At 73.3% G+C, this 54,796-nt stretch carries 59 protein-coding genes, 1 other RNA gene and 2 riboswitches (2 of these 62 cut by a window edge); of the genes, 30 read left to right on the forward strand and 30 right to left on the reverse strand.

Going from position 1 to position 54,796, the window contains the following annotated elements:
* The 6 genes in view from KU893_RS10430 to KU893_RS10455 are tightly spaced (each overlapping or abutting the next) and all read right to left on the reverse strand, a layout consistent with a single transcriptional unit that may run on beyond the window.
* A protein-coding gene (locus KU893_RS10430) for a VWA domain-containing protein (protein ID WP_246592402.1) crosses the window boundary here: on the reverse strand, positions 1-1,371 show its 5' portion. 603 nt of this gene lie to the left of the window's left edge; the window shows 1,371 of its 1,974 coding nt (coding positions 1-1,371); its start codon is at positions 1,369-1,371; its stop codon lies off the left edge, out of view.
* Positions 1,368-2,135, reverse strand: coding sequence for a cobalt-precorrin-4/precorrin-4 C(11)-methyltransferase (locus KU893_RS10435; protein ID WP_218234277.1), 768 nt, complete (start codon positions 2,133-2,135; stop codon positions 1,368-1,370). The genes KU893_RS10430 and KU893_RS10435 overlap by 4 nt, the downstream gene beginning before the upstream one ends.
* Positions 2,132-3,334: a precorrin-6y C5,15-methyltransferase (decarboxylating) subunit CbiE gene (gene cbiE, locus KU893_RS10440; RefSeq protein ID WP_218234278.1), complete on the reverse strand. Its 1,203-nt coding sequence runs from the start codon at positions 3,332-3,334 to the stop codon at positions 2,132-2,134. The genes KU893_RS10435 and cbiE overlap by 4 nt, the downstream gene beginning before the upstream one ends.
* Positions 3,334-4,899, reverse strand: coding sequence for a precorrin-3B C(17)-methyltransferase (cobJ, locus tag KU893_RS10445; RefSeq protein WP_218234279.1), 1,566 nt, complete (start codon positions 4,897-4,899; stop codon positions 3,334-3,336). The genes cbiE and cobJ overlap by 1 nt, the downstream gene beginning before the upstream one ends.
* A complete protein-coding gene (locus KU893_RS10450; RefSeq protein ID WP_218234280.1) occupies positions 4,896-5,561 on the reverse strand; it encodes a precorrin-8X methylmutase in 666 nt (221 codons plus the stop codon). Before KU893_RS10450 ends, cobJ begins: the two co-directional genes overlap by 4 nt.
* On the reverse strand, positions 5,558-6,406 hold the full coding sequence (locus KU893_RS10455) for a ferredoxin-like domain-containing protein (RefSeq protein WP_246592403.1): 849 nt from the start codon (positions 6,404-6,406) through the stop codon (positions 5,558-5,560). The genes KU893_RS10450 and KU893_RS10455 overlap by 4 nt, the downstream gene beginning before the upstream one ends.
* 64 nt (positions 6,407-6,470) lie before the next feature.
* Positions 6,471-6,652: riboswitch (cobalamin riboswitch) on the reverse strand.
* Positions 6,653-6,695: 43 nt separating this feature from the next.
* On the opposite strand from KU893_RS10455, the gene KU893_RS10460 reads away from it, so the two are divergent.
* From KU893_RS10460 to KU893_RS10470, 3 genes are read left to right on the forward strand one after another with little or no spacing between them, the layout of a single operon-like run.
* Positions 6,696-7,817 (forward strand): Nif3-like dinuclear metal center hexameric protein, encoded by a 1,122-nt coding sequence (locus KU893_RS10460; protein WP_218234282.1) that lies wholly within the window; start codon positions 6,696-6,698, stop codon positions 7,815-7,817.
* Positions 7,814-8,557 (forward strand): zinc ribbon domain-containing protein, encoded by a 744-nt coding sequence (locus KU893_RS10465; RefSeq protein ID WP_257441330.1) that lies wholly within the window; start codon positions 7,814-7,816, stop codon positions 8,555-8,557. The genes KU893_RS10460 and KU893_RS10465 overlap by 4 nt, the downstream gene beginning before the upstream one ends.
* Positions 8,554-9,729, forward strand: a complete 1,176-nt coding sequence (locus tag KU893_RS10470) for a bifunctional RNase H/acid phosphatase (RefSeq protein ID WP_218234283.1) — start codon at positions 8,554-8,556, stop codon at positions 9,727-9,729. The genes KU893_RS10465 and KU893_RS10470 overlap by 4 nt, the downstream gene beginning before the upstream one ends.
* Before the next feature lie 9 nt (positions 9,730-9,738).
* Here KU893_RS10470 and yaaA read toward each other — a convergent pair whose 3' ends face one another.
* The gene (gene yaaA, locus KU893_RS10475; protein WP_218234284.1) at positions 9,739-10,518 is read right to left on the reverse strand and encodes a peroxide stress protein YaaA; all 780 of its coding nucleotides are present in this window, start codon (positions 10,516-10,518) and stop codon (positions 9,739-9,741) included.
* Between the two features lie 24 nt (positions 10,519-10,542).
* Here yaaA and KU893_RS10480 point away from each other — a divergent pair, with 24 nt between their 5' ends.
* Together KU893_RS10480 and cobU are read left to right on the forward strand one after the other, a co-directional pair.
* On the forward strand, positions 10,543-11,976 hold the full coding sequence (locus KU893_RS10480) for an RNB domain-containing ribonuclease (protein ID WP_218234285.1): 1,434 nt from the start codon (positions 10,543-10,545) through the stop codon (positions 11,974-11,976).
* Entirely contained in the window at positions 11,973-12,506 is a 534-nt protein-coding gene (gene cobU / locus KU893_RS10485; protein WP_257441328.1) for a bifunctional adenosylcobinamide kinase/adenosylcobinamide-phosphate guanylyltransferase, read from the forward strand. Before KU893_RS10480 ends, cobU begins: the two co-directional genes overlap by 4 nt.
* A 140-nt stretch (positions 12,507-12,646) precedes the next feature.
* On the opposite strand, the gene KU893_RS10490 is transcribed toward cobU, so the two are convergent.
* Positions 12,647-13,414 carry an adenosylcobinamide-GDP ribazoletransferase gene (locus KU893_RS10490; RefSeq protein ID WP_257441327.1) on the reverse strand — a complete coding sequence of 256 codons (768 nt, stop codon included), beginning with the start codon at positions 13,412-13,414 and terminating at the stop codon, positions 12,647-12,649.
* Complete coding sequence (gene cobT / locus KU893_RS10495; RefSeq protein WP_218234286.1) at positions 13,411-14,451, reverse strand: nicotinate-nucleotide--dimethylbenzimidazole phosphoribosyltransferase; 1,041 nt, start codon at positions 14,449-14,451, stop codon at positions 13,411-13,413. The genes KU893_RS10490 and cobT overlap by 4 nt, the downstream gene beginning before the upstream one ends.
* A gap of 249 nt (positions 14,452-14,700) precedes the next feature.
* On the opposite strand from cobT, the gene KU893_RS10500 reads away from it, so the two are divergent.
* A complete protein-coding gene (locus KU893_RS10500) occupies positions 14,701-15,246 on the forward strand; it encodes a 2'-5' RNA ligase family protein (RefSeq protein WP_218234287.1) in 546 nt (181 codons plus the stop codon).
* On the opposite strand, the gene KU893_RS10505 is transcribed toward KU893_RS10500, so the two are convergent.
* Complete coding sequence (locus tag KU893_RS10505; RefSeq protein WP_218234376.1) at positions 15,230-15,544, reverse strand: DMT family transporter; 315 nt, start codon at positions 15,542-15,544, stop codon at positions 15,230-15,232. The genes KU893_RS10500 and KU893_RS10505 overlap by 17 nt on opposite strands.
* A gap of 13 nt (positions 15,545-15,557) precedes the next feature.
* A riboswitch (guanidine-III (ykkC-III) riboswitch) is annotated at positions 15,558-15,622 on the reverse strand.
* Positions 15,623-15,843: 221 nt separating this feature from the next.
* Between KU893_RS10505 and cspE the strand changes: the two genes are divergently transcribed.
* Positions 15,844-16,047, forward strand: coding sequence for a transcription antiterminator/RNA stability regulator CspE (cspE, locus tag KU893_RS10510; protein ID WP_218234288.1), 204 nt, complete (start codon positions 15,844-15,846; stop codon positions 16,045-16,047).
* A gap of 72 nt (positions 16,048-16,119) precedes the next feature.
* Here cspE and KU893_RS10515 read toward each other — a convergent pair whose 3' ends face one another.
* Positions 16,120-16,359, reverse strand: a complete 240-nt coding sequence (locus tag KU893_RS10515; RefSeq protein WP_218234289.1) for a hypothetical protein — start codon at positions 16,357-16,359, stop codon at positions 16,120-16,122.
* Positions 16,360-16,398: 39 nt separating this feature from the next.
* Between KU893_RS10515 and KU893_RS23215 the strand changes: the two genes are divergently transcribed.
* Positions 16,399-16,521, forward strand: coding sequence for a hypothetical protein (locus KU893_RS23215; protein WP_257441326.1), 123 nt, complete (start codon positions 16,399-16,401; stop codon positions 16,519-16,521).
* Positions 16,522-16,551: 30 nt separating this feature from the next.
* Here the strand turns inward: KU893_RS23215 and KU893_RS10520 are convergent, their stop codons facing one another.
* Entirely contained in the window at positions 16,552-17,349 is a 798-nt protein-coding gene (locus KU893_RS10520; protein ID WP_218234290.1) for an AAA family ATPase, read from the reverse strand.
* Positions 17,350-17,454: 105 nt separating this feature from the next.
* On the opposite strand from KU893_RS10520, the gene KU893_RS10525 reads away from it, so the two are divergent.
* Positions 17,455-18,003 carry a glycine cleavage system transcriptional repressor gene (locus KU893_RS10525; RefSeq protein ID WP_218234291.1) on the forward strand — a complete coding sequence of 183 codons (549 nt, stop codon included), beginning with the start codon at positions 17,455-17,457 and terminating at the stop codon, positions 18,001-18,003.
* A 4-nt stretch (positions 18,004-18,007) separates the two neighbouring features.
* Complete coding sequence (locus KU893_RS10530; protein ID WP_218234292.1) at positions 18,008-18,277, forward strand: hypothetical protein; 270 nt, start codon at positions 18,008-18,010, stop codon at positions 18,275-18,277.
* 76 nt (positions 18,278-18,353) lie between these two features.
* Here the strand turns inward: KU893_RS10530 and KU893_RS10535 are convergent, their stop codons facing one another.
* Genes KU893_RS10535 through KU893_RS10560 form a run of 6 tightly spaced genes read right to left on the reverse strand, consistent with a single transcriptional unit; the run spans position 18,354 to position 27,262 of the window.
* The gene (locus tag KU893_RS10535; RefSeq protein WP_218234293.1) at positions 18,354-20,006 is read right to left on the reverse strand and encodes an ABC-F family ATP-binding cassette domain-containing protein; all 1,653 of its coding nucleotides are present in this window, start codon (positions 20,004-20,006) and stop codon (positions 18,354-18,356) included.
* A gap of 28 nt (positions 20,007-20,034) precedes the next feature.
* Positions 20,035-21,828 carry a dipeptide ABC transporter ATP-binding protein gene (locus KU893_RS10540; RefSeq protein ID WP_218234294.1) on the reverse strand — a complete coding sequence of 598 codons (1,794 nt, stop codon included), beginning with the start codon at positions 21,826-21,828 and terminating at the stop codon, positions 20,035-20,037.
* Entirely contained in the window at positions 21,825-22,706 is an 882-nt protein-coding gene (locus KU893_RS10545; protein ID WP_218234295.1) for an ABC transporter permease, read from the reverse strand. Before KU893_RS10545 ends, KU893_RS10540 begins: the two co-directional genes overlap by 4 nt.
* On the reverse strand, positions 22,703-23,662 hold the full coding sequence (locus tag KU893_RS10550) for an ABC transporter permease (RefSeq protein ID WP_218234296.1): 960 nt from the start codon (positions 23,660-23,662) through the stop codon (positions 22,703-22,705). Before KU893_RS10550 ends, KU893_RS10545 begins: the two co-directional genes overlap by 4 nt.
* A gap of 1 nt (position 23,663) precedes the next feature.
* The gene (locus KU893_RS10555) at positions 23,664-25,604 is read right to left on the reverse strand and encodes an alpha/beta hydrolase family protein (RefSeq protein WP_218234297.1); all 1,941 of its coding nucleotides are present in this window, start codon (positions 25,602-25,604) and stop codon (positions 23,664-23,666) included.
* Entirely contained in the window at positions 25,601-27,262 is a 1,662-nt protein-coding gene (locus tag KU893_RS10560) for an ABC transporter substrate-binding protein (RefSeq protein WP_218234298.1), read from the reverse strand. The genes KU893_RS10555 and KU893_RS10560 overlap by 4 nt, the downstream gene beginning before the upstream one ends.
* Positions 27,263-27,362: 100 nt before the next feature.
* Here KU893_RS10560 and KU893_RS23220 point away from each other — a divergent pair, with 100 nt between their 5' ends.
* The 3 genes from KU893_RS23220 to KU893_RS10575 are packed head-to-tail and all read left to right on the forward strand — an operon-like array spanning position 27,363 to position 29,343.
* Entirely contained in the window at positions 27,363-27,611 is a 249-nt protein-coding gene (locus tag KU893_RS23220) for a glutaredoxin family protein (RefSeq protein ID WP_257441325.1), read from the forward strand.
* Positions 27,608-28,744, forward strand: coding sequence for a PLP-dependent cysteine synthase family protein (locus KU893_RS10570; protein WP_218234299.1), 1,137 nt, complete (start codon positions 27,608-27,610; stop codon positions 28,742-28,744). The genes KU893_RS23220 and KU893_RS10570 overlap by 4 nt, the downstream gene beginning before the upstream one ends.
* Complete coding sequence (locus KU893_RS10575) at positions 28,744-29,343, forward strand: XRE family transcriptional regulator (RefSeq protein WP_218234300.1); 600 nt, start codon at positions 28,744-28,746, stop codon at positions 29,341-29,343. Before KU893_RS10570 ends, KU893_RS10575 begins: the two co-directional genes overlap by 1 nt.
* A gap of 14 nt (positions 29,344-29,357) precedes the next feature.
* Here KU893_RS10575 and KU893_RS10580 read toward each other — a convergent pair whose 3' ends face one another.
* Positions 29,358-29,591, reverse strand: a complete 234-nt coding sequence (locus KU893_RS10580) for a DUF3099 domain-containing protein (RefSeq protein ID WP_218234301.1) — start codon at positions 29,589-29,591, stop codon at positions 29,358-29,360.
* Positions 29,592-29,614: 23 nt separating this feature from the next.
* Entirely contained in the window at positions 29,615-31,342 is a 1,728-nt protein-coding gene (locus KU893_RS10585; protein WP_257441324.1) for a DEAD/DEAH box helicase, read from the reverse strand.
* Positions 31,343-31,444: 102 nt separating this feature from the next.
* On the opposite strand from KU893_RS10585, the gene KU893_RS23570 reads away from it, so the two are divergent.
* Positions 31,445-32,368, forward strand: a complete 924-nt coding sequence (locus KU893_RS23570; protein WP_218234302.1) for a methylenetetrahydrofolate reductase — start codon at positions 31,445-31,447, stop codon at positions 32,366-32,368.
* 21 nt (positions 32,369-32,389) lie between these two features.
* Here the strand turns inward: KU893_RS23570 and KU893_RS10595 are convergent, their stop codons facing one another.
* On the reverse strand, positions 32,390-33,598 hold the full coding sequence (locus KU893_RS10595; RefSeq protein ID WP_218234303.1) for an acyl-CoA dehydrogenase family protein: 1,209 nt from the start codon (positions 33,596-33,598) through the stop codon (positions 32,390-32,392).
* A 75-nt stretch (positions 33,599-33,673) separates the two neighbouring features.
* On the opposite strand from KU893_RS10595, the gene KU893_RS23575 reads away from it, so the two are divergent.
* Complete coding sequence (locus KU893_RS23575; RefSeq protein WP_218234304.1) at positions 33,674-34,264, forward strand: TetR/AcrR family transcriptional regulator; 591 nt, start codon at positions 33,674-33,676, stop codon at positions 34,262-34,264.
* 48 nt (positions 34,265-34,312) lie between these two features.
* On the opposite strand, the gene rnpB is transcribed toward KU893_RS23575, so the two are convergent.
* An RNA gene (gene rnpB / locus KU893_RS10605) (RNase P RNA component class A) lies at positions 34,313-34,676 on the reverse strand.
* A 52-nt stretch (positions 34,677-34,728) separates the two neighbouring features.
* On the opposite strand from rnpB, the gene KU893_RS10610 reads away from it, so the two are divergent.
* Genes KU893_RS10610 through KU893_RS10625 form a run of 4 tightly spaced genes read left to right on the forward strand, consistent with a single transcriptional unit; the run spans position 34,729 to position 36,284 of the window.
* Positions 34,729-35,151: a tetratricopeptide repeat protein gene (locus KU893_RS10610; RefSeq protein ID WP_218234305.1), complete on the forward strand. Its 423-nt coding sequence runs from the start codon at positions 34,729-34,731 to the stop codon at positions 35,149-35,151.
* A 9-nt stretch (positions 35,152-35,160) separates the two neighbouring features.
* Positions 35,161-35,355, forward strand: coding sequence for a hypothetical protein (locus KU893_RS10615; protein ID WP_218234306.1), 195 nt, complete (start codon positions 35,161-35,163; stop codon positions 35,353-35,355).
* A gap of 37 nt (positions 35,356-35,392) precedes the next feature.
* The gene (locus KU893_RS10620) at positions 35,393-35,671 is read left to right on the forward strand and encodes a hypothetical protein (protein ID WP_218234307.1); all 279 of its coding nucleotides are present in this window, start codon (positions 35,393-35,395) and stop codon (positions 35,669-35,671) included.
* Positions 35,672-35,681: 10 nt separating this feature from the next.
* Complete coding sequence (locus tag KU893_RS10625; RefSeq protein ID WP_218234308.1) at positions 35,682-36,284, forward strand: TetR/AcrR family transcriptional regulator; 603 nt, start codon at positions 35,682-35,684, stop codon at positions 36,282-36,284.
* A gap of 3 nt (positions 36,285-36,287) precedes the next feature.
* Here KU893_RS10625 and KU893_RS10630 read toward each other — a convergent pair whose 3' ends face one another.
* Entirely contained in the window at positions 36,288-37,532 is a 1,245-nt protein-coding gene (locus KU893_RS10630; protein ID WP_218234309.1) for an NADH:flavin oxidoreductase/NADH oxidase family protein, read from the reverse strand.
* A complete protein-coding gene (locus KU893_RS10635; protein WP_218234310.1) occupies positions 37,529-38,389 on the reverse strand; it encodes an SDR family NAD(P)-dependent oxidoreductase in 861 nt (286 codons plus the stop codon). Before KU893_RS10635 ends, KU893_RS10630 begins: the two co-directional genes overlap by 4 nt.
* 83 nt (positions 38,390-38,472) lie before the next feature.
* Here KU893_RS10635 and KU893_RS10640 point away from each other — a divergent pair, with 83 nt between their 5' ends.
* From KU893_RS10640 to KU893_RS10650, 3 genes are all read left to right on the forward strand, one after another.
* Positions 38,473-39,102: a TetR/AcrR family transcriptional regulator gene (locus KU893_RS10640; RefSeq protein WP_218234311.1), complete on the forward strand. Its 630-nt coding sequence runs from the start codon at positions 38,473-38,475 to the stop codon at positions 39,100-39,102.
* A 52-nt stretch (positions 39,103-39,154) separates the two neighbouring features.
* Positions 39,155-39,721, forward strand: a complete 567-nt coding sequence (locus KU893_RS10645) for an HhH-GPD-type base excision DNA repair protein (protein ID WP_218234312.1) — start codon at positions 39,155-39,157, stop codon at positions 39,719-39,721.
* Positions 39,722-39,866: 145 nt separating this feature from the next.
* Positions 39,867-41,381: an RNA polymerase sigma factor gene (locus KU893_RS10650; RefSeq protein ID WP_257441323.1), complete on the forward strand. Its 1,515-nt coding sequence runs from the start codon at positions 39,867-39,869 to the stop codon at positions 41,379-41,381.
* A gap of 151 nt (positions 41,382-41,532) precedes the next feature.
* Here the strand turns inward: KU893_RS10650 and KU893_RS10655 are convergent, their stop codons facing one another.
* On the reverse strand, positions 41,533-41,754 hold the full coding sequence (locus KU893_RS10655) for a DUF7455 domain-containing protein (RefSeq protein ID WP_218234313.1): 222 nt from the start codon (positions 41,752-41,754) through the stop codon (positions 41,533-41,535).
* A gap of 299 nt (positions 41,755-42,053) precedes the next feature.
* On the opposite strand from KU893_RS10655, the gene KU893_RS10660 reads away from it, so the two are divergent.
* Positions 42,054-44,150, forward strand: coding sequence for a DNA gyrase/topoisomerase IV subunit B (locus KU893_RS10660; RefSeq protein WP_257441322.1), 2,097 nt, complete (start codon positions 42,054-42,056; stop codon positions 44,148-44,150).
* A complete protein-coding gene (locus KU893_RS10665; protein ID WP_218234314.1) occupies positions 44,147-44,824 on the forward strand; it encodes a GNAT family N-acetyltransferase in 678 nt (225 codons plus the stop codon). Before KU893_RS10660 ends, KU893_RS10665 begins: the two co-directional genes overlap by 4 nt.
* Here KU893_RS10665 and KU893_RS10670 read toward each other — a convergent pair.
* The gene (locus KU893_RS10670) at positions 44,793-45,743 is read right to left on the reverse strand and encodes a LysR family transcriptional regulator (protein ID WP_218234315.1); all 951 of its coding nucleotides are present in this window, start codon (positions 45,741-45,743) and stop codon (positions 44,793-44,795) included. The genes KU893_RS10665 and KU893_RS10670 overlap by 32 nt on opposite strands.
* 200 nt (positions 45,744-45,943) lie before the next feature.
* On the opposite strand from KU893_RS10670, the gene sfnG reads away from it, so the two are divergent.
* The 6 genes from sfnG to KU893_RS10700 are packed head-to-tail and all read left to right on the forward strand — an operon-like array spanning position 45,944 to position 50,851.
* A complete protein-coding gene (sfnG, locus tag KU893_RS10675; protein WP_218234316.1) occupies positions 45,944-47,062 on the forward strand; it encodes a dimethylsulfone monooxygenase SfnG in 1,119 nt (372 codons plus the stop codon).
* Complete coding sequence (locus KU893_RS10680; RefSeq protein WP_218234317.1) at positions 47,062-48,258, forward strand: SfnB family sulfur acquisition oxidoreductase; 1,197 nt, start codon at positions 47,062-47,064, stop codon at positions 48,256-48,258. The genes sfnG and KU893_RS10680 overlap by 1 nt, the downstream gene beginning before the upstream one ends.
* A gap of 44 nt (positions 48,259-48,302) precedes the next feature.
* Positions 48,303-49,460 carry an LLM class flavin-dependent oxidoreductase gene (locus KU893_RS10685; RefSeq protein WP_218234318.1) on the forward strand — a complete coding sequence of 386 codons (1,158 nt, stop codon included), beginning with the start codon at positions 48,303-48,305 and terminating at the stop codon, positions 49,458-49,460.
* Positions 49,457-49,954, forward strand: a complete 498-nt coding sequence (locus KU893_RS10690) for an NAD(P)H-dependent oxidoreductase (RefSeq protein WP_218234319.1) — start codon at positions 49,457-49,459, stop codon at positions 49,952-49,954. Before KU893_RS10685 ends, KU893_RS10690 begins: the two co-directional genes overlap by 4 nt.
* The gene (locus KU893_RS10695; RefSeq protein ID WP_218234320.1) at positions 49,951-50,460 is read left to right on the forward strand and encodes a flavin reductase family protein; all 510 of its coding nucleotides are present in this window, start codon (positions 49,951-49,953) and stop codon (positions 50,458-50,460) included. The genes KU893_RS10690 and KU893_RS10695 overlap by 4 nt, the downstream gene beginning before the upstream one ends.
* 19 nt (positions 50,461-50,479) lie before the next feature.
* Positions 50,480-50,851 (forward strand): hypothetical protein, encoded by a 372-nt coding sequence (locus tag KU893_RS10700; protein ID WP_218234321.1) that lies wholly within the window; start codon positions 50,480-50,482, stop codon positions 50,849-50,851.
* Positions 50,852-50,913: 62 nt separating this feature from the next.
* On the opposite strand, the gene KU893_RS10705 is transcribed toward KU893_RS10700, so the two are convergent.
* The 4 genes in view from KU893_RS10705 to KU893_RS10720 are tightly spaced (at most 10 nt apart) and all read right to left on the reverse strand, a layout consistent with a single transcriptional unit that may run on beyond the window.
* The gene (locus KU893_RS10705; protein ID WP_218234322.1) at positions 50,914-51,408 is read right to left on the reverse strand and encodes a beta-class carbonic anhydrase; all 495 of its coding nucleotides are present in this window, start codon (positions 51,406-51,408) and stop codon (positions 50,914-50,916) included.
* Between the two features lie 10 nt (positions 51,409-51,418).
* Complete coding sequence (locus KU893_RS10710; protein WP_218234323.1) at positions 51,419-53,155, reverse strand: MFS transporter; 1,737 nt, start codon at positions 53,153-53,155, stop codon at positions 51,419-51,421.
* Between the two features lie 10 nt (positions 53,156-53,165).
* Positions 53,166-53,879, reverse strand: a complete 714-nt coding sequence (locus KU893_RS10715) for an LppX_LprAFG lipoprotein (RefSeq protein WP_218234324.1) — start codon at positions 53,877-53,879, stop codon at positions 53,166-53,168.
* A 4-nt stretch (positions 53,880-53,883) separates the two neighbouring features.
* On the reverse strand, positions 53,884-54,796 hold the end of the coding sequence (locus KU893_RS10720; protein ID WP_218234325.1) for a DNA gyrase/topoisomerase IV subunit A. Its footprint extends 1,616 nt past the window's final position; 913 of the gene's 2,529 nt are visible here — the last part of the coding sequence; the start codon falls outside the window, past its right edge; it ends in the stop codon at positions 53,884-53,886.

A 54,796-nucleotide genomic window follows, 5' to 3' on the forward strand; every position in this document is an offset into this window, starting at 1 on the left:
CTCGGTCCGTCCGCGAGCGACCTGGTGGCGCGCCGCGGCCCGGATGGTCTCGGTCAGGTGGATCGCGCCGCCGCTCCCGCCCTGTCGATCGGGGGTGGTGGCGCCGACCCGGCGGCCGTTGCTGGTGCGCGCCCGGCTGCGGCGTCCCGCCGTGCCGGTGCCGACGCCGCGCACGCTCAGCAGCCGGGTGCGGTACGCCGGCCCGGTCCCCGCCACGCTCGACCCACCCCCCGGTGACGACTCAACGGGAGTCTGTGACGACTCAACCGAAGTTTGTGACGACTCAACGGTTGAGTCGTCACTTTCTCCGGTTGAGTCGTCGGATCCTTCGGTCGAGTTGCCGGGGCCGTCGTTGCCGGGGCCGTCGTTGCCGGGGCCGTCGTCGTCCGGGCCCTCCGGCTCGGGCGGCTCCGGTGGCAGCTCGTCGTCGCCGAGCACCTGGTCGAGCAGGTCCTCGTCCAGCCCGGGCGCGTCGAACGGCTTGCGGCGCCGCCGGTGCGGCAGTGCGAGCCGGGCGGCCACCCGGATGTCGTCGAGGGTCACCTGCGAGCGGCCGGACCAGGCGGCGTGGGCGAGCGCGGTGCGGGCGGTGACGATGTCGGCGCGCAGGCCGTCGACGTCGAAGGCCGCGCAGACCTCGGCGATCTTGAGCAGCCCGGCGTCGGTGAGCCGGACCTCGCCGACGAGCCCACGGGCGGCGGCGATCCGTGCCTGCAGCGCCTCCTCGGCGGCGGCGTAGCGGGCGGCGAACCCGGCCGGGTCGGCGTCGTACGCCATCCGCCGGCGGACCACCTCGGCGCGCAGCGCCGGGTCGCGGGGTGCGGCGACCTCGACGGTCAGGCCGAACCGGTCGAGCAGCTGCGGGCGCAGCTCGCCCTCCTCGGGGTTCATCGTGCCGACGAGCACGAACCGCGCCTCGTGCGTCATCGAGACCCCGTCGCGCTCGACGGTCGCGCGGCCCATCGCGGCCGCGTCGAGGAGGAGGTCGACCAGGTGGTCGTGGAGCAGGTTGACCTCGTCGACGTACAGGATCCCGCGGTGCGCCTTGGCCAGCAGCCCGGGCTCGTACTCCGCCTTTCCCTCCGCCAGCGCGCTCTCGAGGTTGATCGAGCCGGTGACCCGGTCCTCGGTGGCGCCGATCGGCAGCTCGACGAGGGGCACCGGCCGGTCGTCGACGGGCGGCAGCACGGCGGCCAGCGCCCGCACGATCGTCGACTTTGCGGTCCCCTTCTCGCCGCGGACCAGTACGCCGCCGACGTCGGGGGCGATGGTGGTGAGGATCAGGGCGAGGGCCATCGGGTCCGGTCCCTCGGGGCCGTCGGCGCCGACCACGGCGCTGAACGGGAAGTGGTGGCTCTGGGGCGAGCTCATCGGAGGCGCTCCTTCCGGGCGACGCGTTCGGGGGAGTAGAGGTAGGACTCGGCGGCCCGGGGGTCGGCGGTCGACGCCAGCGCGGGGCCGATCAGGATGACCGCGGCCTGACGCAGGCCCGCGTCCTCGACGAGTCCGGCGACGGTGGCGACGGTGCCGCGCAGCACCAGCTCCTCGGGCTGGGAGGCGCGGGAGACCACGGCGACCGGGCAGTCCTCGCCGTAGAACGGCGCCAGCTCGGCCATCAGCGTGCGGGTGCGGGTGATCGCGAGGTGGAGCACGAGGGTCGCGCCCGTCGCCGCGTACGCCGCCAGCGACTCGCGCTGCGGCATCGCCGTCGAGCGGGCCTGCGTGCGGGTCAGCACCACCGACTGCGCGACCAGCGGCACGGTGAGCTCGCGGCCCACGATCGCGGCCGCGGCGGCGTACGCCGGCACGCCGGGCGTGACGTCCCACGGCACGCCGGCCGCATCGAGCCTCCGGGTCTGCTCGTGCAGGGCGGAGTAGAGCGACGGGTCGCCCGAGGTCAGCCGCACGACCTCGCGCCCGGCGACGTGCGCCTCGACCATGACCGCGCTGATCCGGTCGAGGTCGAGGTCCTGGGTGTCGACCCGCTGCACGTCCGCGCGGCAGTGCGAGAGGACCTCGGCATCGATGTAGGTGCCGGGGAAGAGCACGACGTCCGCACTGCCCAGCAGGGAGGCGGCCCGCAGGGTGATCAGGTCGGCCGCGCCCGGCCCGGCGCCGACGAAGTGCACCGTCATCGCGTGGCTCCCTCGGTCGACCTGGTCCAGGCCCACTGCACGACGGCGCGGGCCGGCGTCCATCCGGTGAACCGCCCGCCCAGCGGGGTCGCCTGCTCGACGGCCAGCCGGGTCAGCTCGCCGCCGTAGGTGTGCCAGGCGCCGACGAGCAGCCGCTCGGTCTCCAGGGTCACGCCGTGCGCGACCAACCGGCCGCCGGGTGCGAGGGCGTCGCGGCACCGGTCGAGCAGGCCGTCGGCGGTCGCGCCGCCGCCGACGAAGACCGCGTCCGGCGTGGGCAGTCCGGCCAGCGCCTCGGGGGCGCGGCCGATGACGACCTCGAGGCGGGGTACGCCGAGGCGGCTCGCGTTGCGGCGGATCCGGGCGGCACGGTCCTCGTCGCCCTCGACGGCGACCGCGGTGGTGAGCGGGTGCGCGCGCAGCCACTCGATCGCGACCGATCCGGCGCCGGCGCCGACGTCCCAGAGGTGGTCGCCGGGCCGCGGCGCGAGCCGGGCCAGGGCGCTGGCGCGGACGTCGCGCTTGGTGAGCTGGCCGTCGTGCTCGAAGGCGTCGTCGGGCAGCCCGGTCGCCCAGGACGCGGTTCCGGTTCCGGCGACCTCGAGGGCGAGGAGGTGCAGCCGCGGCACCGGACAGGGGTACACGGCGTGGGTCTCCGCGCCGCCCGGGCCGCCCAGGTCGCCGAGGACGTGGATCGCGGTCGCGCCGAAGCCGGCGTCCTCCAGCAGCGTGGCGACGGCCGCGGGCGTGGTCTCGTCCGAGGACAGCACGAGCAGCCGGCGCCCGGGCGCGAGCTCGCGGCGCAGCGCGTCGACGTCGCGGCCGACCAGCGTGACGACCGTGGACTCCTCGGCCGACCAGCCCATCCGGGCCCTCGCGAGGGACACCGAGGACACGGCCGGCACGACGTCGACGGCGTCGGCGCCGAGCAGCCGGATCAGCGTCGTACCGATGCCGGAGACCAGGGGGTCGCCCGACGCCAGTGCGACGATGCTGTGGCCGTCGTGCTCTGACAGCACGCCGGGCAGTGCGGACAGCGGGCGCGGCCACGGGCGGCGAACCTGGCCGGGGACGGCGGGCACCAGGGCGAGGTGCCGCTCACCCCCGAGCAGCACCTCGGCGCCGCCCACCAGGGTGCGCGCCGCGGGCGGGAGGTGACCGTCGGCGCCGATGCCGACGACGGTGATCACGGCGCCCATCAGTCGACCCACCGTGGCGTCCAGACAATGCCGTTCGGCTCCACCCGCGTCGACGAGGCGCCCACGAGCAGGAGGCACTTCATGTCGATGCCGTCGGTGTCGAGCGCGCCGAGGGTGGTGACCGTCAGCGACTCCTCGGCCCGGCCGACGTCGCGGCCGACGACGACCACCGTGTCGGGGGAGCGGTGCTCCAGCAGGATCTTCTGCATCTCCACCACCTGGTCCCGGCGCGAGCGGGAGGCCGGGTTGTAGACGCCCAGCACCAGGTCGGCCTCGGCGATCGCCCGGAGCCGGCGCTCGACGACCGGCCACGGCTTGAGGCGGTCCGAGAGGCTCACCACGGCGAAGTCGGCGCCGATCGGGGCGCCCGCCCGGGCCGCGACGGCCTGGACCGCGCTGACGCCGGGCAGCACCCGCACGGGCACGGTGGCGTGCTCCGGGTGGGCCGGGTCGGCGGTGGCCTCGAACACCGCCGCCGCCATGCCGAAGACCCCCGCGTCGCCGCCGGACACCACGGCCACCCGCTCGCCGCGCAGCGCGAGGTCGAGCGCGAACCGGGCCCGGTCCACCTCCACCGTGTTGCCCGACGCGTGCCGCTGGAGACCGGGACGCTGCGGCACCCGGTTGACGTACGGCGCGTAGCCGACCACGTGCTCCACCTCGGCCAGCGCGGCCGACGCCTCCGGGGTCAGCCAGCCGTCCGGGCCGGGGCCGAGACCGACGACGAGCAGCTCCGCGGGTTGCGGTTTGGTCCCAAACCGCACGTTTTCGGGCTCAGAACCTGCGGTTTGGGACCAAACCGCAGACCCACGCATCCGCTCGGGGGAAGCCGGCCGGGCGGTGTCGCCGGGCACCACGATGAGCGAGAAGTACGGCACCGAGTCGGCGTCGACGTCGGCGACGGGCAGCCAGCGCTCCTCGGGCTGGGAGGCGCGCTCGACGTACAGCGCGCCCTCGAGCCGTCCCGCGGCGGCGAGGGCGGACCGGACGGCGGGGAAGGTCCGGCCGAGCTTCATGATGATCGCGCCGTCGGTGTCGGCGAGGCGGCGGGCCAGCTCCGGCTCCGGGAGGGTGCCGGGGAGCACGGTGAGCACGTCGGTCTGTCGGACCAGGGGCGCCGGGATGGTGGCGGTGGCGGCGGCGAAGGCCGGGATGCCGGGGACCACCTCGACCGGGAACCGGTCGCGGAAGCGGTCGACGAGGTACATCGACGAGCCGTAGAACAGCGGGTCGCCCTCGGCGAGGAGGACGACGTCGCGGCCGGCGTCGAGGTGGACGGCGAGCCGGGCCTCGCACTCGTCGTAGAAGGCGGCCAGTGCGCCGACGTACCCACCCGGGTGGTCGGTGGTCCCGGTGGTGACCGGGTAGCGCAGCTCCTCCTCGATCGCGTCGGCCGGGATCAGCTCGGCGGCGATCCGGCGCGCGTGGGACTCCTTGCGGACGCCGGCGTGGAACGCGACGACGGAGGCCGCGCCGATCAGCCGCTCGGCCTTGCGGGTGATCAGCTCGGGGTCGCCGGGGCCGATGCCGACGACGGAGAAGCTGCCGGTGGTCGTGGTGGTCACTCCGCCTCCTGGGCCAGCGCGTTGACGGCCGACGACGCCATCGCGGAGCCGCCGCGGCGGCCGCGGACGGTGACGAACGGGAGGTCGATGCCGTGCTCGTCGGCGAAGGAGGCGAGCGCGTCCTTGGACTCGGCGGCCCCGATGAACCCGACCGGACAGCCGATGACCGCGGCGGGCCGCGGGCCGCCGGCGAGGATCATCTCGAGCAGGTGGAAGAGCGCCGTGGGGGCGTTGCCGATCGCCACGACCGCACCGTCGAGCAGCGGCTCCCACAGCGACACCGCGGCCGCGGTGCGGGTCGTCGACCACGCGGCCGCCAGCGCCGGGACCCGCTCGTCGGTGAGGAAGCAGTGCACCGGGTTGTCGGCGGGCAGCCGGCCGGCGGTGATGCCCATCGCGACCATCCGGGCGTCGCACAGGATCGGGGCGCCCGCGTTCAGCGCCGCGCGGGCGGCAGGGACCAGCCGCGGGTGGATGACCAGGTCTTGCACGAGGTCGGTCTGCCCGCTGCCGTGGATCATCCGGACCGCGACCTTCTCGGCCTCGGGAGGGACCGCGGACAGGTCGGACTCGCGGCGGATGGTCGCGAACGAGTCGAGGTAGATCGCCGGTCCGTCGGCGATGTAGTCGTAGCGGCGCGGGGGAGCGGTGAGTTCGGTCATGCGCCCTTCCTCGGGGATTCAGGCTCGGGGACGAGCACGCCCTGCCAGGGCGTCACGATCACGGTCGGTGCGGCCCAGGCCGCGATGGTGGTCAGGTCCAGCCCGTCGTCGGGTACGGCGACGTGCCGGCCGCCGGCGACCGGGCCGAGGGGGAGCGGCCCGGTCGCGACGGCGGCGCCGGGGGCGGGCGGAGCCGCGGCGACGAGGGGACGTTCGAGCTCGGGCACGTGCCAGGGCGCTTCCGGCCCGGTCCCGCGGGCGTCCAGGAACGCCCGGGCCAGGGCGGCGAGCGCGGCCGGGGCGTCGGTCAGGGCGACCACCTCGCCCCACGCCGAGCCGACCCGGAGCTGCGCGGTGGCGTCGTCGAGCGCCACCAGACCGAGGTCGAGGTGCTTGTCGGCGAGGTCGCCGCGGCCGTCGTCGAGGGTGAACAGGAACCGGCCCGGCAGGTCCGCCAGGGCGGGGTCGGCCAGCAGCAGCGCGTCCAGCGCCGCGAGCACCGGCCGCAGGTCGGCTCGGCCGCCGGCGAGCCCGGTCTGCGGCGAGACCAGCACGTTGCGGACCCGGTCGTGGGCCCGGGACGGCAGCAGCCCGGTGGCCTCCAGGGCCGCCAGCGCCGCCTCGTCGAGCAGGCCGGAGGGCGCGAGCGGCATCGCGCGCAGCTGCAGGTTGGCGCGGCCCGTCACGCGGACCCGCCCGTCGCCGTACTCCTCGGCGACCGCGGCCAGCGCCCTCAGCGCGGTGATCGGCACCCGGCCGCCGGGCACCCGGATCCGGACCAGTCCGCCGTCGTCGGCCGGCCAGGGGTGCACGACACCGGGGCACCGGTCGGGTCGGGTGCGCATCCGCGCCATCGGGGGTCCTTCGAGGCCGGGGCTCCTCGCGATCGCCCCTCATCGACCTCGCGACGGATGGCCGCAAGGGCCAGCAGGTCTTCGGACTCGGGATCACCCGGCTCGGAGCGTCTTCCCAGACCCCGGAGGGTCCAGTGACATGTCCTGATCTCTCAGGGCTCCGGCCGTCACCCACACCGCTGCGCGTCAGTCCCGGACTCTCACCGGGTTCCCTTCGCTGGCACCGGCACCCTAGCAACCTCCGCCCCCGGGCTCGGCACCCGTCGGTAGCCTGACCGCCATGGCCACGCTCAAGGACGTCGTCGACCTGGTCCACGGTTGGTACCCGCCCGCGACCGCAGACAGCTGGGACGCCGTCGGGCTCGTGTACGGCGACCCCGAGCAACCCGTGAAGAGGATCCTGCTGGCGGTCGACCCCACCCCGCAGGTCGCGGCGGAGGCTGCCGAGTGGAAGGCCGACCTGCTGCTCGTGCACCACCCGCTCTTCCTCAAGGGCGTGCACGGCGTCGCGGCGACCACCCCCAAGGGCCGGACCCTGCACACGCTGGCGAAGGCCGACTGCGCGCTGCTCACCGCCCACACCAACGCCGACCAGGCGGTCGGCGGCGTGTCCGAGGCGTTCGCCGTCGCGCTCGGCCTCAAGGACCTGCGTCCCATCGTCCCGGCGCCGAGCGAGCCCCTCGACAAGCTCACCGTCTTCGTCCCGGCCGACGCCGCCGCCCCGGTCCGGGCCGCGGTCGCGGAGGCCGGTGCCGGCCGGATCGGCGACTACGACTTCGCCTCCTTCACCAGCGCGCCCGGCGAGGGCAGGTTCCGCCCCCTCGACGGCGCGACCCCGATGATCGGGACCGTCGGCGAGCTGGCGACCGTCGAGGAGGTCCGGGTCGAGGTGGTCCTCCCACGGTCGCGGCGGGCGGGCGTCGTCCGGGCGATGCTGAGCGCCCATCCCTACGAGGAGCCGGCGTACGACGTCGTCGAGGTCGCCGACCCGCAGCTCGTCGAGGTCGGGACCGGGCGGATCGGCAGCGTCGAGCCGACGACGCTGGCGGGGTTCGCCGAGGTGGTGGCCGCCGCGCTGCCGTCGACCCACCACGGGGTCCGGGTGGCCGGCGACCCCGAGCGCCCGGTGCGGCGGGTCGCGGTCTGCGGCGGCGCCGGCGACTTCCTGCTCGACCGGCTCGCCGGGTCCGACGCCGATGTCTACGTGACCAGCGACCTGCGCCACCATCCGGCCGCGGAGTTCCTCGAGAAGGGCGGCCCGGCGCTGGTCGACGTGGCCCACTGGGCGGCGGAGTGGACCTGGCTGCCGGTGGTCGACGGGTTGCTCCGCGATGCCCTCGGCGACGCGGTCGAGACCCGGGTGAGTGCGATCTCCACCGATCCTTGGACAATGCACCTGTGAACGCCGATCCCGCCGCCCAGCTCCGCCTGCTCGACCTGCAGGCCCTCGACGCCCAGGTCGACCAGCTGCGCCACCAGCGCAACAACCCGGCCGAGGCCGCGGAGATCAAGGACCTGCTCGGCAAGCGGGTCGACGTCGACGGGCGGCTGCGCGACCAGCGCATCGTCGTCGACGACCTCGCCGCCGCCCAGGCGAAGGCCGACGCCGACGTGGAGCAGGTCAAGGCCCGCCGTACCCGTGATCGGGAGCGGATGGACTCCGGCGCCGTCGGCGACCCCAAGGCCCTCGAGCGGATGCAGCACGAGCTGGAGTCCCTGGAGCGCCGGATCGCGACCCTGGAGGACGAGGAGCTCGAGGTGATGGAGCAGCTCGAGGAGGCGCAGTCCGCGCTCGCCGAGCTCACCTCCGCCATCGAGGACATCGACGCCCGGCTCGGCGCCCTGACCACCTCGCGCGACGAGAAGGTCGCCGCCCTCGACGCCGAGATCTCCTCCGTGAGCGCCGGCCGAGGCGACATCGCAGGCGCGATCCCCGACGACCTGCTCGCCCTCTACGAGAAGCTCCGGGCGAGCAAGGGCGGGATCGGCGTCGGCGCCCTGCGCGCCCGCCAGTGCGGCGGCTGCCAGCTCACCCTCGACGCCGGCGAGCTCGCCGAGATCCGGGCCACGCCCGCCGACACGGTGCTGCGCCACGAGGAGTGCCAGCGGATCCTGGTCCGCACTGCCGAGAGCGGCCTGTGACCGCTGCGACCGGCCCGGTCGACCGGGTCGTCGTCGAGGCCGACGGCGGCTCGCGGGGCAACCCCGGGCCGGCGGCGTACGGCGCCGTGCTGCGCGACGCCGCGACCGGGGCCGTCCTCGCCGAGGACGCCCGCACCCTGGGGATCGCGACCAACAACGTCGCGGAGTACTCCGGCCTCGTCGCCGGCCTCGCCCTGGCGGCCGAGCACGCGCCCGGCGCGCTCGTCGAGGTGCGGATGGACTCCAAGCTGGTCGTCGAGCAGATGTCCGGGCGCTGGAAGATCAAGCACCCCGACATGGCGGTGCTCGCCGCGCAGGCGCGCGACCTCGCGCCCGCCGGTACGACGTACACCTGGGTGCCGCGCGCCCGCAACGCCCACGCCGACCGGCTTGCCAACGAGGCCCTCGACGGCAGGCGGTCGGGCGTCAGCGTCCCCGGGGACCACGTCCCCGACGAGCCGGAGTCCGCGGTCGAGGAGGCCGAGTCGCCCTCCTTCGTCCCCGGGCAGCCGACGACGATCGTGCTGGTGCGCCACGGCGTCACCGTGCACACGACCGGCCGCCGGTTCTCCGGGGGGCTCGGCGGCGACAACCCGCCGCTCTCGGAGGAGGGTCGCGCCCAGGCCGCCGAGGTCGCCGCGTGGCTCACCGAGCTCAAGGACAGCGTCGACGTCGTCGTGGCGTCACCGGTCCGCCGTACCCGCGAGACGGCCGACATCGTCGCCACCGCCCTCGGCCTCGCGGTCGAGGAGGAGCCCGCCTTCGCCGAGATGGAGTTCGGCGAGTGGGACGGCCTGAGCTTCACCGAGGTCGCCGAGCGGGACCGCGAGCGGTTGGACGCCTGGTTCGCGGACATGTCCGCCGCACCGCCGGGCGGCGAGTCGTTCGTCGTCGTGCGGGAGCGGGTGCTGGCCGGCCTGGCCCGGCTGCTCGAGACCCATGCCGGGCGCACCGTCGTCCTGGTCAGCCACGTCACGCCGATCAAGACCCTGGTCGCCCACGCCCTGGACGCTCCGCTGGAGACGCTGTTCCGGATGGAGCTCGCACCCGCCGCCGTCTCGGTGCTCGCGTTCTACCCCGACCCCGGAACCGGTGAGCAGAAGGGGTCGATGAGGTTCTTCAACGCCCTCGCCCCCGGCCGCCGGACCCTGCGCGACACCGGCCGCTGGTAGTCGCGGACCTCAGAGCTCGCCGACCACCACGTCCAGCTGCGTGCCGGTCCTGCCGGGCGCGCCGACCTCGACGGTCCAGCCGAGCCGGCGCAGCGTGTCGGCGAACGCGGCGGGGGTGCGCGGGTCGGCGCCGTCCTCGAGCAGCGCCCGCACGATGCGGCCCTTGGTGGCCTTGTTGAAGTGGCTGACCACCTTGCGGGTGCCGTTGTGCTCGTGCAGCACCCGCACCGTCGCGACCCGGGTGGCCAGCTCGGGGCCGGGCCGCCAGAAGTTGGCATACATGCCCGAGCGCAGGTCGACCAGCAGCCCGCGCCCCAGCGCCTCGGTCATCACCGTGGGCAGGGCCTCGCGCCACAGCGCGGCCACGGGGCCGACGCCGGGCAGGGACGCGTCGCCCGAGAGCCGGTACGACGGGATCCGGTCGCCGAGCCGCACCGTCCCGAACAGGCTGGACGCGACGGCGACCCGCGCGCTCGCGCGACGCTTGGCGGCGGCCGAGAGCGTGGCGACGTCGAGGGCGTCGTACAGGACGCCGGTGTAGATCCGGTCCGCCCGCGCGCTCGGCGCGTCCGGCAGGCCGGCGTTGCGCTCGACGAGGTCGGCCTGGCCGGCCGACAGGCCGAGCACCTCGGCCGCCTTGGCCGGGTCCTCGCGGCACAGCGTGACCAGGGCGTCGAGCACCTCGCGGCGCGCGCCGGTCAGGGCGGGGGAGGACAGCGCGGCGAGGTCGAGCGGCTGGCCCCGCCGCGGAACGGCCTTGCCCTCGCTCGGCGGCAACAGGATCAGCACGGGGCCAACGATAAAGTCACGGGCATGCCGAGCAACCTCGTGGTCCGGGTCAGGGCGAGCTCCCCCGTGATCGGGGTGGGCCTGGCAGCCATCGCGAAGGAGCTCGAGCTCCCCGGCGAGTTCCCGGCGGACGTGACGGCCGCTGCCGAGCACGCGGCCTCCGGCGTCGAGCTCCCTGCGTTGGACCGCACCGACCTCGCGTTCGTCACCATCGACCCCGCCGGCTCGATGGACCTCGACCAGGCCGTCCACATCGAGCGCGACGGCGACGGGTTCGTCGTGCACTACGCGATCGCCGACGTCGCGGCGTTCGTGCGGCCCGGCGACCCGATCGACGTCGAGGCCAACAAACGCGGCGAGACGCTGTACGGCGCGGGCACCCGGATCCCGTTGCACCCGCCGGCCCTCTCCGAGGGGGCTGCCTCGTTGCTGCCCGACCAGGTGCGCCCGGCCCTGCTGTGGACGATCCGTGTCGACGGGCGCGGCGCCACCACCGACGTCCGCGTCGAGCGGGCGCGGGTGCGCTCGACCGCCCGGTGGTCGTACGTCGACGCGCAGGCCGCGCTCGACGACGGCACCGCCGGTGAGGTGCTCGAGCTGCTCCGCGAGGTCGGCACGCTGCGCGAGCAGCAGGAGGTCGCCCGCGGCGGCATCTCGCTGCCGCTGCCCGAGCAGGAGGTCGACGAGTCCGACGGCGGCTTCGAGCTGGTGTTCCGCGAGCAGCTGCCGGTGGAGCTCTGGAACGCCCAGATCTCGCTGCTGACCGGGATGGGCGCGGCGTCGCTCATGGTCGACGCGAAGGTCGGCATGCTGCGCACCCTGCCGCCCGCCGACGCGCGTGACGTGGCCCGGCTGCGACGCATCGCCAAGGGCCTGCGGATCTCGTGGCCGCCGGACCTGGACTACCCGGCGTTCGTCCGCTCGCTCGACCCGACGCTGTCGCGACACCAGGCGATGGTCGTGGCCTGCACCCGGCTGCTGCGCGGCAGCGGGTATGCCGCCTTCGACGGCGAGCTCCCCGAGCAGACCCGGCACTCGGCGATCGCCGCCGAGTACGCCCACGTCACCGCGCCCCTGCGCCGCCTCGGCGACCGGTACGCCGGCGAGGTCTGCCTCGCGATCTGTGCCGGCACGCCGGTTCCGGACTGGGTCGCCGCGGCTCTTCCGGGGCTGCCCAAGACGCTCCAGGACTCCGCGCGTCGCGCCGGCTCCTACCAGCGTGCGGTGCTCGACCTGGTCGAGGCCGCGGTGCTCGCCGACCGGGTCGGCCAGCAGTTCGCGGGCGTCGTCACCAGCGTCCGCGACGACGAGGCGACCTCCGGCGTCGTGGTCCTCGCCGATGTCGGCGTCGAGGCGCCGGTCACCTCCGCCCGGCCGCTGCCCCTCGGCGAGGAGGTCGCCGTCACCCTCGCCGCCGCCGACCTCGCGGCCCGCAAAGTCGCCTTCACGCTCCCGTGAACGCACCCGTGAAGGTCCTCGTCACCGGTGGCGTCCGGTCCGGCAAGTCCCGGCACGCCGAGTTGCTGCTCGCCGACGCCTCGGGCGTCACCTACGTCGCCGCCGGACCGGTGTACGACGACGCCGACTGGGCCGCGCGCATCGAGGTCCACCGAGCCCGCCGGCCGGACACCTGGTCCACCGAGGAGACCCGCGACGTGGCGGGCGTGCTCGCCACCGCCGCGGAGCCCGTCCTCGTCGACTGCCTCGGGACCTGGCTCACCGGCGTCATCGACGACGCCGGGCTGTGGGAGGCCCCGGTCGAGCAGGTCGAGGCCCACGTCCTCGGACATCTCGACGCGCTCCTTGTGGCCCTCACAGGCACGGCGGAGCAGGTCGTGCTGGTCACGAACGAGGTCGGCCTGGGCGTCGTACCGGAGCACCGGTCGGCGCGCCTCTTCCGCGACCTGCTCGGCACCATCAACCAGCGGGTGGCGGCGGCCTGCGACGAGGTGCACCTGGTGATCGCCGGCCGGGTCCTGCGGCTCTAGCGGCCTCGACCTGCGCGGGACTCAAGTAACACGCTGTCCACCCGTCTGGTCGGCGGTTGTCAGCGGGATCGGGCCGATATTGCGGGCGAATCTGCTGACCAGCGACAAGTAGTCGGGTGGACAGCGTGTTACAGCGACGCCTACGCTCCGGCCAGCCCGACGAGCAGGACCGCGAGCGCGAGCTCGATCCCGGCGCCGAACACGTCGCCGGTGACCCCGCCGAACCGACGCACGGCGTGGGCGGTCAGGGCGGCGACGACGAGGGCGGCCGCGGCGACGCTCACCGGTCCGCGGACCGGGTCGACCAGCGCGGCCAGCGCGGCCAGGCCCGCCCAGCCGACGACCGTGACCACCACCGGCACCCGGCGGGTGAAGGTGACGCCCAGCCCGTCGGGCCGGGCCGGGGGAGCCAGCGTGCAGGCCGTGATCCACAGCGCGGCCCGCGACGCACACACGGCGGAGCCGGCGACGACGGCGGAGCGCACCTCGCCGCCGGAGGACACCGACGAGGCGAGCGCGGCGGCCTGGGCCCCGAGCACGAGGACGAGGGCGGCGACGCCCGCCGGACCCGCCGTACCGCTCTTCATGACGGCCAGCGACCGCTCCCGGTCGTACGACGACGTGAGGCCGTCCGCGACGTCGGAGAGCCCGTCGAGGTGGAGCGCGCGGCTGCCGACGGCGAGCACGGCCAGCGCGGCGAAGGCGAGGGCCAGCGCGGGCAGGTCGAGGCGGCCACCGGCCCACACGACGAGCCCGACCAGCGCACCCAGCGGCAGGACGGCGAGGGGAGCGAGCAGCATCGCGCCGGTCGCCACCGCGGGGGAGACCTTCAGCACCGCGGGGACCCGCAGCGCCGTCAGCATCCCGATCGACAGCCGCAGGCTGCGGCCGACGACCGCGACGCTCACGACTCCTCGGGCGGCATCAGGTCGGCGAGCAGGGCGACGTCGCGCAGCAGCGCGACCGCCGAGCGCAGCACCGGGACGGCAGCCACGGCTCCGGATCCCTCGCCGAGGCGAAGCCCGAGGTCGAGGACCGGCTCCAGGCCGAGCTTCTCCAGCGCCAGGGCCTGCGCCGGCTCGGTCGAGCGGTGGCCGGCCGCGAACCAGGCGGCGGCGCCGGGCACGATCCGGTCGGCGTAAAGCGCGCAGGCGACGGACATCAGGCCGTCGAGCAGCACGGGGACGCCGCTCTCGGCGGCCTGGACGAGGTAGCCGACCGTCGCGGCCAGGTCGGCGCTGCTGAGCGCGGTGAGGGCGTCCATCGGGTCGGCGACCCGGTCGCCGGCGCGGTCGAGCGCCTGCTGGACGACGACCTGCTTGTGGCGCAGCGCGGCGTCGTCGACGCCGGTGCCACGACCGGTCACCTCGGCGGCGGGCAGGCCGAGCGCGGCCGCGACCATGGCGGCGGCGGGCGTGGTGTTTCCGATCCCCATGTCGCCGGACAGCAGCAGCTGGGCGCCCGCTGCGATCTCCTCGCGGGCGACGGTGCGGCCGACCTCGAACGCCTGGGCGGCCTCGTCGGCGCTCAGCGCGTCCTCGACGTGGATGGCGCCGCTGCTGCGCCGCACCTTGTGGGCCCGGACGTCGGCCGGGACGCCGTCGAGGTCGTCGTCGACACCGAGGTCGAGCACCCGGACATGGACGCCGTGGGCGGCCGCGAGCGCCGAGACGCCGGCCTTGCCCATCACGAACGTGCGCACCATCGCCGGCGTGATGGCCGGCGGGTAGGCGGAGACGCCGTGCTGCGCCACGCCGTGGTCGCCCGCGAAGATCACCAGCCGCACGTTGTCCAGCGGCCGCGGCGGCACCACGCCCTGGGTGGCGGCCACCCACACGCCGAGCTCGCCGAGGCGGCCCAGCGCCCCGGTCGGGGTGGCCAGCCCGGCCAGGCGCTCGGCAGCGGCCGAGCGGACGTCGGGGTCGGGTACGGCGAGGGCGCTCATGGGGCCGAACGCTACCGCCGTCGGGTCCGCCCGCCGTCGTCCGCTCAGGTGAAGAGCATCACCAGCAGCCCGGCCAGCGCGAGCATCGTGAGCACGAGCACCAGGCCCGCCCACTCATGCTCCTCGGTGTCCTCCAGGTCGTGCGGGTGCGCGGTCATGGTTCCCCCAGGTGGCGTCCGAGTGTCGCTAGGGCTCCAGCGAGCCGGCGCCGGGAACCGCACGCGCTCGGAGCGCCACTAGTGTCCGCGTGTGGCCCACACCGTGCTCGTCGTCCCGGTACCCGCGCTGGAGAGCTACATCCGCGGCCGGTGGGAGCACTACGACGCCGCCTGGGTCTCCCGCGACCCGGCCTTCACCCATGCCCACATCACGGCGCTGGCGCCGTTCCTGCCGACGCCGTCCGAGGAGGACCTCGCCCGGGTGGCCGCGATCGCCCGCGCCACGGCGGCCTTCGAGTTCGACCTCGACGAGGTCACCGCGTTCCCGGACGGCATCGTCCACGTCGTGCCCGAGCCCGCCGCGCCCTTCGCCGCGCTCACCGCGGCGCTGTGGCAGGCCTTCCCGGACTGCCCGCCGTACGCCGGGGAGTACGCGGACGTCGTACCCCACCTCACGCTGGACCGCCTCGCCCGCGACGTGTCGATCGCGTCCGTGACCGCGGACCTCGCCGGGACCCTGCCGCTGCGGACCCGGGCCGAGCGCCTCGAGCTGCACCGGTACGCCGAGGGCGACTGCCGCGTCCTGGCGACCTGGTCGCTGACCGGCGCGGCGGCGCCGGTCAGTGCGCCAGCTTGAGCCCGATCACGCACCCGACCAGCCCGACCAGCAGCAGGATCCGCACCACGCTCACCGGCTCCTCGCCGCCCACCATCGCGATCGCGACGGTCAGTGCGGCGCCGACCCCGACCCACACGGCGTACGCCGTCCCGACCGGCAGGGTGCGCATCGCGTACGCCAGTCCGGCCATGCTGGCCCCCAGCGCGACGAAGAAGACCACCGACGGAACCAGCCTGCTGAACCCCTCGGACCGCGCCAGGGCCGTCGCCCACGCCGCCTCGAGGACCCCGGAGAGCACCAGCACCAACCACGCCATCACGGCCACATCCTTCGTGGCCGTCTTGTCGCGCACCGGGTACGGCTCCCTCGTCCGGCAACCGGTCACCGGTTGTATCCCGATCGTACGCCGCGTCGATCCACACCGGTCGCCTGCACACTGCTAGTGTTGGTCTCGTTGAAGAGTGCTCCGCATGGAGCGCTCCTGCTCTCTCGGTGGGGGCAGAACATCTTGTCGCTCTTGGTATTCGGTTCAGCTGGGCATCAGGCAAGGGATGTCTTCAGCACCATCGGCCCAGCAGCTCGCCGGGTCGGAACTCGAAAACCAAGGAGAAAATCATGGCTCAGGGCACCGTCAAGTGGTTCAACAGCGAGAAGGGCTTCGGCTTCATCGCCCCGGCCGACGGCACCCCGGACGTCTTCGTCCACTTCTCGGCCATCCAGGGCAACGGCTACAAGTCGCTCGACGAGAACCAGCAGGTCGAGTTCGACGTCACCCAGGGCCCGAAGGGCCCGCAGGCGGAGAACGTCCGCGCGATCTGACGATCATCGTCTGAACGCCTCGCGAGGCCCCCGGCACTTCGGTGCCGGGGGCCTTCGTGCGTCCAGACCTGCCTACCAGCGGGGCAGGACCGCTGTCGGCATCCCGCCGTGCACCGCGGTGGCCAGGTTGGCGGCCACCTCGTAGGCGTCTGCGAACCGCGGGAACTCCGCCCGCGACAGCAGCACCCGGCTGTGCACCCGGGCCAGGCGCCCGGCCTGGACGTCGTCGTGGCGGCTGGTGAACACGTCGAAGGCGTAGACGTCGTAGTCCTCGCGCTCCGCCACCTCGGCCACCTCCGCCACCTCCGCCACGTCCCGCAGCCTAGGCTGCCGCTGGCCTACCCTCGGACCGTGGCCGACCTGACCGACCCCTGTCCGAACTGCGGCACCCTGATGCGGTGGGAGACGTCCCACGAGCGGTGCGACGGCTGCGGCTACATCCGGCCCTGCTGCGAGGGCGCGCCCTGCCACTGAGCCCCGCCGAGGTGTCGGCCAGGCGGCGGCTCAGACGTGGCCGCTGAGCTGTGCCAGCCGGGTGGCGAGCCTGTCCACCAAGGCGTTCGCCTGCTTCGTGGTCAGCTGGGCGCTGTCGCCGACGCTCGACACGGGCAGCACGTCGACTGAGAGCCGGGCACCGCCCGCGAGGGCGCGCAGCTCGTCGACCTTGTCGCCGAACGGTGACCCGCTGCCGGGGGAGTAGGAGCGGACCACCTCGTCGAGGTCCTCGGCGAACAGGTCCGCCTTGGTCACGGCGATGACCAGCCAGACCGGCTTCGGGCGGCGTACGGCCATCGAGGCGATCCGGTGGGCGGTGATCGTCCAGTCCTCGAGCTCGGCGGCCAGCTGGTCGGCCCGCGACGCGGTCGCCGACCCCGTCGTTCCACCGGCACGCCGGGGCGTCGCGTAGCCGTTGGCCACCACGTGGATCACCCCGTCGACCGGCTCGTCGTGGAACACCTCGTCGAGCGCACCCAGGCGGGTCGCGGCGTTGTCGCCGGGAACGACGAGGAACCGGAAGCCGTGCAGCCGGCGCGAGCGACGGGTACGGCGCTCCAGCACCGCCGAGCCCACCTCCGCCGCGTCGGCGGCCGGGCTGCGGCGTGCGAGCCGGTCGGCCAGCTGGGTCTTCCCGACCCCCGTCATCCCCGTCACGGCCACCGTCGGGTAGCGGCGGCGCAGGGCACGGTTCACCCGCTCGGGCGCGGCGGCCAGCGCGCCGAGCACGCCGGTCGCGACGGTGGCGCTGAGGGCGGCCAGCCCCGGCTTGGGCAGGACCGGGCGGGAAGGACCACTCGGCGACACGACGCCTCCTCGGGTGCGGACGTTGGGTGCTCCTGAGCCTACGTTCCGCGGCACAGGGCGCCGAGGGGGTGCCGCGCGGCCCCTTCCTTCTCCTAGCCTCGGTCCATGGCCACCTTCACGCTCACCTGCATCGGCGACGACCGGCCCGGTCTCGTCTCCGACCTCTCGGCCCGCCTCCACGCGCACGGCGCGAGCTGGAACCGCAGCCAGATGGCGCGGCTGGCCGGGAAGTTCGCCGGGATCCTGCTGCTGGAGGTCCCGGACGCGCGCGCCGACGAGCTGGTCGCCGAGCTGGCGGACCTGGAGGGCGTCGGCCTGCAGGTGACCCTCGCCCGGACCGACGCCCCGGCCGACGGGCCCGGGCTCCGGTTCAGCCTGGACCTGCTCGGCGCCGACCGCCCCGGCATCGTCGCCGAGATCTCCGCCGTGCTCGCCCGCGAGCAGGTGAGCATCCGGGACCTGGTCACCGACGTCCGGGACGCGCCGATGGCCGGGGGGCACCTGTTCGAGGCGCAGGCGCTGCTCGAGGCACCACTGGGGAGCCGGATCGAGGACCTGCGCGCCACCCTCGAGGCGATCGCGGACGAGCTGATGGTCGAGGTGACCCTCTCGGAGTCCGACAGCCCGGACCGGGGCTCGGCTGAGGCGCACTGATCGCATGCCCTTCTGGTCGCTCCGTCCCGACACCACGCTCGACTGGGCGCTGTGGACGCTCGGGGCCGCGTTCGTGGTGCTGACCGTCATGGTCATCGCGCGTGACACCCGCGGGCGGAAGGTCACCGGGTGGGACGGCCTGGCCGTGGCGTTCGTCGTGCTCGGCGGACCGGGAGCGGCCTTCCTGTTCCTGTCGGTCTACTGGGTGCTCGCCGGTCGAGCGGACCGGCGAGCCCGGCGGGCCCGACTCAGCCCGCGAGACGGGGGCGCCTGATCTGGGGGCGAGCCCGAGCAACGCTCCCCGCGAGGCCGATGGCTCCGGCCCGGCTCGTCGCCTCGTGGCGACCGGGTCAGGCGAACTGGGTGGCGGTGACGCGCCCGTCCTGGACCTGCCAGCGCTGGTCGAGTCGGACGTTGTCGAGCAGCCGACGGTCGTGGGTGACGAGCAGCAGCGCGCCGTCGTACGACTCGAGGGCCTGCTCGAGCTGTTCGATCGCCGGCAGGTCGAGGTGGTTGGTGGGCTCGTCGAGGACGAGCAGGTTGACCCCGCGGGCCTGCAGGAGCGCCATCGCGGCGCGGGTGCGCTCGCCGGGGGACAGGCGCCCGACGAGGCTGGTGACCTGGTCGGCCTTGAGGCCGAACTTCGCCAGCAGGGTGCGGACGTCGGCCGGCGCCAGGTCAGGCATGGCGGCCTCGAACGCGGCTCCGAGCGGCAGGTCGTCGTCCAGGCCGGTGCGGGTCTGGTCGATCTCGCCGATCGCGACCGAGGCGCCGAGGCCCGACCTGCCGGTGGCCGGGGCGAGACGACCGAGGAGGAGCCGTAGCAGCGTCGTCTTGCCTGCCCCGTTGGGGCCGACGATGCCGATGCGGTCGCCGGCGCTGACCTGGAGCGAGGCCGGTCCGAACGTGAAGTCGCCGAGTCGGGCGGTGGCCTCGTCGAGCGTGGCGACGACCGAGCTGGACCGCGGCGCCGCGGCGATCGAGAACCGCAGCTCCCACTCCTTGCGCGGCTCCTCGACCTCCTCCAGGCGCGCGATCCGCGACTCCATCTGCCGAACCTTCTGGGCCTGCTTCTCCGAGGACTCCGACTGCGCCCGCCGTCGGATCTTGTCGTTGTCGGGGGACTTCCGCATCGCGTTCCGCACGCCCTGCGAGCTCCACTCCCGCTGCACCCGCGCGCGGCTGACCAGGTCGGCCTTCTTGTCGGCGAACTCCTCGTAGGCCTCCCGCGCGTGCCGCCGCGCGATGGCCCGCTCCTCCAGGAAGGCGTCGTAGCCGCCGTCGTACACGGCCACCTGGTGCTGGGCGAGGTCGAGCTCGACCACGCGGGTCACCACGCGGGACAGGAACTCGCGGTCGTGCGAGACCAGCACGACACCAGCCCGGAGCCCCCGCACGAACGTCTCCAGGCGCTCCAGTCCGGCGAGGTCGAGGTCGTTGGTCGGCTCGTCGAGGAGCACCAGGTCGAAGCGGCTGAGCATCAGCACCGCCAGCGCCGCGCGCGCCGCCTGGCCTCCCGACAGGGAGGTCATCAGGGCGTCGGGACCGACCTCGAGGCCGAGGTCGGCCAGCATCGGTGCCAGCCGTTCGTCGAGGTCCGGGGCGCCACTGGCCAGCCAGTGGTCGAGGCTGTGGGCGTAGGCATCCGCCGTGGCCGGCGAGTCGTCGCCGCTCCCCAGCGCCGCCGCGGCCTCCTCCATCGCCACCGTCGCGGCGGCGGCCCCGGTACGGCGCGCGACGTACTCGCCGACCGTCTCGCCCTCGATCCGTTCGTGCTCCTGGGGGAGCCATCCGACGAACGCGTCCGAAGGAGCGGTCGACACGACGCCGTCGAGCGGAGCCAGGTCGCCCGCCAGGATCCGCAGCAGGGTGGACTTGCCCGCGCCGTTGGCGCCGACCACCCCGACCACGTCGCCCGGCGCGACCGTCAGGTCGAGGGACTCGAACAGGGTGCGGTGAGCGTGGCCCCCGGCAAGGTCCTTGGCAACGAGGGTGGCGCTCATGGGGCGATCGTAGTGAGCGACCGGGCGTTCAGCTCAGCCAGTTCCGGTCCTCGCGGGGGACCGCGTCGAGCAGCTCCTGGGTGTAGGGGTGCGTGGGAGCGTCCAGCACCTGCGAGGTGCTCCCGGCCTCGACGCACCGACCGCCGCGGAGCACGTAGACCCGCTGCGTCGCCTGCCGGACGACCGCGAGGTCGTGGGTGACGAAGAGCAGGGCCATGTCGAGCTCACGGACGAGCCGGGCGAGCAGGTCGAGGACCTGGGCCTGCACCGAGACGTCGAGCGCCGACACCGACTCGTCGCAGACGAGCAGCTCCGGCTCGGGGGCGAGCGCACGGGCGATCGCGACGCGTTGGCGCTCGCCGCCCGACAGGGCCGCGGGCCGCCGCCGGGCGTGAGCCGGTGTCAGGCCGACGAGCTCGAGCAGCGCGGCGACGTCGGACGCACCGTGCGGGCGCCCGAACGCCGCCAGCGAGTCCGCGAGCGTCGCGCCGACCGAGCGCACGGGATGCAGGCTGGAGTACGGGTCCTGGAAGACCATCTGGACGACGCCGCGCAACCGGCGCGCCTCACCCCCGTCCAGGTCGTCCCACGACGAGAACGTCCGGCCGGACAGCTCGATCGTGCCGGCGGTCGGCGTCTCGAGTCCCACGACGCAGCGGGCCAGCGTCGTCTTGCCGGAGCCGGACTCGCCGACCAGGCCGACGGTCTCGCCGCGGGCGACGAGGAGGTCGACGGCGTCGAGCGCCGGCGCGGCCGCCCCGTGGAAGGACTTGCCGAGACCGGTCACGCGCAGCAGCGCCCGGTCGCCGGCGGACACCGGCGCGGGCGGCGCAGCGGCCTCGCCGCGGTCGCGGCGAAGCGGCCCGAGCTCCCGGATGCGAGCACAGGCGCTCACGTGGCCGGCGCCGACCTCGAGGAGCGGCGGCGGTCCGGCGGTGCAGACGGTGGTCACGTGGGCGCAGCGGTCGGCGAACGGGCAGCGGTCGGCCACCTCGTCGTGCGCCGGGACCGACCCGGGCGGCGCCGGGAGCGACGCGAGCCGCTCGTCGACCGGCGGCTCCGCGTCGAGCAGCGCGGCCGTGTAGGGGTGGCGCGGCTCGGCCTGGATCTGGGCCGTCGGTCCGACCTCCAGCATCCTGCCGGCGTACATCACCATCACGCGCTCGCACATCGAGAACGCGACGCGCAGGTCGTGGGTGATCATCACGAAGGACATGCCGCGGTCGTGCTGGATCCGGCGGACCAGGCGCAGGATCTCGCGCTGGGTGGTCACGTCGAGCGCGGTCGTCGGCTCGTCGGCCACGAGCACCTCGGGGTCGCTGACCAGGGCGGCGGCGATGCCGACCCGCTGTCGCATGCCGCCCGAGAGCTGGATCGGGTAGCGGTCGGCGACCTCGGGGGAGAGGCCGACCTCCTCGAGGCGCCGGGCCACCTCCTCGCGGCGCCGACGTCGGTCGCGGCGTACGGCGCGCGGCATCCCGTCGGCGAGCTGGGCTCCGACCCGGCGCAACGGGTTGAGCATCGTGAAGGGGTCCTGCATCAGCAGCGCGATCCGGCGCCCGTGCAGCGGGCGCGCGAGCCGGGGGTCGCTGATGAGGGTGCCGGCGACCTCGACGTGCCCCTCGGCGACCAGCCCGGCCGGCAGCAGGGCCAGCAGGGAACGGGCGGTGAGGCTCTTGCCGGACCCGGACTCGCCCACGATCGCGAGCGACTCACCGGGTGCCAGCGCGAGGTCGACGCCCGACACGAGGACCCGGTCGGCCCCGTCGGCGCCGGGCATGCGCACCCGGAGCCCGCGTACGTCGACGCAGAGTGCGCTCATCGTCGGAGTCCTCTCTCGTCGAGGCGTCGGTGCAGCCAGTCGCCGACCACGTTGACGGCCGCGGCGGTGAGGATGATGGCCAGGCCGGGGGTGACGACGGCCCAGGTGTTGGAGAGCAGCAGGCTGCGGTTGTCGGCGAGCATGCGGCCCCAGTCGGCCGATCCGGGCGCGATGCCGAGACCGAGGAACGACAGTGACGACAGCGCGACGAGCGCGAAGCCGAAGTTGAGGAAGGCGTTGCCGGTCACGACCGGGGCGATGTTGGGCCAGACGTAGCGCAGTGCGATGGTCCGGTCGCGCAGGTTGGAGAGCCGGGCCGCCTCGACGTAGGGCCGCTGCCGCTGCTCGAGCACGGCGGCGCGGACCACCCGCGTGTCGCCCGGTGAGAACAGCACGACCAGGGTGAGGACGGCGAGCAGGTAGCCGCCGCCGACCACGCCGGTGACGACGATGGCGACGAGCAGTGCCGGGAGGGAGAACATCAGGTCCGTCCAGCGCATCGCGACCTGGTCGACCCAGCCCCCGCGATAGCCGGCGGGCAGGCCGATCAGGTGGCCCAGGAGCAGCGAGCCCGCGGCGATCAGCAACGCTCCGAGCACGGAGCTGCGCGCGCCGACGGCGACCATCTGCAGCACGTCGCGCCCGAGGTCGTCGGTGCCGAGCGGGTGGGCGGCGCTGGGCTGCGAGACGCCGAGCAGCACGTCCTGCTGGGTGGCGTCGGGAAGGAACAGCGGACCGACGAGCGCGGCGAGCAGAGCGAGGCCGGAGACGACCAGGCCCACGGCGACGACGGTGCCCGGCCACCGGCGGGGGCGTGCGCGGCGACGGCGCCCGCCGGGAACGGCTGCGGACGGATCGGTGGGCAGCGGCGTGCTCATCGCTTCCTCCTCACGAGCGAGACCCGCGGGTCCGCTGCGGCGTACGCCGCGTCGACGGCGAGGTTGACCAGCGCGATCAGGATCGTGAGCAGCAGCGCCACTCCCTGCACGACGGGCACGTCCTTGAAGGTGACCGAGTCGACCAGCAGCGAGCCCAGACCCGGCAGGGCGAAGACCACCTCGACGAGCACCGATCCGACCAGGATGGAGGTGAGCACCAGGCCGGTCGCCGTCAGGATCGGCACGGCGCAGTTGCGCAGCGCGTAGCGCAGCACCCGTACGCCGCCGAGGCCGCGGGCCCGGGCGAAGACGACGTAGTCCTGGTCGAGCTCACGCACGAGTGAGGTCCGGGTGAAGCGGACCAGCAGGCCGGCGCCGCCGATCGCCAGGGCGGTCGCGGGGAGCACCAGGTGCCACCACCGGTCGAGCCCACCGTCCCCGGCGCCGTACACGGGGAACCAGCCGAGCTTCACCGCGAGCAGGCCGAGCAGGAGCAGGCCGACGGCGAACGGCGGCGCGCTCAGACCGGCGACGCTCAGCACGACGATGCCCTGGTCGGCGGCGCGGCCCCGGCGCAGGGCGGCGGCGATGCCGGCGGGGATCCCGAGCAGGAGCGCGAAGAGCGTGCCGAGCGTCGAGAGCTGCAGCGTCAGCGTGGCCCGCGACGAGATCGCCACGTCGACCGGCTCGCCCGAGCGGATGGAGGTGCCGAGGTCGCCGTGCAGGGCGCCGGCGAGCCAGTTCCAGTACTGCACGAGCAGGGGGTCGTCGAGGTGGTACTGCGCGCGGATCGCGGCGCGGGTCTCCTCCGTGGCCGGGCGGTTGCCGAGCAGGGTGTGCTCGACCGAGCCCGGGGCCAGGTAGACGAGGCAGTAGATGCCGAAGGAGAGGACCAGCAGCACGACCGCCGTGCCGGCCAGCCGGCCGAGCAGGAACCGGAGCCACGCGGTGGCCATGTCAGTCCTCCGTGCCGTCGAGCACGCCGTGGTCGCGCAACCAGCTCGCCACCCGGGCCGCGGCGTCGCGACGGTGCTCGGGCTCGATCAGCTCGTGTCCCTCGCGGGGATAGACGACCAGCTCGCTCGGTACGCCGAGCCGAGCCAGCTCGCCGAAGAGCTGCTCGGCCTGGGCCAGCGGTGTGATCCGGTCGAGGGCGCCGTGCAGGAACAGGGTGGGCACGGCGCTGGAGGTGACCCGGTAGAGCGGGGAGGGCCCGACGAGGGCGTCTCGGCCGGCAGCCGAGCCGAGGTCGCCGGCCGGGTGGTAGACGGCGTCGTAGCCGCCCCCGATCGCGCTCGTCGTGACGAAGCCGAGCCAGTCGCTGACGCCCGACATCACCACCGCCGCCCGGAAGCGGGGCTGGGTCACGGCGGCCTGGGCGGACAGGTAGCCGCCGTAGCTCAGGCCCATGACCGCCGTCCGGTCGGGGTCGGCGAGACCTCGCTCCACCAGGTGGTCGGCTCCGGCGAGCACGTCGGCAAGGTCGGCGCCGCCCGTGTCGCCGCGGACCTGGGTGGCATACGCCTGGCCGCGACCGCTGCTGCCGCGGGGGTTGGGCAGCAGGACCACGGCCCCGGCGGCAGCCAGGGGGAGGGCGAGCTGGTTGGACTCGGCCGGGGCGAAGGACGCCGACCACAGCCAGGTCGGGCCGCCGTGCAGGAGCAGCACGAGCGGCAGCGGGCCGCTGGCCGCGGCGGGCCGCAGCACCAGACCGTGCACCTCGGTCCCGTCGGGCGAGGTCCAGGTGGCTCGCTCGGTGAGGACCTCCGGCGCCTCCTTGCGCAGGGTCGCGTTGTGGTCGGTGAGCCGCGTGGTGCCCGGCTCGTCCAGGCACAGGGAGACGACCTCCGGCGGCTGTCCGGGCTCCTCCCAGACGGTGTACGCCGTGGCGCCGTCGGGGGCGACCGCGAGCGCGGGCTGGCCGGCGTCGCCGTGCATGCTGGCCAGGTGCGTCCAGCGGCCGGTCACGGTGGCCGCTTCTCCCGGACCAGGGACGGCGATCCGACCGACCTGCACCCCGAGATCCTCCCAGCCGGCGAACCACAGCCGGTCCTCGTCCAGCCAGCCGACGTCGGTGGCGTCGTCGAGGTCGGCGACGGTCCGCCAGGCGCCGGTGGGCAGGTCGTGGACGTGCACCACGCCCGAGACGATCGACTGACCCTCGATGACGGCGACGCGGTCGCCGGTCGGTGCGAGTCGGGGGCGGGCCAGCTGGCCGTCGGTGCGGTAGAGCTCGCGCACCGTCGCGCGCTCGGAGGTGAGGCCGTCGACGAGGAGGAGGGTGGGCCGGTAGTACCCGGCCGGGGCCGGGTCCTGGGAGGCGACGACGACGGCGCGCTCGCCGACCGCGTGGACATCCCACGCCGACCAGCGACCCAGGTCGATGGCCGCGTGGTGCACCGCGCCGTCGGCGACGGCGACGTGCACCAGGCGGCGGAGCGGGAGCGCGTCGCCGCGCCGTACCTCGGGGTCGTCGGGGTCGGTGCCGCGCACGCGCAGTCCGAGGTGCATGCCGTCGCGCTCGGATCCGACGTCGGCGACCCGCAGCAGCGCGCTGCCCGGGCCGAGCGGGACGAGGTCCTCGATCGCGCCGGCGAGCTGCGTGGTGGCGATCGTCGAGCCGTCCGGGGCGAGCAGCGAGAGCCGGGTCGGCTCGCCGTGCTCACCCAGGGTGACCACCCACAGCTCGGCGCTCCCGACCGACCAGCGCACGAGCGTCGGCTCGGCCGACAGCGGCCAGGTGGTCGCTGCGCCGCCCGGCAGCGTCGGGTCCAGGAGGTGCACCTCGGGGTCGGCGCCCACGCCGATGAGGGCCAGGCGGCGACCGTCCTGGTCGAGGGTGAGGGAGGCGGGATAGGCGAGCTCGACGAGCGCGTCGTGCAGCGGGAGCGGGGTCATGCGGTCGTGACGTGCTGGACCCACGGGCCGAGGAAGAAGTAGGGCCCGAAGTCCTCGGCCTGCAGACCGGGTCCGAAGGCGGTCGCCGTCTTCGCCCACCACAGCGGCTGGTAGGCCACGTCGGCGGCCGCCTTGACCAGCGCCTGGCCGAGCAGGTCGCCGCGCTTGGCCGGGTCGGTCTGGGCGACCTCCTGGTCCAGCAGGGCGGTCACCTCCGCGTTCCGGTACTCCGCGAGGTTGGTGCCGCCCGACTCGGCGTACGCGCCGTTGAGCAGGAGCTGGACGTACTCCGCGGGGTCGCCGGTGCCGGGGAAGTACCAACCCACAGCGATGCCGGCGTGCTTGCCGAGGTCCGCGATCCACTGCTCGAGCGTGATCTCCTGGACCTTCAAGTCGATCCCGAGCCCCTTGAGGTTCTCCGCGAGCGTGAGCAGCGCCCGGCCGATCAACGGCCCGCTGTTGGGGTAGGTGAGCGTCGCCGAGAAGCCGTCGGGCACGGAGGACTCCGCGAGCAGCGACGCGGCCGCGTCGAGGTCGAAGTCGACCTGGGGGATGCTCGCATAGAGGTCGTCGACCTGGCTCTTGGTGAGCAGGCCGCCCCATTGCTCGGTCGTCGGGATCGTCAGCGCCACCTCGGCGTTGCCGCGCAGCACGCTCTCGACGACGGCGGGGCGATCGATGCAGTGGGCGACCGCGGTGCGGACCTTGGGGTCGGACCACGGAGCGACCGAGGTGTTGAAGGCCAGCGTGACCAGGGAGTTGTCGGTGGCGGTCTCGATGCTGACACCGTCGATCGCCTGCCAGTCCTTGACCTGGTTCGGCGGGACCGAGAGCGCGATGTCCACGGAGCCGTCGCGCATGGCCAGCAGCCGGGTGTTCTCGTCGGTGATGAAGTCGAGCCGGACCTTGGCGACCTCGACCCGGCCGCCCCACCACGCGTCGTTGCGCTCGAGCACGACGTGCGAGTCGGGCGCGAACTCGGTGACGACGTAGGGGCCGGTGCCGAGGAGCAGTGCCTGCGGGGTGCCGACCTTGTCGCCGTGCTCGTCGAGGAAGGCGCGGCTCGACACCTGCAGCGTGCTGGGGCTGGGCACCCAGCCGAAGCCCGACGTCGGCGTCGAGAGGGTGAAGGTGATCTCGTCGTCGGCCGTCGCCTTCACCGACTTCATCGGCGCATACGCGTAGGCCAGCGCGGAGGTGGATCCCTTGCGGCTGTTGACCTCGATCGAGGCGATCACGTCGTCGGCGGTGAGCGGGTTGCCGTCGGAGAAGGTGACGTCCGGGCGCAGCTTGTAGACGTAGGTGAGCGGGTCGGGCTGGGTCCACGCGGTGGCGAGCGACGGCGCGAGCGCGCCGTCGGCGCCGATCGCCGTGAGACCCTCGAGGCACAGCAAGGCGATGACGTAGTTGATGATCCCCGCCTCGCGGGTGACGTCGAGGGTGCTGATCGAGGAGGGGAGGGCGACGGTGAGGCTGTCCAGCCGCCTGCCCGCGCCGTCCGACTCGTCGTCAGGGGAGCAGGCGGCGAGCGCCGGACCGGCGACGGCGAGGCCGCCGGCCAGGCCGATCACCTGCAGGAGGCGGCGCCGGCTGAAGCCGGGACCGCCCGGCATCGTGGCGCCGGTGGCGGTGGAGGTGGCGCGAGCAAACGGGGTCATGGGGGCCTGCCTTGGAGGAGTCGCGTTTACCAGTTGTTCCCGATTGGGAACGTACGATATACAGCAGCCCATCGGCCGTCAACGAGTTGCAGGAGATTCCGTGAACCCGCAAGCGATCGTCTATTCCGCCACCTGGTGCGGTCACTGCACCCGGCTGAAGTCCCAGCTCGACCGGGCCCAGGTGTCCTACGTCGTGGTCGACGTCGACGAGCACCCCGAGCACCTCGACCGGCTCGCCGAGCTCAACGGTGGCTCGTGGCTGATCCCCACGGTGGAGCTGCCCGACGGCACGGCGCTGGTCAACCCGCCCGCGGCGGCCGTCGCGGCTGCGCTGGCGGCCGGCTCGTGACGGCCTCCTCCGACCGGGCCTGGGCCCACGAGGCGGTTCGGCGGATCGAGGCCGACGCCAACCGCTCGGCCGACACCCACCTGCACGTGCTGCCGCTGCCCGAGGACTGGGGCGTCCGCATCTACCTCAAGGACGAGTCGGTGCACCCCACCGGCAGTCTCAAGCACCGGCTGGCGCGGTCGCTGTTCCTCTACGCCCTCTGCAACGGGTGGCTGGGTCCCGACAGCGTCGTCGTCGAGGCCAGCTCGGGATCGACCGCGGTCTCGGAGGCCTACTTCGCCCGCCTGCTCGGGCTGCGCTTCGTCGCGGTGGTGCCGCGGTCGACGTCGCAGGAGAAGATCGAGCTGATCGGCTTCTACGGCGGTGAGTGCCGCTTCGTCGACGACCCCACCACGGTCTACGCCGAGGCCGCGCGGATCGCGAGGGAGTGCGGCGGGCACTACCTCGACCAGTTCACCTACGCCGAGCGCGCGACCGACTGGCGCGGCAACAACAACATCGCGGAGTCGATCCTCCAGCAGCTGGCGCTCGAGCCGCACCCGGTGCCTGCGTGGGTCGTCGTGGGGGCCGGCACGGGCGGCACCGCGGCGACCATCGGTCGCTACCTGCGGCACCGTCGCCTCGACACCCGGCTGAGCGTGGTCGACCCGGAAGGATCGGCGTTCTACCAGGCCTGGCGCGATGGCGACCGGGCCGTCACCGGCGCCGGGTCGGCGATCGAGGGCATCGGCCGGCCGCGCGTGGAGCCGTCGTTCGAGCCGAACGTCGTCGACCACATGGCGCGGGTCCCCGACGCTGCGTCGCTGGCCGCGATGCACTGGTGCAGCGAGGCGATCGGTCGCCCGGTCGGCGGCTCCACCGGCACGTCGGTCTGGGGCGCGCTCGTGCTCGCCGCGCAGATGCGTCGCGCAGGCGTGCGTGGCAGCGTCGTGACCCTGATCTGCGACGGCGGCGACCGCTACCGCAAGACCTACTACGACCCGGACTGGCTCGCTGCGTCGGGGCTCGACCTCGCGATGTACCGGGCCGCGCTGGACGCCTTCGTGGCCGGCCACGCCGACGACCTGCCCGTCCTGGAGCAGGCGCACCGGCCCGGATCTGTGCGAGCATCGGGTCCGACAGGAGGTGGGTGATGAGCAGTCGCCAGGAGCCGCAGCCGGACCTCGCCGAGGCCGGTGCGGGTGAGGACGCGGCGAAGGAGGCGCTCGCCGGCAACGTCCGCCGGCTGCGCCTGGCGCGGGGCATGAGTCTGCGCGACCTCGCCGACGCCACCGGCTCGAGCAAGGGCCTGCTCTCCCAGGTCGAGCGTGGTCTCGCGAACCCGACGCTCGGCGTGCTCACCCGGATCTCCGAGGCCCTCGACGTCACCCTGCACGAGCTCGTGCGCAGCCCCCTCCTCGCGCCCGAGGTGGTCTCCGGCGACTGGGGCGACCTCGCCGAGATCGACGACGTCGCGGTCCGCACCCTGTTCACCTCCTTCGAGCGCCGCCGCCTCGAGATCTCCGAGTCGGCCGTCCCTGCGGACCATCCCAGCTCCAAGAGCTCCCACGGGCGCGGCTCGGTCGAGTACGCCTACGTGCTCGACGGATCGGTCGTCGTCGCCTCCAACGGTTGGAGCGTCGCCCTGTCGCGAGGCGACGGGCTGCGCTTCTCCGCGGAGTTCGAGCACGTGTACACCGGCGGACGCCACGGCGCCCGGCTGCTCACCGTCGTCGCGTTCACCGACGACTGAGCGTCCCCAAGGCGTCAGTGGTCCTCGCCCCAGTTGGCGATGATCACGGCGATGGGCGGGAGCACGGCGGCGATCGCCGACATGATGACGGCGGCCGTCGTCGACCACAGCCGGACCAGGTTCCAGGCGAGCAGCACCAGCAGCAGGCACGTGCCCATGAGTGCGAAGTACCAGCGCTTGCGCCGACGCAGCCGCTCGCTCTGCGAGCGGCGCGCTTGGCTGATCGTGAACCGCTGACGTCGTGCCATCGCCTTCCACCCAACCACGTGGCTCAGGCGCTGTCCTCGGTCAGCGCGGTGGTGGGCAGCCAGTCGGCGCCGAGGAGCCCGGCGAGGTCGGCGAGCCCCGTGGTGTCGCTGCCCACGGTGTCGGCGGCGGCGGCGATCCGCTCCACCATCACCTTGCCGACCTGCTCCTCGACGGTGCCCTCGGCGTACGCGATGTGCCAGGGCGAGACCTGGTGGTCGCGATGGGTGCGGCCGGTGACCTGGCGTCCGGCGATGCCCGAGAAGCGGGCCTGGTGGAAGACGCCGACCCGCGGCTCGGTGCTCGCCTGGCGCCCGTCGGCGAGGGTCTCGCCGGCGTGGAGGCTGATCGAGGCGACGGTGGTGAAGACGCAGACCTTCGCCTCACCGGTCTGGAACCGCAGCCGCTCCGCCTCGGCGTCGAACCGGTCCCTGCCGTAGACCGAGGCCACCGCGATGCCGGCGTCGCGCAGCCGGTCGGCGATCGGGTCGGCGGCGGTCGCGACGAACTCCACCGAGCACGCCACCTGCCGCTCGGCCCGCACCTGCTGGGCGATCCAGTCGACCGTCGAGTCGACCCGGATCAGGCCCGCCTTCTGCCGGAACCGCAGCAGCGCCGCCCGGCCCTTCGCGACATTGCGGCCGCGCCGGGCGATGTCCATCTCGCGGCAGAACTCACCCCACTCCGCCTCGTACGCCGATCGCTCGGCCGGTGTCAGTGCCACCGGCATCCCGGAGATCGGCACCGGTCCCCACGGCGCCGCGCGGTGCAGCATCGCTGCGGGCCGCTCCTCGGCGAGCCAGCCCCGCACGAGCTTCAGGTCCGCGGCCCGCCGCGCGGGATCGGTGGTCCACGTGGCGCCGTACCGCCCGGGCTCGACGGCGACCCCGTGGCGTTGCAACGCCTCGGCGAACGCGGCCGCGGGCTGGGTGGCCGTCGTCCACCCCTTCATCGACTCGCCGAGGACCTGTGCATAGGCCGGCGCGAGGTACGGCAGCTCGAGCGGGGTGTGGCCGGGCGTCGCGGTCGTCGCGATGACGAACGGCGCCTTGTCGTGGGGCAGGGCATGCCCGGAGATGCGGGTCCAGTGCTTCCAGCGCTTGGTGGTCGTGCGCCGCAACGCGTGCGCCTCGTCCGCGATGATCACGTCCCACGGGTGGTCCTTGACCTTCTCCAGTCGGTCCCACGTGATCACGACCCACTCCAGGCCGCCGTCGCCGAGCGCCGTGATCGTGCGGCACCAGTGGCCGATCGTGATCGCGGCCGGTCGGTCGGCCACGACCAGCACCCGCCGGGCGCCGCGCAGGTCGCCCACCGCCATCGCCCCGAGCACTGCCGAGATGGTCTTGCCGACGCCGGGCTCGTCGGCCAGCAGGAACATCCGTCCTCCCGCCTCGGCACGGGCCGCGATCGCGTCGGCCGCCTCGAACTGGAGCCTCCGGGGCTCGAGCGCGTCGGTGGCCACGGGAGGGGGGACGGGGCTGTCGGGGTTGAGGGTGTTCTCGATGAACCGGCCGAGGGTGTGGGGGCCGGGGGAGTACGGCGCGAGGTGGGCGGGGAGCCGGCTGCCGACGTACAGGTGGGTCTTGACCGCCGGGTGCCAGGTGGCGCCGTCGACCTGCGTCCCGTACGGGACGTCGAGGACCCACACTCGCTCGCCGGGCCCCGCCACGGGCAGGGGCCGCGGTTGGCGCGTCCCGCTACGGCGCGTCCCGCTGCGGCGGCGGGCGCTGGATCGGCGAGAGCTGGCCACCCCCGGACGCTACCGGGAGCGGGCCCTCGGACCGGTGTCCGGCACGCCGTCGTACGTCGGGGCGGTGACGTCGGCCGGCTCGAGCCCGCTAGCCTCACGCGCGTGGATGTCGCAACGTGCATCGAGGAAGGGCGCGGAGGCTTCGTCCTCTTCGCGATCACGCCACCACGGCAGTCCACACCGGCCGAGCGGCTCCCGCAGATCGCGCGTGCCACCCTGGAGCGGCTCGAGCACCTCGATCTCGACGGACTCGTCCTCTACGACATCGACGACGAGAGCGCCCGCAACCCGGCGGAGCGCCCGTTCCCGTTCAGCCCGACGGTCGACCCGTCGGCGTACCGCGCCGAGTACCTCTCGTCGTGGCCGACGCCGGTCATCGTCTACCGCGCCGTCGGCAAGTACCAGCGCGAGGAGCTGCGCACCTGGCTCGCCGCGCAGGACGCCCGCCGTACCTTGACCGTGATGGTCGGCGCCTCGTCCAGCAGCACGTCCACGCCCGTGACCCTCCTCGACGCGCAAGCCCTGCGAGCCGAGGAGAACCCGCAGCTGCTTCTCGGCGGGGTCGCGATCCCCGAGCGGCACAGCCGTCGCGAGGACGAGCACCTGCGCCTGATCGCCAAGCAGGAGGCCGGCTGCCGGTTCTTCGTCACACAGGTGGTGTACGACCTCAACGCCGCCAAGAACCTGGTCTCCGACTACCGCTACGCGTGCCAGGAGCGGGGGCTGACCCCGGTGCCGATCGTCTTCACCTTCTCGGTCTGCGGCTCGATGCGGACCCTGGAGTTCCTGCGCTGGCTCGGCGTCGACGTGCCCCGCTGGATCGAGAACGACCTCCGGCACTCGACGAACCCCCTCGGCGCGTCCTTCGAGCAAGCGGCCGCCACCGCCGCCGAGCTCGCCGAGTTCTGCCACCGACTCGACGTACCGTTCGGGCTCAACGTGGAGAGCGTCTCCATCCGGCGGGAGGAGATCGAGGCCTCGGTGGACCTTGCGGCGAGGCTGGGCGGGCTGGTTCGTCCTGGGTGAGGGCGGCGACTCCTCGCGGAGTCAGCCGGTGATGTCGCGTCCGATGAGGCGCCGGGCCACGATCCACTGCTGGAGCTCGTTGGCGCCCTCGAAGATCTCCAGGATCTTGGCGTCGCGGTACATCTCCTCGAGCCGGACGGCTTCGCCGGTCTCGCCGACCTGGCGGGCGAAGCCGACGGCGCCGTGGATCTGGATCGCCTCGCGGACCAGGTCGTTGGCCAGGCGGGTGCCGTAGGCCTTGGCCATGGCGGCCTCGGGCTCGGCGGTGCGGTCGCCGCGGTCGAGCAGGACGGCGGCCTTCTGGTAGAGGCTGCGCGCGCACTCGAGCTCGGTGGCGCGCTGCGCCATCTGGAACTGCCAGTGCTGCATGGCGCCGAGCGGGCGTCCGAAGACCTCGCGGGTCTGCAGGCGATGGACGGCGAGGTCGAGGGCGGCCTGGGCGACACCCACGCCGGCGGCGCCGATGCCGATGCGGCCGCGGACGAGGGCGCCGAGTGCGACGGCCATGCCCTGGCCCGGGTCGCCGAGCAGGTTCTCGCGGGGGACGTGGACGTCCTCGAGGACGATGTCGGCGGTGATCTGGCCGCGGTGACCCATCTTCAGGTCGGGGGTGCCGATCCGGATGCCGGGGCTGGTGAGGTCGATCAGCAGCATGTGTGCCCGCTCGCCGTCGCGACCGGCGCGCACGAGCATCGAGACGTGGCCGGCGACGACGCTGTTGGTGATCCAGCGCTTGCGGCCGTTGACGACGAAGCCGTCGGCGGTCTCCTCCGCCCAGGTGCTGAGCCGGCTCGCGGTCAGATCCGAGCTCGTCTCGGGCTCGGTGGTGGCGAAGGCGAAGGCCTGTCGGCCGGAGACCAGGTCCGGTACCAGCCGGTCCCGGACGGCGGGGGAGGCGTGGGCCAGCGTCGCGGGGACGAGGATGCACTGGCCGTCGTACACGCCGGCGAGGGAGGAGGACTCGTAGGCGATCTCCTCGGCGACCGTGCACACGCCGAGCATGGGGTGCTCGAGGTCGCCGAAAGGGACGCCGAACAGGCCGTCGGAGGCCAGGCCGCGGAACGCCGCCCAGGGGAAGCTGTCGGCCGACTCCTCGCGGCTGCCGATCTCGCGGGCCACCGGAGCGACGTGACGGGCGACCGAGGCGCGAGCACGCGCCCGCAGCTCGACGATCTCGGCGGGGAGGAAGACGTCGTGCGACATCCGGTCCTGGGTTCGGGTGAGGGTCATGGTCGCTCCTGGAATCGGACATGTGTACGATTCTGAGCATAATCGTACGACTGTCCGATTCGCTAGAGTGCCCCCGTGAGCGCAGAGACCAAGGCCGAGCGGACGCGGCGGCGGATCCTCGACGCCTCGGCACGGGAGTTCGCGCTCCACGGGTACGGCGGCGCCAGCCTGCGCCGCATCGCCGAGGCCGCGGACCTGAAGGTCGGCAGCCTCGCCTTCCACTTCCCGACGAAGGACGACCTGGTGGCGGCGACCCTCCGAGACGGCGTCGAGGCGGCGACGGCCGCCCTGCGACACGCGGTCGACGCGGTGAGCGAGGACGCGGACCCCGTCGAGCGGCTGCGGGCCGCTGCCCGCGGTCACCTCGACGCGCTGCACGCCAGCGACGACCGGGCGGCCGCGGTGGTGCGCATGGTCGAGACGTTGCCGCCGTCGCTGCGTGCCGACCACGTCGCGCACGAGCGTGGCTTCGCGCGCGTGTGGCTCGACGTCCTCCAGCGGGGGAGGCGCGAGGGCGTGGTGCGCGACGACGTGGACCTGAGGGTGCTGCGCGACCTGGTCGTCGGGGCCCTCAACAGCACCTCGACGTCGAGCCCGCGTGCCCACCCCGACCTCGAGGCGGTGGTGGCGACGGTGCTGCGACTGCTGGCGCCCCCGCGGCGGTGACGGCGTGCGCAGTGGTCGGTGGACCGCCGGGGGCGCGCTCGCGGTTGAGGGACGGGCTGGCCTGTAAGCCGGGTTCTGTGATCGGCGACCATCCATCTAGGGCTGCCGTTGCCGACAGCCTCGAGCGACCTACCCGCACACTCGGACGAGCCGCCCTCGAACGTGTGCTGTCTGGTCTTGCTCCGGGTGGGGTTTGCCTAGCTGCTCCGGTCGCCCGGCGCACTGGTGGGCTCTTGCCCCACCGTTTCACCCTTACCCCGCCCACGAGGAGCGAGGCGGTCTGTTCTCTGTGGCACTGTCCCGCGGGTCACCCCGGGTGGGTGTTACCCACCACCCTGCTCTGTGGAGCCCGGACTTTCCTCGGGACCCGACGCCTCGCGGCGATGGGTCACGCGGTCGCCCGGCCAGCCCGTCCGCCGCTCACTCTAGGGAACAACCACATCCCCGGGACAGTTGAGGGCGACATGAACGAGATGCCCGAGATCAAGGTGCTGCCGCCGATCGTGTTCCCGGGTACGACGGCACGGCACGAGGCGGCGTACCGGACCGCCCACGACTTCTTGTCCCGCCGCGCTCCGCGCGAGGCGCTCCAGGTGCTGGAGCCGGCGCTCGAGCAGGAGCCGGACAACCGGGGGCTGCGCTCGCTGCGGGCGTGGGCGTACCTGATGCGCGCCCAGCTGCAGAAGGCCACCGACGAGCTGACCGCGCTGGTCGCCGACGACCCGGTCGACGTGTGGAGCCGGCACGCGCTGGGCCGTTCGCTGGAGCGCCAGTCGAGGTACGACGACGCGCTCCCGCACCTGCGCCTGGCGGCCGCGATGACCGGCGACCCCGAGCACGAGTACGACGTCCTGCGGGTCGAGCGGCTGGCAGGTCGCCTGCAGTAGGTTCGGGGCATGTCCGCGGACAACGAGTACTGGTTCTGTCTGACCCATCACCAGGTCGAGGGCGTCGAGGGCTGCCCCAACAAGGACCGCCTCGGTCCGTACCCCACGCAGGCCGAGGCGGCGCGGGCGCTGGAGAAGGCGGCCGAGCGGACCGAGGCCTGGGACCACGACCCGGCCTGGCACGACGACGCCGAGGACGAGTAGTCCGTTGGCGTACTCCCGCCGCCGCCGGATCCGTCCGGTGGCGATCGACCCTGCGACCGGACGGCGGATCTCGCCGTGGCCGTTCGTCGGCCTGGTGCTGCTGGTCTCGTCCTTCTTCCTCTACGCCGCGTCGGGGCTGCTCGCGCCGGCCTGGGCGGTCGTCGTCCTGCTGCTGACCTGGCTGGCGATGTTCGTGCTCTGCTTCGTGTGGTGGACCTCGCACCCGAGGCGCACGGTCGCGCTGGGGATCGTGTCCTTCGTGTGGTGGTGGGTCGCCGTCACGGCCGGCGGGATCTTCTTGGACTGGACGGCCTGAGATGGCCAAGGTGGCCGAGCCGCGGCGTCGGCTGGCGCCGGAGGTACGGCGGGCGCAGCTGATCGCCGTCGCGGAGGACGTGTTCGTGCAGCACGGCTACCAGGGCACCGCCATCGAGGACATCGCCGCCGCGGCGGGGGTGACCCGGACCCTGGTCTACAAGTACTTCGCCGACAAGGACGAGATCTACCTCGAGTGCCTGCGGGCCGCCCGCGACGAGCTCGACCGGGCCATCGTCGCGGCGGCCGGGGGAGAGGTGGAGATCGGGGCGCAGCTGCGCGCCGGGTTCACGGCCTACTACGCGTTCGTCCGCGACCGCGGTACGACCTGGGGGGTGCTGTTCGGCGGCGGGGCAGCGGTGGCGGGCAAGGTGGCCGCGTCGGCGGCCGAGCACCGCTACCAGACCGCGGAGGTGATCGCCGGGCTGGTGCGGGCCGCGGCCCCCCACGTCGCCGAGGACGCCGCGTCGGCGTACGCCCACGCCATCTCGGGCGCCGCCGAGCAGCTCGCCAAGTGGTGGCGGCGCCACCCCGACGTCGAGCTCGAGGCGATGGTCGAGCGGACCATGGACACCCTGTGGACCGGTCTTCGGACGATCGCCCAGGAAGGTTGAGGGTCAGCCCCGCTTCGCCCGGAACGCCCCCGGCCCGTTGCGCAGGCCCAGCAAGAGCGCGGCCGCGGCCCAGGAGTGGTCGGGGTCGGGCTCCTTGCCGGCGCCGAGCCGGTGCAGCTGGTCGGTGTGCCACGACAGGTCGAGGGCGCCGTCGAGCTGCTTGAGGTTCGCGACCTTGCCGAGCACCGGGCGCAGCCCGGCCTTGATGTTCGAGCTGGGCAGCGCGGCCAGCCCCTCCTGGAGGATCGCGCGCGGCGCCTCCGGCAGCAGGCAGGTGGGTCGGCCGAGGCCGACGACGTCGCAGTCGCCGGACGCGACCGCCGCCTCCATGGCCGCCGTCGAGCGGAAGCCGCCGGTCACGGCGATGGGTACGTCGCCCGCGAGGTCGCGCACCGAGGCGGCGTACTCCAGGAAGTAGGCCTCGCGCGCGGCCGTCGAGGCGGCCATCGTGCCCATCATGGCGGGAGCCTCGTAGGAGCCGCCGCTGATCTCGATCAGGTCGATGCCCTCGGCGACGAGGGCCTCGACGACCTCGCGGGACTCGTCCTCGCTGAACCCGCCGCGCTGGAAGTCCGCGGAGTTGAGCTTGATGCCGACGCCGAAGGTCCGCGACGTCGTGGCGCGGATCGCGCGCAGAACCTCGAGCACGAACCGCCGTCGGCGCTCGGCGTCGCCGCCCCACGCGTCGTCGCGCCGGTTGGTGCGCGGGGAGAGGAACTGAGTGACGAGGTAGCCGTGCGCGCCGTGGATCTGCACGCCCGCGAAGCCGGCCTGCTCGGCGACCGCGGCGGCCGTGGCGTACCGGTCGACGATCTCGCGGATCTCCGCGTCCGCCAACGCCCGCGGCCTCGAGGCGCCCGGCACCTTGGCCTGGATCGCGCTCGGCGCGACCGGACGGTGGCGGCCGACGAGGGCGTTGGCCTGCCGGCCCGGGTGGTTGACCTGCATCCACAGCGGGGTGCCGCCGTCCTGGAAGCCGGATGCCCACGCGCGCAGCCGGTCGAGGTGCCGGTCGTCCTCGATGACCACGTTGCCGGGCTCGCCGAGGTGGCGGCGGTCGACCATCACGTTGCCGGTCACGACCAGGCCGTAGCTGCCGCCCGCCCAGCGGCTGTAGAGCCGCTCGAGCTTCGCCGAGGGCCCGCCGTCGCGCTCGCCGAGCGACTCGCTCAGCGCCGACTTCATGAACCGATTGGCCAGCTTCGCTCCGTTGGGCAGGGCGATCGGGGAGCCGAGGTGGGTGGTCATGCGGAGACCTTCTTCCGGGATGCCGGAGCAGCGAGGGAGGTGGTGAGGCGGCGGGAGACGGCCGCGAACGGGCGCTGGTACGACGCCCCGAGGACCCGCACGAGCAGGTCGACCGCGACGGCGTCGGCGCCGATCAGCACCTTGGGCCGGCCGCGCCGCACGCCGCGCAGGATGGTGCGCGCGGCGGCCTCGGGCGTCGTTCGGGTGAGCTTCTCGTTGAAGACCCGCGCGATGCCGGCGGTGTCGGCGGCGTTGCTCGCGGTGGCGTTGTTGACGATGTTCGTCTTGATCCCGCCGGGGTGGACGCAGGTGACGCCGACCGGCTGGCCGGAGATGAGCAGCTCCTGGCGCAGTGCCTCGGTGAACCCGCGCACCGCGAACTTGGCCGCGTTGTAGGAGCTCTGGGTCGGGACGCCGAACAGGCCGAAGATGCTCGATACGTTGACGACGTGGCCCTCGCCCGACGCCGCGAGATGGGGGAGGAACGCCTTGGTGCCGTGCACGACGCCCCAGAAGTCGACGTCGAGGACCTTCTCGATGTCCTCGTACGGGCTCTCCTCGACCGTGCCGAAGATGGTGATACCGGCGTTGTTGACGACCAGGTGGACCGCGCCGAAGTGGGCGGCGACCGCGTCGGCCCACGCGTGCACGGCGGCGCGGTCGCGGACGTCGAGGACCGTGCTGTGCGGCTTCGCGCCCTGGTCCCTCAGCATCAGTGCGGTCTCGGCGAGGCCGTCGGCGTCCCAGTCGCTGATCGCGACGCGGGCGCCCTCGGCGACGAGCTGGAGGGCGAGCGCGCGGCCGATGCCGGACCCTGCGCCGGTGATCGCGGCGACCTTGGCCTGGAAGTCCTTCATGGCCGGGAACCTAGTTCCCAGTCAGGTGACTTGACAAGTCATCTGACTTGCAAAGGTTGCGAGACGTGCGCCACGATCGGCCCATGGCAGCGGCGGCGAAGGTGACAGCGGGGCGACGACGGCAGGTCGAGCGCCGCGCCGCGACCACCGAACGCCTCCTCGACGCGACCATCGAGTGCCTCGCCGAGGACGGGTACGTCGCCACGACCACGCGCCGCGTCGCCGAGCGCGCCGGCGTCAGCCAGGGCGCCCAGCAGCACTACTTCCCGACCAAGGCCGCCCTCGTCGACGCCGCGATGCTCCGCCTCGTCGACCAGCTCCTCGCCGACGCCGCCACCCGCGGCCTCGACGTCGGCACGGAGCAGGAGCGGGCCGGCGCGCTGCTCGACCTGATCTGGGAGATCCACCACCTCCCGGTCACGCCGGCGGTCCTCGAGCTGTTCAACGTCGCGCGCACCGAACCGGCCCTGGCGGCGCGGGTCGCCGAGATCGTGTGCAGCGGCATGAGCGAGATCCAGGGGATCGCCGCGGCCCTGCTGCCGTCGTACGCCGGGCGCGAGGGGTTCGCCGAGCTCATCCAGATCGCGATGGCCACCGTCCGCGGCACGGTCGTGGTCGCCAACATCCCCGGCGCCACCGACGCGTACCCGGGCTGGCCGGTCCTGCGCGCCCACCTCCTCGCGAGCCTCGAGCGGCTCGGCCCGCCCGCATGACCTTCGAGAACGGCGCCGCCGCGGTCGCGCTGGGGTGCGGCAGGATGTCCCCATGGCCATCCACATCACCGACGACGCCGCCGCTGACGAGCTCCTGACGGACAACCCGTTCGCGCTGCTGGTGGGGATGATGCTCGACCAGCAGTACCCGATGGAGCACGCCTTCCTGGGTCCGCAGAAGGTGGTCGGCCGGTTCGGCAGCTTCGACCCGGCGGCCATCGCGGCCGCCGACCCGGAGGAGTTCGCGGCGCTGTGCTCGACCACCCCGGCGATCCACCGGTTCCCGGGCTCGATGGCGGCGCGACTGCAGGAGCTGGCCCGCATCGTCGTCGAGCAGTACGACGGCGACGCCTCGCGGCTGTGGACGGAGGCGGCTGACGGGAAGGACCTGCTCAAGCGGATCCAGGCGCTGCCGGGCTTCGGGGCGCAGAAGGCCAAGATCTTCACCGCGCTGGTGGCCAAGCAGCTCGGCGTACGCCCCGCCGGGTGGGAGAAGGCGGCGGGCGACTACGCGCTCGACGGCTTCCGGTCCGTCGCCGACGTGGTCGACCCGGTGTCGCTGCAGAAGGTGCGCGACTACAAGAAGGCGGCCAAGGCCGCCGCCAAGGTGAAGGCATAGCCGCCGACGACCGGCCCGGCGACCGGGCGATGACGACCCGATGACGCCCCGGTGACCGAGGGGTTGGGGGATCCGTGGCAGAATGACCACAGCGGTCTTGACGCCTCCGGTCTTTGCCGCGCCCTAGAATCGTCAGCATCGAGAGGTGTTCGTGTCCTCGAACCATCGTTCGGTCCCGCCCGCCCTGCTCAGCCACCCGTCGATCGCCGCGCTGATCGAGCGCGCCGCGCCGGTTGGCCGCGTCGCGGCGGAGGACCTCCGCCAGGCATTCGCCGCGGCTGATGTCGCTCCCGCCCAGCTCAAGGGCCTGATGGCCCACCTGGCGGGCCTCGGCATCTCTGTCGAGCTCGGTACGCCGGCCGACCAGCGCGCCGTCGCGGCGGCCGCGCGCAAGACGGCGTCGGCCACGGCCACCACCGCCAAGAAGGCGGCCGCGGCGCCGGCCAAGAAGGCGGCGCCGGCGGCCAAGGCCCCGGCGAAGAAGGCGGCGCCTGCGAAGGCAGCGCCCGCGAAGGCCGCCGACGACGAGGACGCACCCGTCGACCTGGGCGACCTCGAGACCGAGGCCGAGGTGCAGGCCCCCGTGGTCGGCCCCGACGGCAAGAAGGTCCTGCCGGACATCCCCGACGACCAGTTCGAGAAGGACGTCGCGGCGGACCCGACGATCAAGGAGGACGAGAAGAACGCGTCCTTCATCGTCTCCTCCGCCGACGAGACCGACGAGCCCGCTCAGCAGGTCATGGTCGCCGGCGCGACCGCCGACCCGGTCAAGGACTACCTCAAGCAGATCGGCAAGGTGCCGCTCCTCAACGCCGAGATGGAGGTCGAGCTCGCCAAGCGGATCGAGGCGGGCCTGTTCTCGGAGGAGAAGCTCGGCAAGGGCGGCAAGCTCTCCCCGAAGGTGCACGAGGAGCTCGAGTGGATCGCGGAGGACGGTCGCCGCGCCAAGAACCACCTGCTCGAGGCCAACCTGCGTCTGGTCGTCTCGCTCGCCAAGCGCTACACCGGCCGCGGCATGCTGTTCTTGGACCTGATCCAGGAGGGCAACCTCGGTCTGATCCGCGCGGTCGAGAAGTTCGACTACACCAAGGGCTACAAGTTCTCGACGTACGCCACCTGGTGGATCCGGCAGGCGATCACCCGGGCCATGGCCGACCAGGCCCGCACCATCCGCATCCCGGTGCACATGGTCGAGGTCATCAACAAGCTCGCCCGCGTCCAGCGCCAGATGCTGCAGGACCTCGGCCGCGAGCCCACGCCGGAGGAGCTCGCCAAGGAGCTCGACATGACCCCGGAGAAGGTCGTCGAGGTCCAGAAGTACGGCCGCGAGCCGATCTCGCTGCACACCCCGCTGGGTGAGGACGGCGACTCCGAGTTCGGTGACCTGATCGAGGACTCCGAGGCGATCGTCCCGGCCGACGCGGTCAGCTTCACGCTGCTGCAGGAGCAGCTGCACGCGGTCCTCGACACGCTCTCCGAGCGCGAGGCGGGCGTCGTCTCCATGCGCTTCGGCCTCACCGACGGCCAGCCCAAGACCCTCGACGAGATCGGCAAGGTCTACGGCGTCACGCGCGAGCGGATCCGCCAGATCGAGTCGAAGACGATGTCGAAGCTGCGGCACCCCTCGCGCTCGCAGGTGCTGCGCGACTACCTCGACTGAGCCTCGACCGAGCCTCGACCGAGCACAGCTGATCGGCCCCGCCGGGTTCCCGGCGGGGCCTTTCTGCTCCTCCGGCCACGCTGTCCGGTCGACGGCCCCGAAAACGCACGAGGCCCCGAGCGGGTGCTCGGGGCCTCGGCTCGGGACCGCGTCAGTCGGCGGCCGGCGTCGGCTTGGTGGTGAGCTTGTGGGTCTCGTCGTGGAAGCGGACGGCGATGTCCTTGAGCGCGTCGCCGTGCTCACGGGCGTGGTGGGCGCAGAACAGGAGCTCCCCGCCGGAGGTGAGCTCTACGCGGAGGTAGGCCTGGGCACCACAACGGTCGCAGCGGTCCTCCGCGGTCAGCGTGGCGCTGGGAGCAACAGCAGTTGTCATCTCGGGCCTCTCTCTCATGCGATCACCACCCTCATCGGGTGTCGTCCGGATCAACGTAGCGACTGGAACAAAGATTCCCGTCGCCGTGTGTTCCATTCCACTTCTGCATTCCCTGTCATCCAACCACCCGATGGGGGAAGCTTCTGTGATTTTCCACCGCCCGAAACAAGCTTGTGACCATCCGATCGGCCGGACCGCCTGACCCGTCCGGGTCCTGCCTGTCCTCCTCTCGCTCCGAGCCGTGTCCCTGTGCGGGCTCCCGGCGTGTCGAAGGTAGATTCGTGCCCTCAGAAGTACCCGTGATCCACCGTGAGGAGCCGGTCATCGCCGACAACACCTACAACGCCGCCCACCTCCTGGTCCTCGAGGGCCTCGAAGCCGTGCGGAAGCGTCCCGGGATGTACATCGGCTCCACCGACACCCGGGGGCTGATGCACTGTCTCTGGGAGATCATCGACAACGGCGTCGACGAGGCCCTCGGTGGCTTCGCCCGCCGGGTCGAGGTGATCCTCCACGCGGACGACTCGGTCGAGGTCTACGACGACGGCCGCGGCATCCCGACCGACAAGGAGCCCAAGACCGGGCTCCCCGGCGTCGAGGTCGTGGCGACCAAGCTGCACGCCGGCGGCAAGTTCGGTGGGGGCTCCTACGTCGCCACCGGCGGTCTGCACGGCGTCGGCCTGTCCGTCGTCAACGCGCTGTCGAGCCGGATGGACATCGATGTCGACCGCTCGCCGGCCAGCCAGGGCATCAGCTTCCAGCGCGGCGTGCCCGGCGTCTTCGACGGCGAGGGCCCCACGGCGGCCTTCACCCCCCGGTCCGGCCTGACCCGCAAGGGCGGTCGGGTCGCGAAGGGCAGGTCCGGGACCCGGATCCGGTTCTGGCCGGACCGTCAGATCTTCACCAAGGACGCCGACTTCGTCCTCGACGGGCTGATCGGGCGCGCCCGGCAGACGTCGTTCATCGTGCCCGGCCTCGAGCTGGTCATCAGCGACCAGCGGGCCGCCGACAAGGCGGAGTGGACCGAGGAGAAGTTCCGCCACGACGGCGGCATCGGCGAGTTCTGCGACTACCTCGCCACCGGAGAGCCGGTCACCGAGGTGCTGCGGCTGCAGGGCAGCGACGTGTTCACCGAGACCGTCCCGCTGCTCGACGACAAGGGCCACATGACCCCGCAGGACGTCGAGCGCGAGCTCACCGTCGACGTCGCGGTGCGCTGGGGCACCGGCTACGAGTCCGAGCTGCGCTCCTTCGTCAACGTGATCGCCACCCCCAAGGGCGGCACCCACGTGTCCGGCTTCGAGAGCGCCCTGACCAAGACGTTCAACGACGCCATGCGTGCCTCGAAGGCGCTCAAGGTCAACGACGACGACGTAATCAAGGACGACATCCTCGAGGGCATGACGGCCGTCGTCACGGTGCGCCTCGCGGAGCCCCAGTTCGAGGGCCAGACCAAGGAGATCCTCGGGACGCCGGCCGCGCGGACCGTCGTACGCAAGGTCGTGGCCAAGGAGCTCAAGGAGTTCCTGACCTCCACCAAGCGGGCCGAGAAGGCGCAGGCCAAGCTCCTGATGGAGAAGGTGGTCGCGGCGTCCAAGACCCGGATCGCGGCCCGCCAGCACAAGGAGACCCAGCGCCGGAAGAACGCGCTGGAGTCCTCGACGCTGCCCGCCAAGCTCGCCGACTGCCGCTCCGGCGACAACGAGCGCACCGAGCTGTTCATCGTCGAGGGTGACTCCGCGCTCGGCACCGCCAAGCTCGCCCGCAACGCCGAGTTCCAGGCGCTGCTCCCGATCCGGGGCAAGATCCTCAACGTCCAGAAGGCGTCCGTGGGCGACATGCTCAAGAACGCCGAGTGCGCCTCGATCATCCAGGTCGTCGGCGCCGGGTCCGGACGCACCTTCGACCTCGACGCCCGCCGCTACGGCCGGATCATCTTCATGGCCGACGCCGACTCCGACGGCGCCCACATCCGCACCCTGCTCGCGACGCTGTTCTTCAAGTACATGCCCGACCTGGTCAAGGCCGGTCGCGTCTACTCCGCCGTCCCGCCCCTGCACCGGATCGAGATCTCGAACCCGAGGAAGGGCCAGGAGAAGTACGTCTACACCTACTCCGACGACGAGCTGCAGCGAAAGCTCGCCGAGCTCAAGAAGAAGAACGTGCGCTGGAAGGACCCGGTCCAGCGCTACAAGGGCCTCGGCGAGATGGACGCCGACCAGCTGGCCGAGACCACGATGGACCCGCGCCGTCGTACCCTGCGCCGGCTGACGGTCGACGAGCTCGAGGTGGCCTCCGAGGTCTTCGAGCTGCTCATGGGCAGCGACGTCGCGCCGCGCAAGGAGTTCATCATCCAGGGCGCCTACGAGGTCGACATGGAGACGCTCGACGCGTGATCCTCGACGACCCGGTCGGTGCGTCCCTGCGGGGAGCCCACGCAGGCTTCGCCGTGGGCGCCGGTCGCGTGCTGCGGTACGACGCCGGCGTCGCCTCGTTCGCGGCGGTCCCGGCCGACCCGACGCCGGCCGACTGGGCGGACCTGGCCGCGATGCTGGGGCCGGGCGGGTTCGCGGACCTGTTCAGCTCGCCGGCGACGCCGCCGGCCGACTGGGCGCCGGTGTTCACGCTGCCGGGGTTGCAGCTGGTGGCAGGCTCTGCGGTCGCTGTTGCGGACAGGGGAGTCGAGGTCGTCGAGCTCGGGGCGGGCGACGTGCCGGACATGCTCGCGCTCGTCGAGCAGTCCCGGCCCGGCCCGTTCTGGCCGCGGACGCACGAGATGGGCACCTACCTCGGGATCCGTGAGGGCGGCGTCCTCGTCGCCATGGCCGGCGAACGGCTCCGGCCGCCGGGGTGGAGCGAGATCAGCGCGGTGACGACCGCGCCTCAGGCGCGCGGGCGCGGGCTCGCGGGCCTGCTCGTGACCGAGGTGGCCGGGCGGGTCCGGGCCCGCGGCGAGGAGGCGTTCCTCCACGTCGCGGCCGACAACGGGCCCGCGATCGGTCTCTACGAGGCGCTCGGGTTCGAGGTCCGGCGCGAGGTCACCTTCCGCGGCTTCCGCGTACCGGGCTGAGGGCTCGACCGGGGTCGCGGGTCGCGAGCCGCCCCGCGTGGGCCACGAGCGCCGCGTGGAGGTCGCGGACCGCGGCCCGGACGTGGTGGGTCTTGCGTTGCAGCAGGACCAGGGTGACCCGAGTGGCGTCGCCGGCGATCGGGCGGGCGGTGATCAGCCCGGCGAGCTCCAGCGGGTCGCCGGCGACGCTGTAGTCGGGGAGCACCGTCACGCCCAGGCCCTGGGAGACCATGAACTTGCCCATCTCGGCGCCGTCGGTGGTGTGGCACACCCGAGGCAGCTGGCTGCCGAAGATGCGGTGCGCGAAGCGGTGCATGACGTAGCCGGCCCGCATGGCGACGAAGCGCTCCTCGCGCAGCTGCTCGACGCTCACCTCGTCGAACGCCGCCAGCGGGTGGTCGGCCGGCATCACGACGACGGGGCGCCCGTGCAGCAGGTCGGTGCCCAGCAGGTCGTGGGCCGGCTCGTCGCCGGCCAGCAGGTTGACCAGGCCGAGATCCAGTGAGCCCTCGGCGAGGCCCTGGCGGATCTCGGACTGCTGCACGTTGAGCACCTCGACGGTCGCGTTCGGGGCCGACTCCTGGAACTCCCGTGAGGCGGGCACCAGCAGGGTCGAGGTGGCCGCGCTGACCGTCCCGATCCGCACGGTGCGGCTCACGTTGTGCTGGTCGCCCGCCGAGGTCCGGAGCTGGTCGACCGCGTCCAGGACCGCGACCATGCTCGGCAGCAGGTCCAGGCCCTGGCGACTGATCCGGGCGCCGGTACGACGGCGATCGAGCAGGGTCACCCCGAGCTCCCGCTCGAGCTTGCTCACGGCCTCGCTGAGCGCGGGCTGCGAGATGTGCAGGCTCTCGCTCGCGCGCCGCAGCGACCCGTGCTGCGTCACGGCGGCGACGTACTCCAGCTGCTCGATCCTCATGACGGCCCCTTCAATTGCAGTAAGTAGAGTTAGTTACTATGAAAATCGTAGCGCAGTGCGCTGCGGGCCGGGCCTGGGCGGAGTGGAAGGCGCTGCCGATGGCTCCGTCGTCCATGGCGACGGCGAATCGGGCGGTTCCGCCTTGCCTGGCGACTCAAAGTCAAGCAATCTGATCGACATACGCGAATTGAGGAGTACTGATGACCAGCAGCCCGACCCGTGCACCCGAGCCGTTGAAGTTCGCCTACTGGGTGCCCAACGTGAGCGGCGGACTCGTGGTGAGCAAGATCGAGCAGCGCACCGACTGGAGCCTCGACTACAACATCGAGCTGGCCCGGCTCGCCGAGGCGAACGGCTTCGACTACGCCCTGTCGCAGGTGCGCTACATCGCGTCGTACGGCGCCGCCTACCAGCACGAGTCGACCTCGATCAGCCTCGCCATCGCCCTGGCGACCGAGCGGCTCAAGGTGATCGCCGCCGTCCACCCCGGCCTGTGGCAGCCCGGCGTGCTGGCCAAGCTGGTCGCGAGCTCCGACCAGTACACGAAGGGCCGGTTCTGCGTGAACGTCGTCAGCGGGTGGTTCAAGGACGAGTTCACCAAGCTCGGCGAGCCGTGGCTCGAGCACGGCGAGCGCTACCGCCGCTCGGAGGAGTTCATTGCCTACCTGCGCGAGATCTGGACCAGCGAGCACGCCGAGCTCAACGGCGACTTCTACCGGCTGCACGACTTCGACCTCAAGCCGAAGCCGTACGAGGTGCCCGGCCGCGCGCACCCCGAGATCTTCATGGGCGGCAACTCCACCGACGCCCGCGGCATGGGTGGCCGGGTCGCCGACTGGTACTTCATGAACGGCAACACCCCCGACGGCATCGCCGAGCAGGTCCGTGACGTCAGCGACGTCGCCGCCGTCAACGGCCGGGCCGGGCAGGTGCGCTTCGGCGTCAACGGCTTCCTCATCGGCCGCGGCACCGAGGCTGAGGCGCGCGACGTGCTGCGCGAGATCGTCGACAAGGCCGACCGCGAGGCGGTCGAGGGCTTCGGCTCCGCGGTCAAGCAGGCCGGGCAGTCGACGGGGGACAAGGTCGGCATGTGGCAGGACTCGGAGTTCGCCGACCTGGTGCAGTACAACGACGGCTTCCGCACCGGCCTGATCGGCACGCCGGAGCAGATCGCCCACCGGATGCTGGAGTACAAGCGCCGCGGCGTGGACCTGTTCCTGCTCGGCTTCCTGCACTTCCAGGAGGACGTGCAGTACTTCGGGCGTGAGGTGCTCCCGATCGTGCGCGAGCTCGAGGCCGCGGAGCTGGAGCGGGTCTGATGCCGGTCCCCGTGCTGTCCTCCCACGAGGTGCTCGCCGTCGCGGCCGAGCTGGGTGAGCGGTTCGCGAAGGGCGCTGCCGCGCGCGACGCCGACCGGGTGCTGCCCGTGGCCGAGCTCGCCGAGTTGTCGGCGTCCGGTCTGCTCGCGGTGACCGTGCCCGCGGCGTACGGCGGGGCCGGACTCCCGGCGTCCGCGGTGGCCGAGGTGTTCCGCCGGCTGGCCCTCGGCGACCCGAGCATCGCGCAGATCCCGCACAGCCACTTCGTCTACGTCAACGCGCTGTGCCACCAGGGCACGCCCGACCAGCAGTCGTTCTTCTTCGGCGAGGTCCTGGAGGGGAAGCGGTTCGGCAACGCCCAGTCCGAGATCGGCACCCGCCACGTGCGCGAGTTCCGGACGACGTTGCGGCCCGACGGCTCCGGCAGCTGGGTCCTGGACGGGGAGAAGGGCTATGCCACCGGCGCCCTGCTCGCCGACTGGATCCCGGTGCTGAGCCACCTCGACGTCGACGGCCCCCTGCACGTGGCCTGGGTGGAGCGACACGCCGCCGGCGTGACGGTCGTCGACGACTGGAACGGCATGGGCCAACGGACCACGGCCAGCGGCACGGTCCGGCTCGCCGGGGTCGCCGTCGGCGCGGACCGGATCACGCCGTACCACCTGACCTTCGAGGGTCCGCAGACCTACGGCGCCTTCGCCCAGCTGCTGCACGCAGCCATCGACGCGGGCATCGCCCGGGCCGCCCTTGCCGACGCGGCGGAGTTCGTCACCACGAAGAGCCGGCCCCACCCGGATGCGCTCGCGGAGCTCGGCATCTCCCGGCACGCGGACGACCCCACGGTCGTGCAGGCGTTCGGGGAGCTCGAGCTCGCGGTGCGGGCCGCGGAGGCGCTGCTCGCCGAGGCCGGTCGCGCGGTCGACCGGGCCGACGCCGACCTCGATGCCGCGTCGGCCGGCGCCGCGAGCCTCGCGGTCGCGGCGGCGCGGGCCGCGACGACCAGCGCGAGCCTGGAGGCGAGCACCCGGCTCTTCGAGGTCAGCGGGACCCGGTCCGCGCTCGACTCCCTCAACCTGCATCGCCACTGGCGCAATGCGCGCACCCACACGCTCCACGACCCGGCTGCCTGGAAGGTGCGCCACCTGGGGCGGTGGGCCCTCGAGGGCCGGCTGCCTCCCCACCACGGCCAGCTCTGAGTGACCCGCCCCCAGATCCACCCGCAGACCCGCAGAAGGACGACATGACTCAACAGCTCAAGTTCCACTGGTTCCTGCCCACCAACGGCGGCGACGGACGGCACGTGGTCGGCGGCGGACACGGCGTCAGCTCGTTCACGGGGGAGCGCCCGAACTCGGTCGCCTACCTCGGCCAGATCGCACGCAGCGCCGAGCAGCTCGGCTTCGAGGCGGCACTCACCCCGACGGGGGCGTGGTGCGAGGACGCCTGGATCTCGACGGCGATGCTGAGCTCGCTGTCGGACCGGCTGAAGTTCCTCGTCGCCTTCCGGCCCGGTCTCACCTCGCCGTTCCTCGCCGCGCAGATGGCCGGCACCTTCCAGAACCTGTCCGGCGGGCGGCTGCTGCTGAACGTGGTGACCGGCGGCGAGTCCCACGAGCAGCGGATGTACGGCGACCACCTCGACAAGGAGGGCCGCTACGAGCGCTGCGACGAGTTCCTGCACCTCGTCCGCGCGCTCTGGGCGGGAGAGACCGTCACCCACGAGGGCGAGCACTACCGGCTCGACGACGCCGTGCTGGCGCAGATCCCCGACCCGCTGCCGGAGATCTACTTCGGAGGCTCGTCGCCGGCCGCGGGCCGGGTGGCTGCCCAGCACGCCGACGTCTACCTGACCTGGGGCGAGCAGCCGGCCGCCGTACGGGAGAAGGTCGAGTGGCTCTCCAAGCTGGCCGCCGACGAGGGGCGCGAGCTGCGGTACGGCATCCGGCTCCACTCGATCGCCCGCGAGACGTCCGAGGCCGCCTGGGACGAGGCGGACCGGCTGCTCGCCGGCATCGACGACGAGCAGATCGCGCAGGTCCAGGCCGGGCTGCGGCGCAGCGAGTCGGTCGGGCAGGCCCGGATGCTGGAGCTCAACGGCGGCAGCCGGGACTCGCTGGAGATCCACCCGAACCTGTGGGCCGGTGTGGGTCTGGTGCGCGGTGGCGCCGGCACGGCGATGGTCGGCAGCTTCGGCGAGATCGCGGACCTCGTCGAGCAGTACGTCGAGGTGGGGATCTCGGAGTTCGTGATGTCCGGCTATCCCCACCTCGAGGAGTCCTATTGGTTCGGCGAGGGCGTGCTGCCCGAGCTCGCCCGGCGGGGCCTGTGGTCGCACCCGGCGCCGGCCCGGCACGCGCCCGCCGCGGTGCCCTTCGGCGGCCGGCGGGTCGTGTCGTGACCACCGCTGTCGTCGTCGGCAATCCCCGGCCGGCCTCCCGCACCCTCGGTGCGGCCACCCGGCTCGCCTCGGAGCTGACCGGTACGCCGCCCGACCTGGTCGTCGACCTCGCTGCGGCGGGAGCCGGGCTGCTGGAGTGGGACGACCCCGAGACGGGGCGCCTGGTCGAGCAGGTGGGGGAGGCGGACGTCGTGGTGTTCGCGTGCCCGACCTACAAGGGGACGTACACCGGGTTGCTCAAGCTCTTCCTCGACCGATTCGAGGCCCGGCCCCGGCCGGCGGTCGCCGTCCCGCTGATGCTGGGCGCGGGGCCGGGCCATGCCCTCGCCGCCGAGCTGAGCCTGCGCCCGGTGCTGGCCGAGCTCGGCTTCACCACCGTGCGCGGCCTGTACGTCCTCGACAGCCAGCACGACGACCCGGCCGCCTTCGCGGCCTGGCTGGAGCAGGTCCGGCCGGTCGTCTCCGCCCTCCACCGATCGGGAGCCCCCGCATGAGCATCCCCGCACTGACCACCAACCAGGACCTCGACCCGGGCCGGCTCCGCGAGGCCTTCGGCGTCTACCCGAGCGGCGTCGTCGCAGTGGCCGCCGAGGTCGACGGTGCCCTCACCGGGCTCGCGGCGAGCTCCTTCACCTCCGTCAGCCTGGACCCGCCGCTGGTCTCGTTCTCGGTGGCGAACACCTCGAAGACCTGGCCGGACCTGCGCCGCGCCGACCACCTCGGACTCACCGTGCTGGCCGAGCACCACGGCGACGTGTGCCGGCGGCTGGCGGGTCCGGTCGAGCACCGCTTCGACGACGTCGAGGTGACGGTGAGCCCCGAGGGCGCCGTGCTCCTGGCCGACGGGCTCGCGCGCTTCGACTGCACGATCCACCACGAGGTCGAGGCCGGCGACCACACCCTCGTGCTGCTCGAGCTGCACGCCGTCGAGCACGCCGACACGGCACAGCCACTGGTGTTCCACCGCAGCGGTTTCGGACGGCTCACTGCCTCAGTGTGACCTGTGCCAGCATGAGGCCATGAGCGCCGTCGACCGCACCGCCGTCGTCAAGCTGCTCAAGGCCCGTGGCGCCAAGGCCCGGCGGGGTCACCTGCGGATCCCGGTCGGCGAGCTGTTCTGGTACGTCGACGTGCTGGCCGACGGCGTCGGCCCGACCGCGCCGCTGCGGCTGGAGGTGGGCTGCTGGACGGATGCGTTGCCGCCCGAGCCGGACGGCGGCGCCGTCGACTGCCCGCTCCTGATGGACGTCCCGCTCGGCAGGGACGCCGTCGGTGCGGCGACGAGCCTGCTCGACCAGGTCACCGCGATCGGGGACCTCGCCACCCTCGGGGGCAGCCTCGACGACCTGCGCGGCGCGCTGGTGGACCAGCGGCTGCGCGAGCTGCTCTGATCGACCGCCTCACCGGACGACACGTACGGCAGGTCTCCGTTGCCCGAGACCTGCCGTGCGTGTCAGACCTCCTGGCTGAGCAGGCCCGTGTCGACGTCGTAGATGAACCCGCCGACCTTGACCGAGTCGGGGATGAGCGGGTGCGCGGCGACCTTCCGGACGTCCTCGGCGAGCGCCGTCCTCTGGTCGGCGATGACGTGGAACGCGTGCCAGGAGACGTCCTGGCCGACCGCGGCGCCGATCTTGTCGTGGATCTCGGCCTCGGTGCTGGACGCCATCGCGCAACGGGTGTGCGGGATGACCAGGATCCGGTCCACGTTGAGCAGGTGCGTGCCGAGGACGAGCGCCTCGAGCGCGGCCTCGGTCACGCGGCCACCGGGGTTGCGGAAGATCTTCGCGTCGCCGTACTCGAGCCCGAGCATGCGCAGGGGGTCGATCCGGGAGTCCATGCAGGTCACGATGGCGACGCCCGCGTGGGCCTTGCCGTCGAAGCCGCCCTGGTCGAAGGTCTCGGCGAAGTCGCGATTCGCCTTCAGCAGGTCGTCGAAGTCACCCATGGCACTCAGGTTAGCCGCCCGCGCGGAGCACCTCGGCGGTGTCCACGTCGCGGGTGTGTGCCCTCGACAACACCGCCAGGGCCAGGACGGCGGCTGCGAACGCCGCCGCGGACGCACCGCGGAAGACCGCCTGCTCCTGGACGATGCCGAGCTCGCTGATCCCGAGGCTGGGATCGGCGGCCTGGGCGGCGTAGAGCCGGCGCAGGCCGATCGTCGTCAGCGCGGAGATGCCGACGAGCATGCCGACCATCCGGGCGACGACGACCAGGGCGCTGGCCAGGCCATGGGTGTCGTCGTCGGTGGTCGCCAGGATGGCCGCGTTGACCGGAGCCAGGGCCAGGCCGAAGCCGAAGCCCCCGACGACGAGCGGGACGTTGGCGGCGAACCCGTCGAGGCTGTGGGCGTCCCACTGACCCATCACGAGGAAGGAGCCGCTGGCGGCGAGCATGCCGACGGCGGTGAGCACCCCGGCGTTGGTACGCCGCAGCAGCCAGCCGCCCACCACGGCACCGACCGGCAGGGCGGCCAGGAAGCGCAGCAGGACCAGCGCGGCACCGAGCTGGGACTCCTGCTCGGTCGTCGTCCGGGCGAAGAGCGGGATGTCGACCAGGGCGGCGATCAGGGCCCAGCCGACCAGGAAGCTGACGACCAGCGCGCCCCAGGCGGGGACCGGGCGCAGCGTGCCGCGGGGCACGATCGGGGCGTCGGCCCGGCGCAGGTGGACGAGGAGCAGGACCACGGCGACCGCGGACCCGGTGAGGAACCACGGCCCCTGCGGGGAGAAGACCGCCACCTCGGGATCGGCGGTGGCGAAGGCCAGCACGATGCCGCCGAGCACGACGGCGAGCAGGCCGGCGCCGAGCAGGTCGGCGGCGAGCAGGTGGCCGAACCAGCCGCGCAGATCCACGATCGCGTGCGGTCGCCACCAGCACCACGCCACCAGCAGCCCGAAAGCGGCGAGCGTCGCGACGCCGACCGGGGTGACCCAGCGGCTGCCGCCGTCGACGTACGGGATGAAGAGCTGGCCCCAGGTGAGGTCGCGCTGCAGGCCGCCGGGCTGGACGAAGGTGAGGAAGCCCGCGAGCAGGGTCGTGGCCAGGAGCAGGAGGCCGATGACGTCGGGGAGCCGGCGGCGGGTGGTTCCAAGGCTCGGCGCCGGGCCGCCTCGCACCTCGACCACCGGCGGGCGGCGGGCGACGAGGCCGACGGCGACGACGAGCAGCGCGCCGACGGCGAGGTTGATCGCGAAGATCCCGCGCCACGAGGTGAACGACAGCACGAGGGCGCCGAACAGCGGCCCGAGCACGCTGCCGAACTCCTGGACGGCCGACACGACGCCGAGGGGGAGGCCGCGCCGCTCGACGGGGTACAGCGCCGCGACCAGCGACATGGTCGCGGGGACCAGCCCGCCGCCGCCGACACCCTGCAGGAACCGGCCGACGACCATGCTGGGCAGGTCGTAGGAGATCGCGGTGACCAGGGAGCCGGCGGAGAACACCACCAGCGACATGGCCAGGACCGGGACCTGGCCGCGCAGGTCGGCGATCCGGCCGATCAGCGGCAGGATCGCGACGTACCCGAGCAGGAAGCCGGAGACGATCGGCGCGGCGCGCTGCAGCTCCTCGACGGGGATCCCGGCGCCCGCCATCATGTCGGGCAGCGCGAGGACGACGACGTAGGTGTCGACCGCCGCGAAGGCGACGGCCACCGTGCAGAAGGCCAGCAGCAGCCGGTTCGCCGTGCTCATCGGTGCCGGCTCACCGGGGAGCCGAGATGTCCTTCTCCACGTCGTACGCCGTGACGTCGATCGTGTACGTCATCGGCTCGGAGTCGGGGAAGAAGGTGCCGGTGAGCCGGGCGGTGCGCAGGTAGCCCGAGTCGTCGACACGGTAGGTCGCCTCGAAGGCGTCACCCTCGGCGCAGGGCAGGATCTTGCGGATCGAGTCGCCCGTGGCGGTGCCGGCGTAGGTGTGGAAGATCTCCTTGTTGTCCTTGCCGCCGCGCTCGGACTTGCCGGCCTTCACGCCCGTGCTGCTGGTGAGCACCGATGAGACGCCGCTCGACGGGTCGAGCAGCTCGGCGGGGTCCGGGGCGCACAGCGCCTCGGGCTGGTACTTGTCGGTCCAGCCGATGATCGGGGCGTCGATCCACAGCGTGCCGTCGACGGAGACCACGTCGATCGAGCTCGCCTCGAAGCCGCTCACCCGGCCGGCGACGCTGCCCTCGAAGGCGGGCGGGTCGGCGACGATGGTGCCGCTCGCGGCCGAGAGGTAGTCGGTGCCCGGGTCGTCGCCGGTCGACAGCGAGACCTCGATGCCGCTGGTGCCGTCGAGCAGCTCCTTGGCCTTGGCGCCGGCGTCGGACCACGGCGCGGCGGTGGAGCCGCCGTCGTCGCCCGAGCAGGCGGTCAGGCCGCCGACGGCGACGAGGGCGGAGAGCAGGCCGGCGGCCACGCGGATCGGGGTCGTCATGCGCTCACCCTGACACATCGCCGGAAGGCGCCGCCGGGGCCTCCCGCGAGCCGGGAGCTGCGAGGACGGTGGCCAGGCTGGCGACGAGCGGACCGGCCGCGGCGGCCAGGGCCTGGCTGCTCGGCGTACCGGAGCCGTCGCGGCGGCCGTTGGCCTCGGGCAGGTCGACGGGGGCGCCGCTGGCGGCCGCGGCCCGGGCGGGTGCGGGGCCGGCCCAGGCGAACACCAGGGTGTCCTCGCCCTTGAGGAACCGGTGGCAGCGGACGCCGCCGGTCGCCCGGCCCTTGGCGGGGTACTCCCAGAAGTCGGTCACCTTGACCGAACCGGGCTCGGTGCCGGGCAGGGCGGTCGAGGAGCCGGACGAGGTCACCAGGACCACGCCGCCGGGGGAGTTGAGGTCGAGCACGCCGAACCACACGACCCGCTCGCGTTCGGTGACCCGGACGCCGGCCATGCCGCCGCCGGAGCGACCCTGCGGACGCACCGAGTCGGCGGGGTAGTGGAGCAGCTGGGCGTCGGAGGTGACGAAGCACAGCTCCTCCTGCCCGGTGCGCAGCTCGACCGCGCCGACGACCTCGTCGCCGTCCTTGAGGGTGATGACGTCCCACTCGTCCTTGCCGATCACCTCGGGGTTGACCCGCTTCACGACGCCCTGCTTCGTGCCGAGCGCGAGACCGGGGCCGTCGGTGGTGAGGGTGGTCAGCGCGAGTGCGCGCTCCCCGGCGGCCAGCTCGATCACCTCGGTGAGCGGCAGGCCCCCTTGGAGGTTGGGCTCGTTGGCCGACGGCGGGATCGCCGGCAGGTCGAGGACCGCGAGCCGGATCAGTCGGCCGGCGGAGGTCAGCACGCCGATGTCGGCGCGAGCCGTCGTCCGGACCGCGGACACCACGACGTCGTGGTTGGCCCGGCCGCCGCCG

It is taken from the genome of Nocardioides daeguensis (assembly GCF_019192965.1).
GTDB lineage: Bacteria > Actinomycetota > Actinomycetes > Propionibacteriales > Nocardioidaceae > Nocardioides > Nocardioides daeguensis.

Coding starts and splice junctions, on each gene's coding strand:
- cspE (WP_218234288.1), top strand. CDS start 15,844: ATGGCTCAGGGCACCGTCAAGTGGTTCAACAGCGAGAAGGGCTTCGGC.
- KU893_RS10525 (WP_218234291.1), top strand. CDS start 17,455: ATGGCCACCTTCACGCTCACCTGCATCGGCGACGACCGGCCCGGTCTC.
- KU893_RS10640 (WP_218234311.1), top strand. CDS start 38,473: ATGGCAGCGGCGGCGAAGGTGACAGCGGGGCGACGACGGCAGGTCGAG.
- KU893_RS10580 (WP_218234301.1), bottom strand. CDS start 29,591: ATGGCACGACGTCAGCGGTTCACGATCAGCCAAGCGCGCCGCTCGCAG.
- KU893_RS10550 (WP_218234296.1), bottom strand. CDS start 23,662: ATGGCCACCGCGTGGCTCCGGTTCCTGCTCGGCCGGCTGGCCGGCACG.
- KU893_RS10505 (WP_218234376.1), bottom strand. CDS start 15,544: ATGGCGTGGTTGGTGCTGGTGCTCTCCGGGGTCCTCGAGGCGGCGTGG.
- KU893_RS10715 (WP_218234324.1), bottom strand. CDS start 53,879: ATGACGACCCCGATCCGCGTGGCCGCCGGCCTGCTCTCCGCCCTCGTC.
- KU893_RS10630 (WP_218234309.1), bottom strand. CDS start 37,532: ATGACCACCCACCTCGGCTCCCCGATCGCCCTGCCCAACGGAGCGAAG.
- KU893_RS10530 (WP_218234292.1), top strand. CDS start 18,008: ATGCCCTTCTGGTCGCTCCGTCCCGACACCACGCTCGACTGGGCGCTG.
- KU893_RS10645 (WP_218234312.1), top strand. CDS start 39,155: ATGGCCATCCACATCACCGACGACGCCGCCGCTGACGAGCTCCTGACG.
- KU893_RS10480 (WP_218234285.1), top strand. CDS start 10,543: ATGCCGAGCAACCTCGTGGTCCGGGTCAGGGCGAGCTCCCCCGTGATC.
- KU893_RS10655 (WP_218234313.1), bottom strand. CDS start 41,754: ATGACAACTGCTGTTGCTCCCAGCGCCACGCTGACCGCGGAGGACCGC.
- KU893_RS10685 (WP_218234318.1), top strand. CDS start 48,303: ATGACTCAACAGCTCAAGTTCCACTGGTTCCTGCCCACCAACGGCGGC.
- KU893_RS10535 (WP_218234293.1), bottom strand. CDS start 20,006: ATGAGCGCCACCCTCGTTGCCAAGGACCTTGCCGGGGGCCACGCTCAC.
- KU893_RS10635 (WP_218234310.1), bottom strand. CDS start 38,389: ATGAAGGACTTCCAGGCCAAGGTCGCCGCGATCACCGGCGCAGGGTCC.
- sfnG (WP_218234316.1), top strand. CDS start 45,944: ATGACCAGCAGCCCGACCCGTGCACCCGAGCCGTTGAAGTTCGCCTAC.
- KU893_RS10540 (WP_218234294.1), bottom strand. CDS start 21,828: ATGAGCGCACTCTGCGTCGACGTACGCGGGCTCCGGGTGCGCATGCCC.
- KU893_RS10700 (WP_218234321.1), top strand. CDS start 50,480: ATGAGCGCCGTCGACCGCACCGCCGTCGTCAAGCTGCTCAAGGCCCGT.
- KU893_RS10610 (WP_218234305.1), top strand. CDS start 34,729: ATGAACGAGATGCCCGAGATCAAGGTGCTGCCGCCGATCGTGTTCCCG.
- KU893_RS10555 (WP_218234297.1), bottom strand. CDS start 25,604: ATGACCCCGCTCCCGCTGCACGACGCGCTCGTCGAGCTCGCCTATCCC.
- KU893_RS10670 (WP_218234315.1), bottom strand. CDS start 45,743: ATGAGGATCGAGCAGCTGGAGTACGTCGCCGCCGTGACGCAGCACGGG.
- KU893_RS10595 (WP_218234303.1), bottom strand. CDS start 33,598: ATGACCCTCACCCGAACCCAGGACCGGATGTCGCACGACGTCTTCCTC.
- KU893_RS10545 (WP_218234295.1), bottom strand. CDS start 22,706: ATGAGCACGCCGCTGCCCACCGATCCGTCCGCAGCCGTTCCCGGCGGG.
- KU893_RS10450 (WP_218234280.1), bottom strand. CDS start 5,561: ATGACCGAACTCACCGCTCCCCCGCGCCGCTACGACTACATCGCCGAC.
- KU893_RS10560 (WP_218234298.1), bottom strand. CDS start 27,262: ATGACCCCGTTTGCTCGCGCCACCTCCACCGCCACCGGCGCCACGATG.
- KU893_RS10435 (WP_218234277.1), bottom strand. CDS start 2,135: ATGACGGTGCACTTCGTCGGCGCCGGGCCGGGCGCGGCCGACCTGATC.
- cobT (WP_218234286.1), bottom strand. CDS start 14,451: ATGAGCGCCCTCGCCGTACCCGACCCCGACGTCCGCTCGGCCGCTGCC.
- KU893_RS10575 (WP_218234300.1), top strand. CDS start 28,744: ATGAGCAGTCGCCAGGAGCCGCAGCCGGACCTCGCCGAGGCCGGTGCG.
- KU893_RS10705 (WP_218234322.1), bottom strand. CDS start 51,408: ATGGGTGACTTCGACGACCTGCTGAAGGCGAATCGCGACTTCGCCGAG.
- KU893_RS10615 (WP_218234306.1), top strand. CDS start 35,161: ATGTCCGCGGACAACGAGTACTGGTTCTGTCTGACCCATCACCAGGTC.
- cbiE (WP_218234278.1), bottom strand. CDS start 3,334: ATGGGCGCCGTGATCACCGTCGTCGGCATCGGCGCCGACGGTCACCTC.
- KU893_RS10680 (WP_218234317.1), top strand. CDS start 47,062: ATGCCGGTCCCCGTGCTGTCCTCCCACGAGGTGCTCGCCGTCGCGGCC.
- KU893_RS10455 (WP_246592403.1), bottom strand. CDS start 6,406: ATGCGCACCCGACCCGACCGGTGCCCCGGTGTCGTGCACCCCTGGCCG.
- KU893_RS10710 (WP_218234323.1), bottom strand. CDS start 53,155: ATGAGCACGGCGAACCGGCTGCTGCTGGCCTTCTGCACGGTGGCCGTC.
- KU893_RS10460 (WP_218234282.1), top strand. CDS start 6,696: ATGGCCACGCTCAAGGACGTCGTCGACCTGGTCCACGGTTGGTACCCG.
- KU893_RS10695 (WP_218234320.1), top strand. CDS start 49,951: ATGAGCATCCCCGCACTGACCACCAACCAGGACCTCGACCCGGGCCGG.